Origin of the sequence: Azospirillum sp. TSO22-1 (assembly GCF_003116015.1) — a bacterium.
Taxonomy (GTDB): domain Bacteria; phylum Pseudomonadota; class Alphaproteobacteria; order Azospirillales; family Azospirillaceae; genus Azospirillum.
In genome coordinates this window covers 1-57,671 of the sequence record NZ_LGQZ01000027.1, presented here as the reverse complement: position 1 = coordinate 57,671, position 57,671 = coordinate 1, and the positions used below count along the sequence as shown (strand labels likewise).

The window sequence follows — 57,671 nt, the reverse complement described above, 5'->3', positions numbered from 1 at the left end:
CGTCCCGGTGGCGGCTTCCTGGACGTTGCGGGCGATCTCCTGCGTGGCGGCGGCCTGCTCCTCGACCGCGGCGGCGACCGTGGTGACGATCTCGTTGATCCGCGTGATGGTGTTGCCAACGCCCTTGATGGCGTCGGCCGAGTTGCGCGCCGCATCCTGCATCCCGGCGATCTGCGTCGAGATGTCCTCGGTCGCCTTGGCGGTCTGGTTGGCGAGATTCTTCACCTCGGACGCCACCACGGCGAAGCCCTTGCCCATCTCGCCGGCGCGCGCCGCCTCGATGGTGGCGTTCAGCGCCAGCAGGTTGGTCTGGCTGGCGATGTTGTTGATGAGTTGCACCACCTCGCCGATCTTCTGCGCCGCCTCGATCAACCCGTTGACCGTGCCGTTGGTGCGCTCCGCCTCGTCCACGGCGGCCCGCGCGATCTGCGAGGACTGGGCGACGTGGCGGCTGATCTCGGCGATGGAGCTGGTCAGCTCCTCCGAGGCCGACGCGACGGTCTGCACGTTGGCCGACGCCTGCTCGGCGGCCGAGGCGACCTGGGTGGACTGGCGGCTGGTCTCGCCGGCGATCCGCGACATGCGCTGGGCGTTGTCCTCCATCTCGTTCGATGCCGCGACCGTGTTGCCGACGATGGCCTTGACGCTGCCCTCGAAGGTGTCGGCAAGCTGGTTGAGGATCTTGCGCTTGCTCTCGCGCTCGGCCTCCGCGTAGGTCTCCAGGAGGACCTCCAGGTCCAGCCAGGCGACCTTGCCGATCGCGTCGCGCAGCGCCGCCTTCTCCGCCGCCCCCTTGTCGCCGAACAGCGACCGCCGCGCGGCGGCCGCGTCGAGACCGAGTTCGCGGACGATGCAGCCGGACACCGTGTGGTGGCAGATGGCCGCGGCATAGCCCGGCACGCCGTTGTCGTAAAAGGCCTGGGCAAGCCGCTGCGCCGATTCCAGGAAGCCGTCGCCCAGGGCACCGGACGCCACCCGCGACCAGTGCTCGACGCGCGCCTTGTGGACGGCGGGCTTCATCAGCGCCGCCTGGATCTCCGGCCACGCGGCGAAGTGGGCATGCCATTGCTGCAGCAGACCGGGCAGCCGGCGCTCCGCGAACTCCGCATTCCTGCGCAGCAGCGCGATGTCCTGATCGGTGATGTTGAAGACGGCAAACCGCTTGCGCTGCTCTTCGGTCGTATTTCTACCGGCCATCACGAGACACTCCCTCAGACGGGCGCACACGTCCGTCGCCGTGCGGACTCATCACATCCACACACGACGCGGGCGGCAGCCACCATTCTCCCGCGGAATACGCCGGTATGTATACATCGACCGTCAAGACGAGTCTATGACATTTATTGTTAAAAAAGATAATGACTCATGAATACCAAAGGGAAACCCCACCGGACTCATTCGATCTCTTGAAGCAGCATAATGCTCGATGTCGACGTATCTGATTAATTTTTGCGGCAAACAAAAATCCGCCGTAGGACGGGCGCCCCACCCCGGACGCGGACGCGCGGGACGCAAGGGCGATTGCATGAGCCGATGAAAGGCCATGAGGCCCTTCTCCCTCAAGGGCCGAAGAGGCCTTCAAGCGAACGCCGTGTGCGGCGCGCTTCACAAACGCGAGCGCACGGTGTAAGATTTTATTCTTATCTGATTGGAGCGGCGGCGGCCTCGGCGTGATGAAACACACCGGCAAAAAGCGTTTCACGGCGTTGCAAGCGGTTGCACTCGGTTCGAGAGGCGCTTCGCCGCGCGCGCTGCACGGCCGCACTCGAACGGCCGCCCGCAACCCGTTCAATGAAAACCCGCGCTGCCGGAATTCCGCCGCTGGGCAGCCGGCGGTTGGTGCGCGATCAGGCACCGTGGGGCACGCGAGGGGGCGGTCTCCCGCCCCCTCGGCCCACTCACGCTCAGTCCTTCAGATTGCCGCAGAAGCGCTGGATGCGCACGCAGGCCTCCTCCAGCTCGGCCGTGCTGGTGGCGTAGGAGATGCGGAAGTGCGGAGCCAGGCCGAAGGCCGAGCCCTGGACCACCGCCACGCCCTCGGTCTCCAGGAGCGCGGTGACGAAGTCCTCGTCGGTCTTGATCACCGTGCCGCCCGGCGTCGTCTTGCCGATGGTGCCGGCGCAGGACGGGTAGACGTAGAACGCGCCCTCCGGCGTCGGGCACTTGATGCCCTTGGCCTGGTTCAGCATCGACACCACCAGGTCGCGGCGCTGGCGGAAGGCCTCGGCGCGCTCCGCGATGAAGTCCTGCGGGCCGTTCAGCGCCTCGACCGCGGCGGCCTGGCTGACCGACGACGGGTTGGAGGTGGACTGGCTCTGGATCACGCCGATGGCCTTGATCAGCTCCTTCGGGCCGCCGGCGTAGCCGATGCGCCAGCCGGTCATGGCGTAGCTCTTCGACACGCCGTTCACCGTCAGCGTGCGGTCGTACAGCGACGGCTCGACCTCGGCCGGCGTGCAGAACTTGAGGCCGTCGTACAGCAGGTGCTCGTACATGTCGTCGGACATGACCCAGACGTGCGGGTGCTTCACCAGCACGTCGGTCAGCGCCTTCATCTCGTCCCAGGTGTAGGCGGCGCCCGACGGGTTGGACGGCGAGTTCAGGATCAGCCACTTGGTCTTCGGCGTGATCGCCTTCTCCAGGTCGGCGGCCTGCAGCTTGAAGCCCTGCTCGGCCGGGCAGGAGACGGTGACCGGCGTGCCCTCGGCCAGCTCGACCATGTCGGGGTACGACACCCAGTACGGCGCCGGGATGATCACCTCGTCGCCGGGGTTCAGCGTCGCCATCAGCGCGTTGTACAGCACCTGCTTGCCGCCGGTGCCGACGGTGATCTGGTCGGCCGTGTACTTCAGGCCGTTCTCGCGCTCGAACTTGGCGCAGATCGCCTTCTTCAGCGCGGGCGTGCCGTCCACGGCGGTGTACTTGGTGTCGCCGGCCTGGATGGCCTTGATGGCGGCGTCCTTGATGGTGTCCGGCGTGTCGAAGTCCGGCTCGCCGGCACCCAGCCCGATCACGTCGCGGCCGGCCGCCTTCAGCTCGCGGGCTTTGTTGGTCACGGCGATGGTCGGCGAGGGCTTGATGCGCGACAGGCGGGAGGCGAGGATCGACATGGGTCTGCCCCTAAAGGATCGATGGTGGACAATGCGGCCGGAAAAACGGCTCGCGACAATACGACCGACCTCGGATGGATGCAAGGGCGCGCGGACGCCTTTCCCGACGGGGCGGGCCGCCCCCCGATCTCCCGCGCGCGCGATCATTGGACTTGAAGACCGGGCATGGCACGGCTAAGACGGGGGCGAATCAGCGGCCCAGCCCGCCAATAAACCGCTCAGCGACAAGGACGCGTCAGTCATGCCCGACAAGCAGTTGCTCCACCTCGTCTTCGGCGGCGAACTCGTGCGCCCCGACAGCCAGGAATTCGTCGACCCGAAGAAGCTCCACATCGTCGGCATCTTCCCGAACTACGACGAGGCCCAGAAGGCGTGGCGCGGCGCCACCGGCGCCACCATCGACGACGCCCACATGCGCTACTTCATCGTGCACCTGCACCGCTTCCTCGATCCGGCCAACAAGGACCACGATCACCATCACTGACCGGCCGCGGCAGGACCCGGTCGTCCGGCGCGGGCGTTGAGGGAGGGGCAAGCCCCTCCCCCGGCAGCAGCGGAGGACGACCGTGGCGGTCTTCTTCACCAGCGACACGCATTTCGGCCACGCCGGCGCGCTCGGCCGCTTCCGGCGCCCCTTCGCCTCGGTTGCGGCGATGGACGAGGCCATGGTGGCGGCCTGGAACGCCACCGTCTCCCCCGGCGACGAGGTCTGGCACCTCGGCGACTTCGCGCTGCGCACCGGGCCGGACGCCATGGCGGCGCTGCTCGACCGCCTCAACGGCACCAAGCACCTGATCGCCGGCAACAACGACGGCCCGCCCACCCTCGCCCTGCCCGGCTGGGCCAGCGTCGGGCACTACGCCGAGATCCGCGCCGAGGACACCCACCTCGTGCTCTGCCACTACCCGTTCCGCACCTGGAACGGCATGTACAAGGGGGCGCTGAACCTGCACGGCCACAGCCACGGCGCGCTCAAGCCCATGCCCCGGCAGATCGACGTCGGCGTCGATGTCTGGGGCTTCCGCCCGGTGCGGCTGGCCGAGCTGGCGGCGCCGCGGCGGCGCAAGGCGGCGGCCACAGCCGCAGCGCCCTGACGTCAGCCGTGCGCCAGCCGGGCGACGAAGCGCCCGACGTGGTCGTCGAGGTCGCGCAGCTGCGCCGACAGCCCGGACGCCTTGCCGAGCAGCGTGCCGGCCGCCGCCCCGGTGCCGTCGGTCGCCCGCTGCATGTCGGCGACGACGCCGGAGACCGCGTCGGTCGCGGTCGCCACCACCTCGACGGTCGCCGCGATGTCGCCGGCGACCCGCGTCTGGCCCCCGATGGCCTCGCCGATGGTGGCCAGCAGCCGGTCGATGCGGTCGATGGTCTGGGCGATCGACTGGGTGACGCGCACGGTGTCGGTGGTCACCGCCTGAATGGCGGCGATCTGGCCGGAGATGTCCTCGGTCGCCTTGGCGGTCTGGCTGGCGAGGTTCTTCACCTCCGTCGCCACCACGGCGAAGCCTTTTCCCGCTTCCCCCGCCCGCGCCGCCTCGATGGTGGCGTTGAGCGCCAGCAGGTTGGTCTGCGCCGCGATGTTCTGGATCAGGTCGACCACCTCGCCGATCCGTTGCGCCGCGTCGGCGAGGCCCTGGACGGTCCGGCTCGACGCCCGCGCCTCCTGCACCGCGCCCGACGCGATGCCGGTGGACTCGCCGGCCAGGGTGCGGATCTCGCCGGTCAGCGTGCCCAGCCGGCGCACCGCCTCCGACGCCGTGCGCACCGCGCCGGCGATGTCCGCCATCCGGCCGCCGACGGCTCCGGCGAGGTCGCGCGTGCGCGCCGCCATGGCGTCCATGTCGCCGGCCGCCCCGCGCACCTCCTCGGCGGACGCGCCGACGTCGCCGACCATCCGGCGGATCGTCGCCTCGAAAGTCTCCGAGGTGCGCAGCCGCTCGGTCACCGCCTGCCACGTCAGCATGGCGCCGCAGTAGGCGCCGGTGCGGTCGGTGACCGCCACCAGGTTGAGGTCGAGGTGCTCGTCGCCGAGCCGCAGCCGGCCGTGGTAGGGCATGCGCTCCGGCATGGGGAGCACGGCACGCAGCTCGGCGCCGACGGCCGGGAACAGCGCGTCCACCGGGCGGCCGCACACCGTGTCGGCGGTCGCCGGGAAGTTCGGCCCGAGGGCGCCGATCAGCACCTTCGTTGCCGCGTTGACGTAGGTGACGGTGAACCCCTGCGCGGTGTCGCACCACATCAGCGGCGTCGGCACGCAGTCGATCATCATCATGGCCGACTCGAACCACGTCTTCAGCTCGGCGTGCCGCTTCTCCAGCTTGTGGAGACGTTTGTTGAGCGTGAACGGGTTGTTCATCGCGCCTCCTCCCCCTTATTTGTCCCTACGGACATTGGGGAAAGGGTACTCCAGGCGGCGCTGTTACCCCTTTCGTACTTTCGTCTCCAAGGAACGCTTGTCACACGCCAGTCAGCATCTGCTGGCGCAGCGCGTCGTCCAGCTCGGTGGGCAGCACCGGCTTGTGCACCACCAGCAGGCCCTCGGCCGCCGCGTCGCGCAGCGCCGCGCCCGCCGTCTCGCCGGTCAGCAGCACGCCGGGGATGGGGTGGCCGCAGGTCTGGCGGATCAAGCGGATCGCCTGGGTGCCGACCTCGCCGGCACGCAGGCGGTAGTCGCTGACCAGCACATCGGGCAGCCGGCCGTCGGCCTGGATGCGCTCCACCGCCTCGGCGCCCGAGCTGGCGGTCAGCACCCCGTAGCCCCATTCGGTCAGCAGCGCCTCCAGCGCCGTCAGCACGATGGAGTCGTCCTCGACCACCACCACCAGCCGCGAGTCCGCGCCCGGGCCGGGGGCCGGCCGCGCCGCGGCGCGTTCCGGCGGCGCGCCGTCGGGGTCGAGCGGCACCTCCACCGCGAAGACCGAGCCGGTGCCCGGTTCCGACCGCGCCGTCACCGGGTGCCCCAGGAGATCCGACAGCCGCCGCACGATGGCGAGGCCGAGGCCGAGGCCCTTCTCGCGGTCGCGCTCGGGGTTGCCGACCTGGTGGAACTCCTCCCAGATGCTGGCCATGTGCTCGGCCGGGATGCCGATGCCGGTGTCGTGCACCTCGATGGCGAGGCGGTCGTCGCCGACCTTATGGCAGGTCACGCGCACGCCGCCGCGCGGGGTGTAGCGGATGGCGTTCTCGACGAAGTTGCGCAGCAGCTGCGCCAGCAGCGTCGGGTCGGTGCGCACCACGGCGCCGCACCGCTCCACGCTCCAGCCCAGCGCCTTGTTGGCGGCGATGCGGGCATAGGCGGTGTCGAGCGCGTCGAGCAGGTCGGCCACCTGCACGCTGCGGACGTCTGCGGTGACCGAGCCGGCGTCGAGCCGCGAGACGTCGAGCAGGCTGTCCAGCAGCCCCTTCATCGCCTCCAGCCCCTTGTGCAGCGCGCCCAGCGTGCCCAGCGCCTTCTCGCTGCCGGCGACCTGCGCCTCCAGCACGTGGGCGAACAGGAACAGGGATTGCAGCGGCTGGCGCAGGTCGTGGCTGGCGGCGGCGAGGAACTTGGACTTGGCGAGGTTGGCCTGCTCCGCCGCCTCCTTGGCCTCGGCCAGCTCGCGCTCGATACGCTTGCGGTCGGTGATGTCGACGATGCCGGAGTAGATGTAGGCCTTGCCGTCGATCTCCACCGGCAGGACCGAGACGATGACGTCGCGCATCGCCCCGTCCTTGGCCATCATCCGCGTCTCGAAGGCGGCGCGGGCACCCGACGCGATCAGGTCGCTCTGCGCCTGCACGATCTGCTCGCGGGTGCTCCCGACCTCGATGTCGGCGACGCTCAGGCGGGCGAACTCGGCGCGGCTGTAGCCAAGGATGCGCGGCGTCTGGTCGTTGAAGGCGACCAGGCGCAGCGTGCCCGGCTCGACCATCATGACGCCGAAGGGGGCGGCCTCGAACAGCCGGCGGAAGCGCTCCTCGCTGTTGCGCAGCGCGGTCTCCACCGCCTGCCGGCGCGACACGTCCTCGACGATGTTGAGGCGGGTGCCGCCGTCCTCGCCGCCGCGCACCAGCGACGAGGTGACGCGCACCCACACCCGGCTGCCGTCCTTGCGGATGTACCGCTTCTCGAAGGCGTAACGGCCCACCTCGCCGGCCAGCAGGCGGCGCAGCGGCTCGCGCTCGCCCGGCAGGTCGACGGGATCGGTGATCTCCTCGAAGCTGCGGCCGACCAGCTCGGCGCGGGAGTAGCCGAGGATACCGCACAGCGTCTCGTTGGCATCGACGATGCGGCCGCCGAGGTCGAGGCGCTCGATGCCCACCGCCGCCTGCTCGTAGACCGAACGGAAGCGCTCCTCGCTGGCGCGCAGCGCCGCCTCGGCGCGCTGCAGGGCCTCCAGGTGCTCCTCCTTGGCGACCAGGGTGGACTCGGCGTAGCGGCGGCGCAGCACCTCGGCGTGCAGCCGGTCCTCGCGCCGGCGGGCGACCTGCACCACGGCGGCGAGCAGCAGCGCCGTCGCCGCGGCCAGCACCGCCACGATCAGCACGCTGCGCCGCCACGGCTCCATCACCGTGGCACGGTCGAGGCCGACGGTCACGAACGCCGGATGGTTGCCCAGGCGCGCCTGGAAATAGATCCGCTCGCGCCCGTCGCCGACGGCGCGAAAGGTGTAATGGCCGCTTTCCTTTCCGCTGGCGGCCAGCGCGTAGAAGGGGGACGCGGCCGGAATGCGCGGCGAAGGCGCCGTCAACGCCGGATAGCGGGCCAGGATCTCGCCGTCGGTGCGCAGAATACCGACGACGTGCGGCGCCTGCTCACCCAACACGCCGCGCCAGAACCCGGCGAAGAAGTCGATGGAGGTGGTGACCAGGATCACGCCGTCGAAAGCGTCCGCCGGACCGCCGGCGGGCGGCGTGCGCCGCCGGCTGATGTTGAAGGTCAGGTTGCCCTTCAACTGGCCCTGGATCATCCGGCCGAGATGGGTGGCGGCGCGCTCCCTCAGCACCTGGAAGTACTCGCGCTCGTTCGCCGGTGCGAACGGCATCGGGAAGAAGTCGGCGCTTGCGGCCGTCCGTCCGTCCGGCCGCACCAGCCACAGCCCGTCGATGTGCGGCGAGGCCCCGGCCAGCGCCTTCAGCCGGGCGTGCAGCGGCTGCGAGGCCTCGATCTCCTCCCACGACAGCCCGGCGATGTGGGCGTCGATCTGGGCGATGACCTGCTCCTGCACCTCGAACACGCGCATGGCGTGCTCGCGCAGGATGGAGACCATCTGCGTGCCCTCGGCCAGGGCCCGCTCCTGGGTCAGCTCGTAGGAACGCCACGCGATGGCGCCGGCGACCACCGGCGGCAGCACGAGGGAGACCCAGAAGAGGATGGTGAGGGGACGCATGCGGGCGACAGGATAGAGGAAAACCGTAACAAGTCCGCAAACACTTTATGCCGAACAGGATATCTCCGGCCGGGTGGGGTTGCCCTCGTCCACCTCGTCCTCTTGCGCCACACGGTTGCGCCCCAGCCGCTTGGCGGCGTAGAGCGCGCGGTCGGCGCGGCTGAGCAGGCGCGACAGGTCGTCCTCCGGGCGCAGCTCGGCGATGCCGGTGCTGACGGTGAAGCCGAAGGCGCAGTCATCATCGCGCACCTGGTGGGCGGCGACCAGCTCGCGCAGCCGCTCCATCACCGGCATGGCGGACTCGAGCCCGGTTTCCGGCAGTGCGATGGCGAACTCCTCGCCGCCCATGCGGCCGATCACGTCGGAGGCGCGCAGCGCGTCGCGCGCCAGTTCGGCGAATCCGCGCAACGCCGCATCGCCGGCGGCGTGGCCGTGGCTGTCGTTGATCGCCTTGAAGTGGTCGAGGTCGACCATGGCGACGCTGAGCGGCCGGCCGTAGCGCCGGGCGCGCTCCGCCTCGGCCTCCAGCCGCTCCAGGAAGTGGCGGCGGTTCGGCAGCTCGGTCAGGCCATCCATGACGGCGAGGCGCTGCAGTTCCGCCTCCAGCCGCTTGCGCTCGGTGATGTCGTTGATGCCGAGGACCATGGCCGGCTCGCCGTCGAACACCGTGCGCGCCGCCGACAACAGCACCACCAGCGCGCTCTCGCCACGGCGGAACTCCACCTCCACGTCGCGGGCGTGGCCGTTGCGCGCCACCACCTCGATCAGCCGCGCGCGCGCCTCCGGCTGGCTCCAGTAGGTGGGGGCGTAGACGCCGATCAGCCGCTCGCGCGGCGACTCGAGCAACCGCTCGGCCCGGCTGTTGACGAACAGCAGGCGGTGCGTGCGCAGGCTGCTGACGAACAGCGGCACCGGCGCATCCTCCAGCACCAGACGCAACTGCGCCTCGCTCTCCTTCAGCGCGGCGGTGCGCTCGGCCACCGTCTGCTCCAGCGTGTCGACCATGCGGCGCAGGTTGCGCTCGGCGCGGCGGCGGTCGTTGGCCTGGGCGCCGCAGGACAGCACGGTCAACGCCGCGGTGACGATGAAGACGCCGACGTACAGCATCGGCTTGTCGATGCCTGGAGCGGCGAACGGGCCGTAGCCCATGACGGTGCCGCCGACCACCAGCAGCACCAGCACGCTGAACTGGGTGTAGGTGTCGCGCAGCAGGAAGCGCATGGCCATCCACGCCAGCGGCACCAGCAGCAGGAAGGGCAGCGCCGCGTTGGCCGGGTCGTCGAAGCGCACGCCGATGAACAGCGCCATCCCGCCGGCCAGCGTCACCGCCGCGACCAGCACCAGTTCCATCAGCCGGCCGCGCGTCGCCGCGCCGAAGCCGCGGTCGAGTCCCCACAGCAGCGCCGACGGCGCCAGCACCAGCGCACCGCCGGCGTCCGACAGCCACCAGCGCACGAACACCGGCACCGCGAGGTCGCCCGGCACCACGCCGGCGATGACCAGCACCGCCGCCCCGCAACCAGCGCTCACCGCGGCGTGCACGCCGACCGCGCCCAACGCGAAGGAGGCCACCGGCCGCAGCCCCGGCAGGCGCGTCAACGGCCCGCCGAGCCGCAACGCCAGCCGCACGCCGACCACCGGGCCCAGGGCGTTGCCGGCGGCGATCCCCGCCGCCTCAGCCCAGGTCGCCTCGAACACCACGAGGTTGGAGAGGAACGCGCCGAGCGCCAGGCCCGGCACCGCCTTCCAGCCCAGCAGCATGGCGGCGGCGACGGACAGGCTGGCGGCCGGCCACAGCGGGGCCGGAAAGAAGCCGTATTGCCGGAAGAACAGGTCGGTGACGACGCCCAGCCCCAGATAGGCCGCGGCGGCCAGCAGGTTGGCGCACAGCACGGCGCGCGGCCGGTCCGCCCAGCGGACGCCGCCTCCGGCGATGCCGGTCGTGCTCGCTTCCCAACCCCCCATGGGGATCTCCGCCCCTTCTTGCTGGCTCCGCTTCTACCATCTTCAGCGGCGGAATGGCGCCAGAAATCTTTACGGACGCAGGGAACACCGTACCTTTGGATGATCCCCAACCGGAGATGTGCACGCCAAAAGGGCGATGGCGGGCGAGAGGAACGCCCGGGCACGTTGTTGGTCGCAACGCCACGCCGCATTCAGAGGAGACGGCCCCGTGCCCGCCGCGACGAGCCCCAACGCCCAGCCCTCTGCCCTCCCCGCCGACGCGCTGCGCCACCTGGAAGACGAGGTTCTTCCCGACTACATCGCCGCCCGCCGCTGGTACGCCGCCAAGGGCACCGGCCGGCCGCGCGTGCAGGTGGTGGACGCGGTTCCGCTGGGCGGCGCCCAGCTCTGCATTTTGCGCGTCCAGCCGCCGGGCCGACCACCGCAGCTCTATCTGCTGCCGCTGGCGGTGGAGCGGAGCGAGGCCGCCGGCGATTCCTTCCGGATCGCCGGGCCGGGCGACGGGCCGTGGGGCGGCGTCGTGCGCGACGGCTTCGGCGACGACCGCGTGGTGCGGGCGCTGCTGGACGGCATCCGCAGCGGCGGTGGGGACGGACGGCTGCGATTCGGCCGGACGGCGGCGCTGGAGGGCGTGGCGCTCGACGGGGCGCTGCACCGGCCGGGGGCGGAGCAGTCCAACACCTCGATCCGCATCGGCGGCGCGGCGATCCTCAAGGGCTTCCGCAAGCTGGAGGCCGGCACCCACCCGGAGCTGGAGGTCGGCCGCTTCCTGACCGAGGTCGCCGGCTACGCCAACGCGCCGCCGCTGCTCGGCTGGGTCGAGGTGGCGGCGGGGGAGGAAGCCACCATGGCCGCCGCCGTGCTGCAGGCGCTGGTGCCCGACGCCGCGGACGCCTGGGCGCACGTCACCGGCCGCCTCGCCGACCGGCTGCGCCGCTTCGACGACGCCGACGCCGAGGCCGACCGCGCGCTGTTCGCCCTGATGCGCCGCCTGGGCCAGCGCACCGCCGAGCTGCACCGCGCCTTCGCCGCGCCCACCGACGACCCGGCGTTCCGGGCGGAGCCGGCCGACAGCCCGGTTCTGGCTTCCTGGGCGGAGGACGTGCGGCGCATGGCACACCACGCGCTGGACGCGCTGCGCGGCGCGCTGCCGCTGCTGGGCGGCGATCTCGCGGCGCAGGCGCGCACCCTGCTGGCCTGCGAGCCGGCGCTGTTCGCCCAGATCGACGCGCTGCTCCCGAAGGCCGGCGGCCTGCAGCGCACCCGCCTGCACGGCGACTTCCACCTCGGCCAAGTGCTCGTCTCCGGGAACGACGTCTTCATCATCGACTTCGAGGGCGAGCCGATGCGCCCGCTGGCCGAGCGCCGCGGCAAGCACAGCCCGTTGCGCGACGTGGCCGGCATGCTGCGCTCCGTCGCCTACGCCGCCGCGACGGCACGCCGCGGCCTGCCCGAGGGCCTCGACGAGCCGACGCGGGCGGCCCGCGAATCCTGGCTGGCGTGGTGGGAGGCGGAGGCCGGCGGCGCCTTCATCGACGGCTACCGCGCGGCCATCGGCGACTGCCCGAGCTTCCCGGCCGATGGCGAGGCCGCCGCCGGGCTGCTGAAGCTGTTCCTGCTGGAGAAGGCGCTGTACGAGGTCGGCTACGAACTGGCGAACCGGCCGGACTGGCTGCCGATCCCGCTGGGCGGGGTGCTCGGCCTCCTCGGTGCCGACGCCGGACCGGAGGTCGCCGACCACGTCGGCACCCGGGCGGCCGAGCGGCTGGGCGAGGTGCGCCGGCACCCGATGCCCTTCGGCGCCGAGGTGCTGGGCGACGGCACGGTGCGCTTCCGGCTGTGGGCGCCGGGGGTGGAGTCGGTGTCGCTGTGGCTCGACAGCGCCGCCGAGCGGCTGCCCATGCTGCGCCGGGGGGCGGGCTGGTTCGAGTGGACCACCGCGCAGGCGCAGGCCGGCACGCGCTACCGCTTCGTGCTGCCGGATGGGCTGCGGATCCCCGACCCGGCGTCCCGCTGGCAGCCGGAGGACGTGCACGGCCCCAGCGAGGTCATCGACCCGGCCACGCACCGCTGGCAGGACACCGACTGGCACGGCCGCCCCTGGCACGAGACGGTGCTGTACGAACTGCACGTCGGCACCTTCACGCCGGAGGGCACCTTCCGCGCCGCCATCGGCAAGCTGGACCATCTGGTCGAGCTGGGCGTCACCGCCGTCGAGCTGATGCCGGTCTCCGACTTTCCCGGCCGCTGGAACTGGGGCTACGACGGCGTGCTGCCCTACGCGCCGGACAGCGCCTATGGCCGGCCGGAGGATCTGAAGGCGCTGGTCGACGCGGCGCACGCCCGCGGCCTCATGGTCTTCCTCGATGTCGTCTACAACCACTTCGGGCCGGAGGGGAACTACCTCAACGCCTACGCCGCGTCCTTCTTCACCGAGCGCCATCACACCCCCTGGGGCGCCGCGATCAACGTGGACGGGCCGGACAGCGCCACCGTGCGCGACTTCTTCATCCACAACGCGCTGTACTGGATCGAGGAGTTCCACCTGGACGGCCTGCGCTTCGACGCCGTGCACGCCATCCCCGACGACAGCGACACGCCATTCCTGGAGGAACTGGCCGAGCGCGTCGCCGGCTTGACCGGCAGCAAACGGCACGTGCACCTGGTGCTGGAGAACGACGACAACGCCTCCCGCTTCTTGGAGCGTGCGGCGACCGCCCCGCGCTGGTACACCGCGCAGTGGAACGACGACCTGCACCATGGACTGCACGCCGCGGCGAGCGGCGAGGCCGGCGGCTACTACGCCGACTACGCCGACGATCCGGAAAAATGGGCGCGCGCGCTGGCCGAGGGCTTCGCCTTCCAGGGCGACCCGTCCGCCTACCGCGAGGGCGAGCCGCGCGGCGAGCCTTCGGCGCACCTGCCGGCGACGTCCTTCGTCAGCTTCCTGCAGAACCACGACCAGATCGGCAACCGGGCGTTCGGCGAGCGCATCGGCGCCATCGCCCCGCACGCGGCGGTGCGCGCCATCACCGCCATCACCCTGCTGGGACCGCAGATCCCCATGCTGTTCATGGGCGAGGAGTGGGCGGCCCCGCAGCCCTTCCCCTTCTTCGCCGACTTCGGCGGCGACCTCGCCGACGCGGTGCGCGAGGGCCGGCGCGCGGAGTTCGCCAGGTTCCCGGAGTTCCAGGACCCGGGCTCCCGCGACCGCATCCCCGACCCCAGCGCCGAGGAGACGGTGCGCAGCGCCGCGCTGGACTGGAGCCTGCGCAACCGCCCGCCGCACGCCGACTGGCTGGCCTGGGTCCGCCTGCTGCTGACGCTGCGCAGCGTCGAGATCGCACCGCGGCTGGCGAACATGCCCGGCGGCACCGGCGCCTACGCGGTGGCCGGGCGCGGCGGCGCGTCGGTGCGCTGGCGGCTCGGCGACGGCAGCACGCTGCACCTGCGCGCCAACCTCTCCGGCACGCCGGAACCCGGCCTGACCGAGCCGCCGGGCCGTCCTCTCTGGGCCGAGGGCGAGGGGGTGCGCGACGGCGCGCTCTCCGCGTGGTCGGTGATCTGGTCCATCGAGGAGCCGACCGCGCTCGACCGGCTGGCCGGGCGCATGGGCATCGAGACCTCTTACACCAACGCCGCGGGCGAGACGATCACCGCGTCGCCGGACACGGTGCGGGCGCTGCTGTCCGCCATGGGCGTGGACGCGCCGGACGAGGCCGCCGCCCAGGCGCGTCTGGCCGGGATCGAGCGCGCCGAACTGGCCCGCGCGCTGCCGCCGGTGGCGGTGCTGCGCACCGACCGGCCGCCCTTCGCGGTGCCGCTGACGCTGCCCGCCGGAACCACCGAACTGCGCTGGACGCTGACGCTGGAGGACGGCGGCGAACGGAGCGGCGACATCCTGTTCGCCAGCCTGCCACTGGAGCGGGCGGCGGACCTCGATGGCTGCCCGGTGGAGGTGCGCCGCCTGGACCTCGGCGAGGGGCTGCCGCTCGGCTACCACACGCTGAGTGTCGAGGCCGGGGCGCAGACGGCGACGGCCACGGTGATCGGCGTGCCCGACCGCTGCCACCTGCCGGCGCCCATCGAGATGGGAACGCCGGTGTGGGGACTGTCGGCACAGCTGTACGCCGTGCGCTCGGCCGCCGACTGGGGAATCGGCGACTTCGGCGACCTCGCCAGCCTCGCCGAGATGGCGGCCAGCCGCGGCGCCTCGGTGATCGGGCTCAACCCGCTGCACGCGCTGTTCCTCGACGCGCCGGAGCAGTGCAGTCCGTACTCCCCGGCCAGCCGGCTGTTCCTCAACCCGCTCTACATCGACGTCACCGCCCTGCCCGAGCTGATCGGCTGCGCCGACGCCCGCGAGCGCATCGCGTCGGACGCGTTCCTGGCGGCCCGCACCGAGGCGCGCGACAACGACATGGTGGATTACGCCGCGGTGGCCGCGTTGAAGCTGCCGCTGCTGGAGACGCTGTTCCGCGCCTTCCGGACCGACGCCCCCGCCTCCCGCCGCCTCGCCTTCGAGGCGTTCCGGCGCGAAGGCGGCACGCGCCTGGAGCGCTTCTGCACCTTCCAGGCGCTGCGCGAGCGCTTCGGCGGTCAGGGCTGGCCGCAGTGGCCGGAAGGGTACCGCGAAGCGGCCTCCGACACGGTGAAGCGGTTCGCGCAGGAGAACGCGGAGCGCATCGACTTCCTGGCGTGGCTGCAATGGGTGGCGGACTGCCAGTTGGAAGCCGCTGCGGAGCGGGCCAGGGCGCGCGGCATGGCCGTGGGCTTCTACCGCGACCTCGCGGTCGGCGCCGACGCCAGCGGGGCGGAAACCTGGGCCTCGCCGGACGTCGTGGTCTCCGCCGCCCACGTCGGGGCACCACCGGACCTGTTCAATCCGGCCGGCCAGGACTGGGGCCTGCCGCCCTTCCACCCGCAGGCACTGCGCGAGCAGGGCTATGCCGATTTCATCGAACTTCTGCGTGCCAACATGCGGCACGCGGGCGCGCTGCGCATCGACCACGCCATGGCGCTCCAGCACGTCTACTGGATCCCCGAGGGGCGCTCGCCCGGGGACGGTGCCTACGTCGCCTACCCCATGGACGACCTGATCGGCATCCTGGCGCTGGAGAGCCGCCGCCAGAACTGCCTGGTGGTCGGCGAGGACCTCGGCACCGTGCCGGACGGCTTCCGCGAGCGTATGGCGGCAGCGGGGATCCTCAGCTACCGCGTGGTGTTCTTCGAGTGGACGGAGGACGGCGGCTTCGTCGGGCCGGACGACTACCCGTTCCTGGCGCTGGCCACGGTGGGCAGCCACGACCTCGCCACGCTGCGCGGCTGGTGGGAGGGCAACGACATCGAACTGAAGGCCACCAAGGGCCTCTACCCGGCACCCGACGAGGCCGACAGGCAGCGCGCCCGCCGCCGCGACGAGCGCGGCCGGCTGATCGACGCGATCCGGGCGGCGGGGCTGCCGCTGCCGGCCAGCTTCGGCGCGGAGTCACCCTACGACCTGACGCTGGCGAACGCCGTGCACGCCTTCCTGGCGCGCAGCAACGCCGCCATCGCCATGGTCCAGCTCGACGAGCTGACCGACGAGCGCGAGCAGATCAACCTGCCGGGCACCGTGGACCAGCACCCGAACTGGCGGCGCAAGCTGTCGTTGACGCTGGAGGAACTGGCCGACGACGCCCCGGCCACCGCGTTGGCCGCCATCCTGGCCGCGGCGCGCCCGGCCCCCACCGGCAACGCGTAGGGAGGATGCATGCTCAAGGCGGTGATCTTCGATGTGGACGGCACGCTGGTGGACACGGTGGACAACCACGCCCGCGCCTGGCAGGAGGCGTTCGCGCATTTCGGCATCCCGACCACCTATCAGGACGTGCGGTCACAGATCGGCAAGGGTGCCGACCAGCTGATGCCGGTGTTCGTGCCGAAGGAGGAGCTGGAGCGGCGCGGTGCGGAGATCGACGCCTTCCGCTCCGCCCTCTACAAGCGCAGGTACCTGCACGAGGCGCGCGGCTTCCACCGCACCCGCGCGCTGGTGCAGCGGATCCTGGCCGACGGGAAGCGGGTGGCGCTCGCCTCCTCCGCCAAGGGGGACGAGCTGGCGGTCTACAAGCGCGCCGCCGGCATCGACGACCTCGTGGACACCGAGACCGCGAAGGAGGACGCCGACAAGTCCAAACCCCACCCCGACATCTTCCAGGCGGCGCTCGCCAAGCTGGGGATCCGGCCGGAGGAGGCGGTGGTGGTCGGCGACACGCCGTGGGACGCCAAGGCGGCGGCCAAGGCCGGCATCCCGATGGTCGGCGTGCTGTGCGGCGGCTTTGCCGAGGCGGACCTGCGCGCCGCCGGCTGCCGCGAGGTGTGGGACGACCCGGAGGACCTGCTGGCCCACTATGGCGAGAGCCTGCTGAGCAAGGGTTGAACGGAACCCTCACCGTGGCGGCTTGGTTGCTAGAGGGCCACACCAAGCAGCACGGGAGTCACGCCATGGCCATCGAGAGCACGATCCGCGACACCTACGACACGGTGTTCGGCGGTGAGCACAACCTGTCCACGCTGGAGCGCGTCACCTCGGTCGGGCTGGGCCTGATCATGGCGGCGGCCGGCGTCAACCGCGCCGACCTGCCCGGCGCCATCATGGGCCTGACCGGCGGCGCGCTCGTCGCACGCGGCATGAGCGGCCACTGCCCGATCAAATCCGCCATGGGCTACGACGACCACGGCCAGATCGCCCATCACCACGGCTCCGGCGAGGCCGCGCACGAGGCGCAGCACGACCGCGCGATGGCGACGCACGCGATGTGAGGGACATCTTGCAAGGGCGTCAACGCACCTTCCTGCCGTCATGCCCGGGCTTGTCCCGGGCATCCGCGGGCTCCGACACCGACAAGGATCCTTGGAGTCGTCAGGCGTGCAGGCTCAACGAAGGCGGAAACAGCTCCAACTCGCGCGGCACGAAGGAGGGGCGCAGGCCGCCCATCACCTCGCCGACCACGCCCACGGCGTCGAGCAGCGCCTGCGGCGCGAACGGCTTGTGCAGAAAGCCCAGCGCGGTGTCGCGCACCTCCTCAGCGTGGTGCTCGTAGCCGGTCACCAGCAGCGACGGCACGCCCAGCTCGGCGCGCAGGCGCCGGCTGAGGCTCACGCCGTCCTCGCCGCCGGCCAGCAGCACATCGACCAGCGCCAGGTCCGGGCGCTCGCGCTCGGCCAGGCGCATCGCCTTGGGCGCGTCGCGCAGCGGCCCGACGACCGTGTATCCCGCCTTTTCGAGGACCGCCTTCATGGCCGGCCCGACCAGCGGATCGTCTTCGACTATCAGGAGCTTCACGATGGTCCCACCCGGTATGGAGCGAAGGCCGCTCCAACATGGGGAGATAACGGTTCAATTCAACATCGGGATCCATGAAGTACCATCGGGCCACCCACCGATGGGCCAACGGGAACCTTCGCAGCGGCGGGCTATTGCGCCTGCCACGTCACCAGCCAGGTCTCAAACCCCTGCGCCGTGACGTCGGTGGCGAGGCGGCTGGCGGACGTCGCGTCCGCCTGCGGCCCCAGCGTCACCGTCAGCCAGCCGCTGGGATCCGGCGGATCGGGCACGACGACCACCGGCTGGTAGCCCTTCTCCTGCGCCCGGGCGAACAGACGGCCGGCGTTCTCCTCCATCAGGAAGCGGCCGAGCGACACCGAATAGACCAGCGCCGGTCCGGCGTCCTTCGGCGCCTCCTTGGGAACGTCCTTGGCGGCGTCGGCCGCATCGGCGGCCGGCGCGTCCACCGCTTGCAACAGCTTGCCGCGCAACGACGAGGCCGGCTCGACCGAGGGCGGGGTGCCGTAGCCCAAGCCCTTCACCTTCACCGGCTTGACCGCCGGTGGCGGCTCGACCGCGCTGCTCTTGGCCGGCGCCGCGGTGGACGGCGCGCCACCACCACCCGCCGACGCCCCACCCTGCGCCGGGGCGGCCGGCGCGGCCACGGCCGGAGCCGCGGGCGCCGGAACCGCCAAGGCGGGGGCGGACGGAACGGCCGCGGTGGGTGCGGGAACGGTTGGCACCGCGATGGCCGCGGGTGCGGCAGGCTTGACGGCCGGCACGGAAAGATTCACGCCGATCAGCAGGCCGAGCAGGAAGGTCAGCCCGCCGAACAGCAGCGTTCCGGCCAGGATCAGCGGCAGCGAGGAGCGCGGCGCCGCCACCGCTCAGCGCCCCTTGTCCGCCGGCTTCGGCGCTGTCTTCTCCGGCGGCGTGGCGCCGGCCGGGGCCGCGGCGCGCGGCGACTCGTCCCTGGCGGGAGCCACGGTCCTGGCGGGCGCGGCGGGCTTCGCCGGCTCGGCGCGCTCCGGCTTGGCAGGCGCGGTCGAGGCGCGGCGGTCGTTGAACATGCCGCGCTGCAGGCCGACTCCGCCCATCTGCAACCTCTGCCACGGCACGAAATGGTCGTCGGGCAACTGTGCCTGCTGGCGGAACGCGGCGATCGGCTGGTAGGTGCCGGAGTAGTTGCTCCACCAGTCGATACGGCCGCTGTCGAAGCGCACGGTGCCGGCGTACAGCACCGGCTTGCCGCTGGCCAGCCCGGCATGCCCGCTGCGCGGCGAGACGAAGGTGTGCGCGTCGTTTCGGGTCTGCCCCTGCACCCGCACGAAGTTGTAGGTGCCGTTCGGCTTGACGTGCAGGCCGCGGTCGGCGGTCTTCAGCACGAACTCGTCGCCCTGGACGCGCAGCAGCTCGTCCCCGGCGCCGCCGCGCTCCGCCTTGCCGGTGCGCAACGCGCCGAAGGTGGCCTGGGGCTGCGCGACGGTCCTGTGGGCGGGCTTCGCCTGCGCGGCCGGTTCCGGCCGGCGGCCGGGCCAGTGGGGCGGCGGAGGGGCGAAGCGCTTGTGCGGGTCGGACATGCGTCGGCCTGCGATAGGGTGCGGTTCAGCTTATCGTGCCTGCCGGCCCGGCTGCAACCGGGACGCGATGCCTCAGGCCCCTTCTGTCATGCCTGGGTCTGGAACTGCCCGGCCATGTTGATGCTGATGGCGCCGCCCCAGCTGCACATGCATTTGCAGCCGTCGTTCAGCGCCGGCATGTTGGCGATCAGCACCTGCGGCACGCCCGGCGCCCAGGGCGCGGCGGTCATCGGGATGCAGGGCATCGGCGTCAGCACCCCCATGGCCGCCGCGGTCGCCGCCGCCACCGTGGGGTTGGCCATGCTCTGGCACATGCCGAAGGGCAGGATGTTCATCATGGGCACGTTGTCCATGATGTTCGCCGCCGGCATGCTGCTGGCCATGACGCAGTTGGCCGGCAGCACCATCAGCGTGCCGGGGGCCACGCCGAAGCTGCACTGGATCATCGCCCCCGACACCACCAGCATGCCCATCGCCCCGCCCTCCCGCTATTTCCCCATCAGCCGCGCCAGCAGGCCCTTCTTCCCCGGCGCGTCGGGATCGTCGAAGCGCTCCGGCCCCTCGACGGCCACCCCGCTCTGGTAGACGGTGCGCTCGGCCGGCTGGCCGCCGGGATGGAACTCCACGGTCTCGCCGTCCAGCAGGTCGGCCTTGTAGGAGGCTTGGCGGCGCAGCGTGCCGTCGGCGCGGTACTCCATCACCAGCCCGTCGAGGCGGTCATTCTTGTACTCCGCGGTCATCAGCGGCGTGCCGTCGACGGTGAAACACTCCATCAGGCCGTTCCGCCGGCCCGCCGCCCAGCGCACGACGGTGAGCAGCCGCCCGGCCGGGTCGTAGCCGCGCATCGCGCCGTCCAGGGCGCCGTTCGCGTAGCTCATCTCGGTTTGCGGCCGGCCGTCGCGGTAGATGGTGGACGGCCCGTCCGGCACCCCGGCCTTGTAGACCAGCCGCATCAGCACCGCCCCGTCCGGCGCGTAGGCGACGAACGCGCCGTCCGGCACGCCGTCCGGCCCGATGGTGGCGCAGGACAGCAGCCGCCCGTCGCCGTCGCGTGCTTCGACGACGGTGTGGCCGGCCGGGGGTGAGGTGTCTGCTCCGTCCATGGGCATCAGTTCAGCTGGATCATGCCGCCCTTCACCGAGGTCATGCCGCCGCCGTCGATGGTAGCCTGGGCGCTGCCCTTAACGGTGACGGTGGTGCCGCCCTGGAGCGTCGCGCCGGTGTCGGCCTTCACGGTGGCGTTCATGCCCTGCACGGTGGCGTCGCTGGACGCCTTGGCGGTCAGCCCGGCCGAGGAGGTCAGGCTCATGTCCGAGGTGGATTGCAGCGTCAGCCCCTTGCCGGCCTTGATGGTGACGGCCCCGGAGGCCTGGATGGTGATGTCGCCGTCCACCTTCAGCGTGAAATCCTTGGTGACGGTCTGGGTGAAGGCGTCCTTGTTGGTGTGCGTCTCCGCCCCCTCCACCGTCACGTCGCGGGTGCCCTTGACCGAATAGGTCTCGTTGCCCTTGGACACCGCGTAGGTCCGGTTGCCCTCGGTGATGGTGAGGGTGTCGTTGCCCTTGGAGATGGTGGCCGAGCGGTTGCCCTTGTTCAGCGTGAGGGTGTCGTCGGCGGCATCGACCGTCGTGGTGCGGCTGTTGTTGATCAGCACGGTCATGTCCTTCTGCGCCTGGACGTAGATCTCCTCCGAATCGGCCTTGTCCTCGAAGCGGATCTCGTTGTAGCCCTTGCCGCCGGTCGAGCTGTTGCTCTTGATGGTGCTCTTGGTCTGGTCGTCGGTCAGCGTGTAGGGGACGGTGTTGGTGCCGTTGTAGACGCAGCCGGTGACGATGGGCAGGTCCGGGTTGCCCTCCAGGAAGCTGACGATCACCTCCATGCCTATGCGCGGCAGGAAGAAGGCGCCCCAGCTCTTGCCCGCCCAGCCCTGCGCCACGCGGATCCAGCACGAGCTGTTCTCGTCGTTGGTGCCCTGCTGGTCCCAATGGAACTGCACTTTGATGCGGCCGTACTGGTCGGTGTAGATCTCCTGCCCCGACTTGCCGACCACGGTGGCGGTCTGCGTGCCGGGGATGCGCGGCCAGGGCGTGACGCGCGGCGGCCGGAAGGTGGTGGCCGAGGGCAGCGCCGTGAAGCTGTTGGAATACTCGCGGAAGGTCGCGCGGTGGCTGACGCTGTGCAGCACCCAGGCGGCGTTGAGATCGGAGCGTGGGTGCTTCGACAGCGTGAATGTCTGCCCCGCCGTGAAGGCGCGCACCACGCCGCCGCCCGCCAGCCGCTTGGCCTGGGCCTGAAGTTCCGCCACGCGCACCTTGCCGATGGCGTCGCCCTGGTCCTTGGTGGTGTAGTTGCCGGGGTACTCGTACACCTGCGGCGCGCCCGAGGTGCCGGTGACGCTGGCCTTCAGCTCGGTGGACGGCGTGGTGAAGTTGTAGTCGTCGGCCTGGTAGATGCCGCTGGTCACCGCCTGCTCCAGCGCGCAGTCGGTGACGTGCAGCGCGTCGATCCAGTCCTTGCCCGTCGGCACCTGCAGGAACGGCACGGTGGAGGTGCCGGAGATGTCGGCGAAGGCCGAGGTGTCGTCGGCCAGCACCAGCGTGTGCTTCCCCGCCGCGTGGGTGAAGAAGTAGCAGATGCCCTCGTCCTCCATCAGCCGCAGGACGAAGTTCAGGCAGCTCTCGCCGTACTGCACGCAGTAGTCGCGCGTGGTGTAGGTGGCGGTGGTCGAGTCCTTGAAGTCGCTGAAGCCGAGGTTGCCGAACACCGCCTTGATGATGTCCACCGCGGTCTTCGACTGGTAGATGCGGTTGTCGGTGCTGAGGCCGAGCATCCACAGCCAGGGCCGCAGCTCGGCAACGTAGGAGGTGGCGGTCTGGATCACCCGCGTGCACATGCCGTCGATGATGCGGGTGGCGCCGCTGTCGCCGGTCAGCGTGACGGTCAGGTGCTGGCCGACCAGCTGGGTCAGGTCGACATCCTGCGCGCCGGTCGCCGACTGCATGACCAGCTGGAACTCGAACAGGCCGGAGACGTACTCGGTGCCGCTGAGCTCCTGGAGGATCAGCGCGTCCTTGCCCAGCGGCGTGCTGACCGACAGCGAGGCCTTGTCCTGGGTGGTCGCCTTATCGCTCATGGTCCTGCAACGCGGTGGGCGGGCATGCCGAAGGTGTAGCGCAGGGCGTCCGAAGCGTCGAGATCGACGTGCACGAGGTCCACCGGCATTCCGTCGGCCAGCCGTTCCAGCACCCCGCCGGACAGCTCGGGCAGCAGCGTGTTGGTCAACAGGTGGTCGATGGCACGCGCCCCGGCGTCGGTCGCCCGGCAGCGGTCGGCAAGAAAGGCCACCACCGCGTCGTCGTAGGTCAGCTCCGCCCCGTGCGCCTCGGCGAAGCGCGCCTGCACGCGGGCCAGCTTCAGGCGGACGATGTCCCTGATGCGGTTCTCGCCCAGCGGCAGATAGGGCACCACCACCATGCGCCCCAACAGCGCCGGCTTGAAGCGGCGCACAAGATCCGGCCGGATCGCTTCGGCGATGCTATCTGCCGTCAACGGGGCGGCGGTCAGTGGCCGCACCGACGGCTCGGCCGCCAGCCGCGCGATGGTGTCGGTGCCAAGGTTGGAGGTGAGCAGGATGATGGTGTTCTTGAAGTCCACCACCACGCCCTCGCTGTCCTCCAGCGTGCCCTTGTCGAACACCTGGTAGAACAGCTCCAGCACGTCCGCGTGGGCCTTCTCCACCTCGTCCAGCAGCACGACGCAGTAGGGGGTGCGCCGCACCGCCTCGGTCAGCACGCCGCCCTTGCCGAAGCCGACATAGCCCGGCGGCGCGCCCTTGAGGCCGGAGACGGAGTGCGCCTCCTGGTACTCGCTCATGTTGATGGTGACGAGGCTGCGCTCGCCGCCGAACAGCAGGTCGGCCAGCGTCAGCGCCGTCTCGGTCTTGCCGACGCCGGAGGGGCCGACCAGCAGGAAGACGCCGGTCGGCTTGCCCGGCTCGCCCAGCCCGGCGAAGTAGGTGCGGATGCGTTTCGCCACGGCGTCGAGCGCCGCGTCCTGCCCGACCACCCGCTCGCCCATGCGTTCGCGCAGCGTGCGCACCGCCTGCACGTTGTCGGTCAGCATGCGGCCGACCGGGATGCCGGTCCAGCCCGCCACCACCTGGGCCACCGCGCGGTGGTCCACCGCGGTCGGCACCATGGGGAAGTCGTCCTGCACCTGCTCCAGCTCCAGGCGCAGCCCGTCCAGCTCGGCGCGGGCCCGGAGGTAGGCGGCGCCGTTGCGGGCGGGCAGCGAGTCCTCGATGTCGCGGATCCGGGCAACGACCTCGGCCTCCTGGCGCCAGCGCGATTCCAGGCGGTGGCACTCCTCGTTCACCGCGGCGCGCTCGTCGGCGAGGCGCTCCATACGTTCGGAATGCTCGCGGCCGGCGGCGCTCTCACGCGCCAGCAGGGCCAGCTCGGCGGTGAGGTCGGCGGAGCGGCGGGCCGCCCCCTGCAACTCCGGCGGCGGGCCGCTCTGCGCCAGCGCCACCCGCGCACAGGCGGTGTCGAGCACGCCGATGGCCTTGTCCGGCAGCTGGCGGTCGCTGATGTAGCGGTGGGCGAGGCGCACGGCGTCAGCCACCGCCTCGTCCAGGATGCGGACGCGGTGGTGCGCCTCCAGCTTCGGCACCAGGGCGCGCAGCATGGCGGTGGCGGTGGGCTCGTCCGGTTCCTCGACCTTGACCACCTGGAAGCGGCGGGCGAGCGCGGCGTCCTTCTCGAAATAGCGCTTGTACTCGGCCCAGGTGGTGGCGGCGATGGTGCGCAGCTCGCCGCGCGCCAGCGCGGGCTTCAGCAGGTTGGCGGCGTCGCCCTGCCCGGCCGGGCCACCGGCGCCGACCAGGGTGTGCGCCTCGTCGATGAACAGGATGACGGGCGCGGGCGAGGCCGCCACCTCGTCGATCACCTGCTTCAGCCGGTTCTCGAACTCGCCCTTGATGCCGGCGCCGGCCTGGAGCAGGCCCAAATCAAGGATGCGCACCGAGACGTTTCTCAGCGGCGGCGGCACGGCGCCGTCGGCGACCTGCTGGGCGAAGCCCTCGACCACCGCGGTCTTTCCGACGCCGGGGTCGCCGGTGAGGATCGGGTTGTTCTGCCGGCGCCGCATCAGGACGTCCACGACCTGCCGGATCTCGGCGTCGCGGCCGACGATGGGGTCGATCGTCCCGGCGCGCGCCTGGGCGGTGAGGTCGATGGTGTAGGCGTCCAGCGCCGGGGCCTTCGACGGCGCGGTGCCGGATGCCAGAGCGGACGCGCCGGGTGCGGGAGCGGCGGTGGGGCCGCCGGCATCCTCCGGGCTGCCGCGCAGCAGGTCGCCCAAGTCCTCCGACAGCTTGCCGCGGGGGATGAGGGAGAGCTTCGGCGCCGCCTCGACCAGCATGCCGCGCAGCGCGTCGTCCTCCAGCAGCGCCGCCAGGATGGCGCCGGAACGGATGGCGTGCCCGCCGAGCCGCAGCGACGACACCACCCAGGCGCGCTCCAGCAGGCGCAGCAGATGCTCAGAGAAGGCCGGCGTCTGCACGTTGCCGCGCGGCAGCTTCTCCAGCGCACGGGTGAGGTCGGCCGCGAGTTGCCCGGCATCGACGCCGTAGTGCCGGAGCAGCCGCGCCACGTCGCTGTCCGCCGCGCCTGCGAGCTTGAGCAGCAGGTGCTGCACCTCCACCGCGAAGTGCGTCTGCGTCAGGCAGAGCTGCGCCGCCGTCTCCAGCGCGCGCTTGGCGGTGGGGTTGAGCTTGCCGATGAGGGGCTTCAGGGAGGACATGGAGTCTCGGAAGCAAGGTGTCCGGCACCAGTGGGCGTAGTCACACGCCTCTTCCTTTACGGCCAGCCTCTGGCAGGGCTTCAATGATTAAAAGACGACAACTCGCCATTTTCCACCGCAAGCGACTGATGGGGTTTCCCAGGCACCGCATACACACGAGCACAATACATGCTAGATTGCGTTATATTTATTCTTGTCAATGCATTCGCCGCCATCATTTTTAAACCACGCCACAACAGATGCCCATCTTTGCTTCCAATTCCCCTCTCCCATATGGCCTCGGTTACAGCTTTCATGAGCAAAAACACTACCCCTCATGTTATACAAAACGGTTAGCTCAGCCGATGATACATCATCTTCGCTTCTTGGTTCCTTAACCTTGAAATAAGCTTCGATGCGCTTGTGCCAAGGCGGCAAATGATCCATATCAATAGATTGCCCTTTTTTTATGTCATTCCCACATATATGACAAATGTATCTACCGGTGATTTTATTCTTAGGCGTATCGCCCTTCATCCAATCTATGGCCTTAGATGTAAATGACAGTCCTTTTCTCAACGCCGACTTGGCAAAATCCTCGATCTCAAGGATCGGAGCCTCATCGTCTGGGTTATAATCCTCATCATCCATCAACTGAACGACACCGGGCCGCGCCAAAGCTTGGGCGACAACCGGCTGAGCCGTGCCTCCGAACAGGCCACACTGCGTCGCGGCCATCCGCCCCATCCGATCCGCCTCGGCTTCGAGCGCCGCATCCCGCACCACCGCCAAGCCGGTGCCGAAAGGATTGCGCACTCGACCCGACCGCTGCTGGATGACGTGGGCCAACTCGTGACCCAAGAGGTGAAGCCCGCGCTGAGTGTTCGGTTGGTATTGACCGGCAGCGAAAAACACCCGCTCGCCGGTCGTGAAAGCCAGCGCGCCGATAGCGGAAGCTTCCGGCCCAACATGGACCCGAACGGACGACAGGTCCGAGCGAAACACCGCTTCCATCTTCTGTCGGATCACGTTGGGCAAGGGATGGCCTTGGCGTGGCGTCAGGAAACTCGAAGGAAGCGGTATCGCGGTGTCCCCCGCGTGGATAGGGCGGTTTGCCTTGGCCTGAAGGACGGCCGCTCCGGGAATGCGGATCAAGCCGCCGGGGAAGTAGCCCTGCACGGTACCGGACGATCCGCTCGCGACCGGCGGCGTGCGGAAATGGCGCGGCGGCGGTGCAACGTGAACCTGAACCTGGGCAGGCACCGACGGCTGGATTGTCCGCCGAGAAGCGGGTTCACCGGCCACGGCACGAGAGTAGGCGGTCGGTGGCGGACGAAAGGCTTTCGTGCTCATGGCCTGCCCGTTGCTCTCTCAAATCTTCCGATAGAAATCTCGCGGTCCGCGCACCGGCCCGGCGCCGAACGCGTCCACCCCCGCCGCCTTCGCCACGTCGCCGGCAAACGCCGTGCACTGGCGGTTCGCCAAGCTGAACGGCACGGTGCCGCCCTGGTATTCGCCGATCTTGGCCATGGCGCGGTCCGCCTGTTCGCGGCTGATGGCGAAGCTGCGGGTGCGCACGCCGGGCTTGGAGAAGGCCGCCTCATCGCGGTGCACGCGCCCCGGCACGCCGGTGGTCAGCCGGCCGAGATCGCGCTTCGGGTCCATGGACGACAGGTTGGCGGGCGAGAAGCCCCAGGCCTCGCGCTTGCCACCGGGGCGCTCCACCGCCACGAAGCCGTGGCCGGCCATGGCGTCGGGCAGGCCCTTGTCCTGGTGCAGGTAGGCGCCTACGATCAGCCGGTAGCCGGAGCCGTCGGCGGCCTTCCTCTGCATCTGCGGTGCCGGCTTCGCCTGCACGGTCGGCGGGGTGAAGTGCGAGGCGGCGCGCATGCCCATGCGGTCGGCCTCGGCCTCCAGCGACGGGTCCTGCACCACGGCGATGCCGCTGCCGAACGGGTTGCGCACGCGCCCGGCGCGCTGCTGGAGGACGTGCGTCAGTTCGTGCCCGAGCAGCTGCTGGCCGTGCGAGGTCTCCGGATTGTACTGCCCCGGCGCGAAATAGAGGTTGGAGCCCAACGTGAAGGCCAGCGCGCCGATGGACGGCGCCTCCGACCCGACGTGCACGCGGACGTCCGAGAAGTCGGCCTTGAAGAAGGTTTCCATCTTCTGCCGCACACCGTCCGGCAGCGGCCGCCCACCGCCGCCCATGCGGATCAGGCCCGACGGCAGCGCCTGGGCATGGCCGTTGGAGGCGTGGCCATTGCCCTGCGGCTGCGCCACGGCCCCGCCCAGCGTCGGGAGCCGGGGGCCTGCGGCCAGGAAACGGCCCTGGATGACGGTGCCCGATGCCTTCGAGAACGCGGTCATGACAGCCTCCTCCCGTAAGCGGAGAAGTATCGGGCCGTCCCCTCGCTTCCGTCAACAGCGATCACCGGCGCCACCAACGGCCGCGCGAACCGGAGCACCGCCAATCTACGCATGCGCAGGCCCTCCCCCGTTCCGCAATTCCACCACCCCCTCCTGAACCCGCGGCCGGGTGGTCAGCCACGTCGTCCAGCCCAGCCGCGGCGCGTCGGGCGCCGGGCGGGTGATCAGCCGCGCCGCGCCGTCCAACCGCACGCCACGCACCTTCGGCCGATCGGCCAGCGCGCGGGCACCATGCAGGTACAGGCGGTTGGCACCGATCAGGCGCGTGCCCGGCACATCCGCCGGCTTCAGGCGCAGCCGCACGTCGGCGTCGATTCCCGGCCCGATAGTGAAAGCCGCGAGGTCGCGCAGCGCCCGCGCCGCGTGACCGTCGGGCAGGAAACCGCGGAAGTCCTCCAGGCCCAGCGGCCCGATCTCCAGCACCACCGCCGCCTGCTGATCCCACGCCCTGCTGCCCAGCACCGCGCCGCCGCCGAGCGTCGAGTTGCGCTGGCCCAGCCGCGTCGTCTGCGTGTCGTCGAGCTTCAGCCAGCGCCCCTGCAGCGGCAGCGCCCGCACCGTCACGCCGAAATGGTCGCCCAACACGCGCTCCAGCCCGTGCAGGCTGCGCGGCTGCTGCGCCAGCACGCCGGCATGGTTGAGCAGCACCCGGTCGGGCACCGCCATGCGCCCATGCAAGGCCCCGGTGCCCATGCCGATCAGGCTGTAGAGCCAGCCGGCGAACGGCCCCTGGTCCGGCGTGCCGCGGTTCAGCGCCGGCCGGTGCATGCGCCGCGCCCGGTGCAGCAGCGAGACAAGGCGGTGGTTGAAGACGTCCAGGAAGTCGCGCGTCGCGGTGTCGCCGGCGCGGATCTGGCGGATGATCTCCTCGGTGAAGGGCGGCGGCAGCGGGCCGAAGCCGCCGGCCAGCCCCAGGAAGTTCACCGCCAGCTCCCAGCGCGGCTCGCCCGGCCCCGGCGGCCGGGCGGCCGTCAGGTCGCTGGCCGGGAAGGCGCTGCTCAGCGTCGAGCGGAAGCGCACCGCCTCGTGCACCGCGTGGCTGCCGTCGCCGACGCCGCGGGCGTCCGGGCGCAGCCGCTCGATCAGGCTGACCGCCTGATGGAAGTCGAAGCGGTGGGCCTCGGCGGCCAGCTGCTCGACTACAGAACGGGGCGATCGCCAGCCAGAGGCGGCCATGTCTTCCAGATCCCGTGGCGTTGGCGGCTGGTCAGGACCAGCTGCGTGAAGGAGTTGACGGCGGCGTACAGCCCGAAGAAGCGGTTGAGCACGGAGGCGAGCAGGAACGGATGGCTGCCGACGAAGCGCTCCTCGTCCAGCTCCAGCCGCACCTCGGTGCCGCGGCAGAAGCCGCGCCACGCCTCGTTCCCGACCCGCCGCACGACGCCGCCGCAGGACAGGTCGGACAGGCCGGCGACCTGGCTGTCCACCGTGGCGTCGGCGAAGGCGGCGTAGAGGCGCAGGATCTCGCGCAGCGCCGCCAGCCCGGCCTCGCCGTCCAGCGACAGGTGGTTGAGCGACAGGTGCGACACCAGCCGCCACAGCGTCTGCCCGCCCAAGGGCGGGGTGAGCTGGCGCGTCGGCTTGGTCAGGCAGGCGATGCCGCTGAGCGGCGCGTCCACCTCGATGTCCAGGCGCGCGCCGGCCGGCATCTGCTCGGCGACGCCGCGGTTGGTGCACAGCGTGTGGGCGAACACCACCTGTGCCGGCGGCCGCGTCGGCTTGAAGTCGAGGTCGAGGAAGGACAGCACCATGTCGGTGCCCGGCAGGTCGGCGCGGCCCGTCGGCTGACGCCGCGCGATCCAGAAGGCGCGGGCGTCCTCGCGCACCGCGCCATGGTCGAAGGAGTAGAAGGGCTGGAAGCTGCGGCTGTCGTCCTCGTAGGCCGAACTGGCCGAGACCTTGAGGATCGAGTGGATCTCGGTCGACCGCTCGCGGTAGCTGTCGGGCAGCAGCCGGTAGTCCACCTGCGTCTGGTCCAGGCGCACCGGCTCCGTCGTCGTGCGGAACAGGTTGACGATGGGCGCGCAGTTCAGGCGGAAGGTGCCGGCGTCGATGCTCAGCGTCCGCTTCGGCGGCTCGGAGAGCAGGAACAGCAGCTCCGCCTCCTGGCCGTCGCCGAAGTCGCCCAGGCCATCGATGTCGAGGAACAGGTACTTCTCCGGGAACACGAAATATTCCTGGACCAGCCGGTACGCCTGGTGTGCGTGGCGCGGCCAGGGCAGCACGTCCTCGTCCGGCGCGAAGCCCACGGGGTGGATGCAGGCGGCCGGCAGCTCGCGCCCCGGCACGGAAGCGCCGGCCGGTCGCACCGCCACGCTTCGCACGCCGTTCAGCAGCAGCTCGTACAGCCCGCCGCCAACGATCGGGCCGGCGTGCAGGTGGAGGCGCAGGCGCTTCGGCGCCACGTCGGCGAAGGTCTGCTTGCCCAGGCAGCGCAGCTTCAGCCGCAGCACCGCGCCGACCTCGCCGCGGTGGTCGAGGAAGGCGAAGGCGGCGGAGGGCTGGATCGCCGCTTCCGCTACGGTGATCGGCCACAGCTCCACCGGGTAGCCGGTGCGGAAGCGGCAGGTGACGCCGTCGGCGGCCTGGGCGTACAGCGGCGTGTCGTCGGCCAGCGTGAAGCCGGTGGCGGAGCGCGCCTGCCCCGGATCGACCATGAACTGCGCCACCGCCATGCTGGGCACGGGCGCGGTCAGGTGCGGGTAGAGGATGCCGAGCAGCGCCGCGGGGATCTGCGGGAATTCCGAATCCAGCGTACGCTGGATGCGCGCGGTGAGGAAGGCGAAGCTTTCCAGCAGGCGCTCGACGTGCGGGTCCGGCGATTCGGCGCCGCTGAGGTCGAGGCGAGCGGCGACGCGCGGGTAGCGCGCGGCAAACTCCGCCCCCTCGTGGCGCAGGTAGGCCAGCTCGCGCTGGTAATAGTCCAGCAGGTCGTCGCGACCGTCAGTCATCCACCGTCACCGTCATCCGCCTCCTCCACGCCGTCGCTCAGCAGGATGGGGAACGTCACCGGCTCGACCATGCCGGCCAGTTCGACGTCGCCCATCACGCTGACGCGCAGCTTGCGCCGCTCGCCGACCACGCGCTCGACCCGCACGGACGGGCGCAGCAGGCGGGGCTCGAACGCCGCCACGGTGTCGGCGACCAGGGCGGCCAAGCGCGCCTCGCTGTCGGCGTCGTTGGGCCAGAACAGCGACAGGTCGGGCAGCCCGTAGTCGAGCGTGCTGCGCGCGCGCCGGCCGAGATCCTCGGCCGACAGCGGCGTGCGGGTGTTGAGCAACCGGTCCAGCTCGCGCCGGATCGACGCCTTCACCCCCGCCCGGTCGAGCATCCGCAGGTCGCGCCGGTCCTCCGGCGCCGGGTTCGCCGCCAGGCGGTCGAACAGCGGCGCCCGGACTCCCTGCGTGACCCGCGGTCCCGGCATGGCGGCTTACGACACTTCCTGCTTGGCGAGGTCGTGCTTGACCGGCTCGTTGCCGCCGCCGGTGCCGTCCGCCGCCTTCTGCTGGATGTAGGTGTACTTCACCGAGTTGTAGCTGAGCGTGATCGTCTCGGTGGAGACGTCGCCGGTGCCGCCGCCGATCGAGACGTTGGAGACGACGACGCCGGTCATCTCGATGTCCAGGTACTTGATCGCCTTGTTGTCGCCGTCCGAGCGGTAGGCGGTGAAGGTGGCGGTGCCGATCTGCTTGCCGCTCCAGCACATCTTCAGCAGGTCGTCGGTCGACGCGTCGGTGTATTTGGTGAACGAGAAGTCGGAGTGGTTGGCCTGTTCCACCGTGCCCGAACCGGCGGAGCTGCGGGTCGGCGAGGTCGGCTGGTTGAACGAATGGCTCCAGGACAGGACCTGGATCTGATCGGTATGGGTGCTGTCGGCGCTCTCGCCCTTGATGTCGGGCGTCTTGAAGACGATGAACATATTGGCGGCCATGACGGGACTCCCTTGTCGGCCAGCGTTTCACATGGGTGTGCGGCCTCCCCCGCCCGCCGGGCGGGAGAGGCGGTCTGCGGCGCCTTACGCGGCCGGCGGCGGCAGCTCGGCCACCAGGCGGATCGAGGCGGTCAGCTCCTCCAGCTGGAAGTGCGGCCGCAGGAACACGGTCGCGTTGTAGCAGCCGGGCTTGCCGGGGATGTCCGTCACGTCGACGCGGGCCTCGCGCAGCGGGTACTGCGCCTTGAGGTCCTGGCCGGCGTCGTCCTTGCCGAGGACGTAGTCCATGATCCAGGTGTTGAGATACGTCTGCACGTTCTCCTTGGTCATGAAGCTGCCGATCTTGTCGCGCATGATCACCTTGATGTAGTGGGCGAAGCGCGACGCGTTCAGGATGTAGGGGAGCATCGCCGACAGCCGGCTGTTGGCGTTGGCGGACGCCGTGTTGTACAGCTTCGGCTTGTTGGCGGTCTGGCCGCCGAAGAAGGCGGCGTAGTCGGTGCCCTTGCAGTGCACCAGCGCGATGAAGCCGAGGTCGTTCAGCTCCTTCTCGCGGCGGTCGGTGATCGAGATCTCCGTCGGGCACTTCAGCGCGATGTCGCCCTCGTCGGTGTGGAAGGTGTGGGTCGGCAGGCCCTCGACCTTGCCGCCGCCCTCGACGCCGCGGATCGCCGCGGTCCAGCCGAACTTGGCGAAGGCGTCGGTGATGCGGGTCGCCAGCATCCACGCCGGGTTGCCCCACAGGTACTTGGAATGGTCGCGGCCGTCGGTGTCCTCGACGAACTCCATGCCCTCGACCGGCACGGTGTCCGGACCGTAGGGCAGGCGCAGCAGCACATGCGGCAGGCACAGCGTGACGTAGCGCGAATCCTCGCTGGCGCGGAAGCTCCGCCACTTGATCAACTCGGCGCTCTCGAAGATCTTCGACAGGTCGCGCGGCACGCCGAGCTCGGTGAAGCCGCCCATGTCGAACAGCATCGGGCTGGCCGAGGCGATGAACGGCGCATGCGCCGCGGCGGCGACGTTGGAGACCTTCTCCAGCAGCGCCATGTCCTGCGGGTGCCGGCCGAACTCGTAGTCGCCGATCAGCACGCTGTAGGGATAGCCGCCGAAGGTGCCGTACTCTTCCTCGTACACCTTCTTGAACAGGGCGCTCTGGTCGAACTCGACCGCCTTCTCCAGGTCCTTCAGCAACTCCGCCTTAGTGATGTTCATCAGGCGCAGCTTCAGGCGCGTGCTGGTCTCGGTGTTGAAGACCAGGTAGGCGAGGCCGCGCCAGGAGGCCTCCAGCTTCTGCAGGTCGGGGTGGTGCAGCACCTCGTTGAGCTGCAGCGAGATCAGGTCGTCGATCTGCGCGATGCGGTCGTTGATGGCGGCGACCACGTCGCCGCTCACCGCGCCGCCGGTCTCGGCCAGCACGGAGTTGACGAACTCGTCCACCAGGTCGCGGGCGTAGCTGCGCTGCGTCTCGTCGCGCGCCAGCTTGCCCTCGACCATGATGCGGTCGAGGATCGGCAGGGTCTCGGCGGCGGCACCCGCGCCCGGGGTCTCGGTTTCTTCAGCCATGGCAAGCGTCTCCTCGGGTCGCACCGCGGTACGCGTCGCGTCCGCGGCGTGTCATCGATTGTCGGGCGGCGGGTTACTCGGCCTTCGGCGCGTCGGCGGCCGGAGCGGCGGCGTCACCGGCGGGGGCGGAGAGCTGCTTCTTCAGCGCCTCCTGGTCCTCGGTGCTGGCCATCACCTGCTTCAGCAGGCCGTCCAGGTCGTCGTTGCCGTCCAGCTTGGTCAGCAGGTCGCGCAGGCGCGAGCGGGCCTCGAACAGGCGCTTCAGCTGCGGCACCTGCTTCAGCACCTCCACCGGGCCGAAATCGTCCAGGTGCTTGAACTTCAGCTCGACGTTCAGGAAGTCGTTGCTGTCCGGCTGCAGCTTGTTCGGCACGCGGAAGGCGACGCGCGGGTTGATCGCCGACAGCACGTCCTGGAAGTTGTCGCGGTCGATCTCGATGAACTTGCGGTCCTTGACGGGCGGCAGCGCCTCCGCCGGCTTGCCCGACAGGTCGGCCATGATGCCGACGATGTAGGGAAGCTCCTTCTTCTCGATCGCGTTGCCGATTTCGACGTCGTACGTGATCTGCACGCGCGGCGGGCGGACTCTGCTCAGTTTGTGCTGGGTGCTCTCGGCCATGGACTTGCCCTTCTCCCAGAGTGTTTCTGTGCACGCCCGACGCGATCATCAGGCGCGTTGCTGTAATCCTGGAATGCACATTAGAATCGCTCTTGCGCAATAACAAGAAGATTCGATCACGTTAGCAACTCATCCGTTCATCGCGCCCCCGTCTTCTGTGTCAGTTCTGTAAAGTTGAAGCCGAGGAGGTCGAAAACCGTGCCGAGATCGTTGCGGCCACGGCTGACCTCGAGAAGAACTTCATGCAGGGGCATGTTCGCCCAGCCCAGCGCGCGGTGGATCAGGTACGGCGTCGGGCTGTGCGGTTCGGTGCGCAGCAGGAAGTCGGCGACCTCCGCCAGCCAGTAGTAGGCCTCCTCGCGCGTGCGGATCGGGCCGGCGGGGAAATCCGGCGCGGCGTGCTCCTCCGCCTCGCCGTAGTCCTCGGGCTCCGGCTCGGGTGCGGGCTCGGCGGCGGTTTCGGCGGGCATCGCGGGTTCCTCTCCCTTGGCGCGCAGCATGGTGTCCACCCAGCCCTGCAGGCCGGCCAGCGTCTCGCGCAGCGTGACCAGCCCGGGCGCGTCGCGGCCGCAACGCGCGTCGAGCAGGGCCGACAGCGCGTCGGTGGCGGTGATGGCCTCGGCGAGCTGCCCATGCTGGGCGCGGTGGAAGGCGACCGGGGTGGCGCTGGCGCTGGCCTCGACGTCGGGCAGCAGCGTCTGCCCCTTGGCGCGCGCGGTTTCGCCGGCGCGCGGGTCCTTCGCCGCGATCATGCTGAGGCGCTGGGCGTTCTGGTAGTCGGCGAAGGAGAAGCCGACCACCGGCTGGCTGCCCGACCGGGTGATCGGCTGCCGGTGCAGCAGGTTCGGCAGCTTGCCGTTCAGCCATTCCAGCGGCGCCACGCGGGCGGCGACGTCGCCGTCGTCGATGTCCGGGTGCAGGCCGTCCCAGAACGCCTCGCACAACCCGGCGATCAGCCGCAGGCCCGGCCCCAGCGCCTTGAGGCCGTGCTTGTGGACCTGCGCCTCCAGCAGCCAGCAGGCGACCTGCAGGTCCTTCGAGCGCGTCTCCAGCACGCCGCGGCACAGCCGCGCCACCTCGTCCCAGTCGGCGCGCTTCAGCGCCGTCTGCCAGACGCCGGTGGGCAGCGACGGGTCGTCCTGCCGGCGCGCCTCGCGGATCTCGTCGAAGACCGGGTCGTAGCGCAGCGACGGCCCGGTCGGGGCATCGCCCGGCAGGGGCGCCAGGATGGCGCTGAAGTCGGGAAGCGCGGCGCTCATTTGGTGATCCTCGTCGGGGCGTTCTTCGCCGCCGGGGGCGTGGGGGGCGTCACCGCTGCCGTCTTCGCCGCGGCCTTGGCGACGGCCATCCTCGACACCGGCGCGGTCGAGGCGTCGCCGGAGAACGGCTCGCCGGTGGCCGAGGCGGCGCGCGCGGCGGTGTCCAGGCGCGGCGCGCCGTAGGGGAAGGACGGCAGCGTGAAGCTGGTCTTGCCCTTGCCGTCCGGCGTCGGCGTGCTGAGCGCCAGGCGCAGGAAGACGCTGGTCTTGCCGGCGACCGGCGGCTTGGCCGGGCCGGGGTCGCCCGGCACCGGGGCGCTGGTGGTGTCGGCGGAGAACTTCAGCGTGTGCGGCCGGCTGTCGGTCAGCTTCGGCAGATCCGCGGCCGGCGTCTTGTGCACCTGGAGCAGCCGCACCAGCGACCAGCGGTTCGTGTAGGCGAAGCCGATGGAGCGGTCGGGCTGCACGCTGCCGTCGGCGCCGACGATGGACACCGGCACCACCGGGGCGTCCTTGGCCCAGCGCAGCGTTACCGTCACCGGGTCGCCCGGCGACCACTTGCCGGCCTGGGTGGCGCCGCCGCGCAGCATCTGCTGGTCGCCGATCGCCACCAGCCACTCGATGATCTGGTTGCCGCCGCTTTCCTTCGGGCGGTTGACGCGGAACTCCGCCGCCACGTCGAAGGCCGGTGGCGCGGTGGAGGACGCGGCGAGGAACGGCGCCAGGAACTCCTTCACCGCCGCCAGATTGTCGATGAAGGCGAGCGCCTGGGCGGCCGGCGTGCCCGGCTGCGGCGTGCCGAGGCCGCGGCGGATCGCGGCCTCCGAATTACCGAAGCGTTCCAGGAAGGCGGTGACGGTGTCGAGGTCGGCCTCCGCGGTGTCCGCCCCGCCGTAGTCGGCGAACGGGTAGCGCCCGGCCAGCATCGCGTTGAAGTCGGTGGCGAGCCGCGTGTAGTCGGTGGACAGCGCCTTCACCGCGACGCGCTGGCACTGCGCCAGCGCCAGCTTGCGCAGCGTGTCGCGGCGCTGCTGGAAGAAGTCGCCGCCGGCGCTGGTGCCGCTGGCCAGCTGCTGCAGGCAGGTGTCCGGCTTCACCGCGCCCAGGTCGAAGCGGACGTAGCGCTCCAGCAGCGCCAGCGAGCTGGCGGGGTTGTCGGCCTTGTAGCGCTGCTGCTCGATCAGGATGCGCTGCCACTTCAGCACGTGCGGATCCTGGCGCAGCGTGTTGGGCGTCTGTTCGCGCAGCGCGAAGGTGACCAGCGGCGCCGCGACCTCGGTGCCCAGCCAGTCGAAGCGCCCTCGGGTGTTGTCGAGGTACTGCGCCAGCTCAGCATCGCTGAGCACCTGGAAGCCCTCGAAGTTGAGCGGCAGCGTGCCGTCCCACTGCTTGAACTCGTCGACCGGCAGGTAGGGGGCGCCCTCGTCGCCGATGCGGTCGGCCTGCTCCAGCATGCTGACCACGTGCTGGGTCACGATGCCCGACACCGTCGCATAGGCCTGGTCCATGCCGCGCCGGCTGAAGGCGCCGAGGATGTCGCCCAGGCTGCGCGACGCCTTGCCGAACTGGCGCACCTCGCGCAGCAGCCCGGTCTCGTCGGCGACCATGCGGAAGTCCTGGCCGCGCTGCTCGACCACCTGCGCCTGTGCCACCGACGTCAGCATGGCGGTCTGCAGCCGCTGCGCCGCCAGCGCCTGCACCATCGGGCGCAGCGAGTCCGGCACGCGGGTCAGCGGCCCGGCCTCCATCGCCTCGAACGCCTTGTAGTAGGCCATGGCCTTGGCCAGCGGCTCGGGCGACCACATGGTGGCGGTGCTGGTCTTCGAGGGCAGCACCGGCTCGCGCGCCGGGGTATCGGCCATGAACTCGTACTTCAGGATGTCCGGCAACACCGAGGCCAGCCCGTCCACCGCCGGCGCCAGCTTCAGCAGGCCGTTGTCGGTCTCGTCGGCGACCAGCAGCGGCCCGGTGCCCGGCGTGCGGATCGCCAGCAGCGCGGCGCGCAGGTCGGCGATGCGGGTGGTGGCCATGCGCAGCATCGCCTGCGCCGCCGTCTCGCCGAGGAACAGGTTGGCGCGCACGCGCTGGATCTGGTCCTTCCAGTGCGGCTCGTTCTCCGGGTGCTCGACGAACAGCCAGCGCAGGTCGGGGTTGCCCAGCACCGCCTGCACGCGCTCGATAGCGGTGTTGAGGTCGACCAGCGTCGCCCCCGCCGCGTCCGGCGCGCCGAAGCGCGCCAGCTCGGCCCGTTCCAGGGCGTTGCCGACGGCGGCGAAGCGCTGCACGATCGGGCCGTCGGGCGACACCAGGGTGACCGCCCCCTGCCCCAGCCGCGCCAGCGTCTGCAGCGACGGCATGATGTTGCGCGAAGGATCGAACGGTTTCACCTTCGCGACCCGCATCACCTCGCGGTACAGCTCGCCGTCGGTCAGCAGCGCCTCGCCCAGGTTGATGCCGAGCAGCGAGGCGGCGAGCTTGGAGAAGGTCAGCACCGGCAGCTCGCTCGCCGTGTTGAACTGCTGGATGTCGGCGGCCAGCGCGTCGAGGTCGGCGAGGTAGGACTGCACCCGCGCCTGGGCGGCCAGCCCCTCGGGCGCCTGCCCCTGCGGCTGCGGGGCGTACTTCTTCTGGATCGCCTCCCAGCGCTTGATGAGTTCGAGACGCATCGGGTAGAGCACGACGAGGCCGAAGCCGTGCGCCATGGCGCGCTTGACGTCGGCCTCCATGGAGCTGAACCAGGACGTGGGGATGAACGGCTCCAGCAGCGCGCGGTCGCTGAGCGTCTTGAAGGAGCTGAGGATCGGCGCGGTGGCGCCGTGCACCTCACGGTACAGCCCCTCGCTCAGGCTCTGCCCCGCCTCGCGCGCCTGGTGCACCTGGGAATCGGTCTTCTCGATCAGCATCAGCGGCTTGACGATGTTCGCCGTGGTGCCCTGCAGCGAGGTGGTGGAGTACCAGAGGCCCAGCGACAGCACGACCGCCGTCGTCGCCACGCCGGCCTGGGCGACGCGCAGCGTCCGGCTGCGCGCCACCAGCCCGCGCCGCGCCGGGCGCACCAGCCGGGATTCGCGGAAGATCTTCTCGCTGAACAGCTCGGTGGCGAACAGCGGCTGCGCCGCCGGGGTCGCCGACGGCGACGGCGCCAGCCCGACCGGCAGTTCCGCGGCCAAGTCGGAATGGGGCTCGTACGCCGCCGGCAGGCCGCGCCCGCCGGCCACCAGGGCCGAGCCGTCGCCGGTGAAGTAGATGCCGCGGAAGAAGTGCGGATCCTGATAGGAATCCAGCCGGAACAGCGCGGTGGCGAAGCGCGCCACCGGCGCCGACAGCTTCTGGAACTCCGCCGGGAACAGGAAGGCCATGTCGCTGAGGCCGCCGGTCGACACCGCGGTGCCGATCAGCGTGCGGTGCAGCTCGCGGCCGATCTCGTCGAACGCCTCGTTCAGCAGGTGCGGGGCGAAGGTGGTCTCCAGCGTCTGCGGGTTCGACCAGCCGAACACCTCGTTCCGGCGCTGCACCGCCAACGGCTCCCAGAAGCTGGTGAAGCCGGGCACCGTGTCGCACTTGGTGATCACCAGATAGACCGGCAGCCGCAGGCCGAGGTTGTGCTGCAATTCGCGCAGGCGGCGGCGCAGCTGCTTGGCCCGGTTGGCCAGCGCCACCGCGTCCAGCCGGTCGGGACCGACCAGGTCGCCGGCCGGCAGCGTCACCACGACGCCGTCCAGCCCGCGTTCCGGCCGGTGGCGCTGGAGCAGCTGGAGCAGCCGGCGCCAGCCGCCGTCGTGGCCCGCCATGTCGCCGTCCGGCCCCCACAGCACGCAGCCGGCGGGGTCGAGGACGATGCCGCGCTCGAACACGTGCCAGGCGCAGCCCTGCTCGGCCAGTTCGGAATCGAGCGTGAAGTCGAAGGGCCGGGTGAGCCCGATGGACGAGGCCAGCGCGCTCTTGCCCGACCCGGACGGCCCCAGCATCAGCACCCAGGGCGCGGCGTAGCGCCAGCCCGGCCCCGGCATCATGCCGCGCATGGCGCGCAGTGTGGTCGAGAAGCAGCTGTTGAGCGCCCGCACGTCGGCGCCGCGCACCGCCGCCAGCACGTCCGCCTTGCCCAGCGCCGCCGCCGCCCCGCGCTCGTCCCGCCGCACCAGCCAGACCAGCAGGGCCAGCACCGCCAGCGCCAGCACGCCCAGCAGGAAGCCGATCAGCAGCGGGTGTGCGGAGAGGAGGTCGGCGGTCACGTCCCCTCCCTCAGCGCGACGGGTTGTTGACGGCGCGATCGATGCGCTCGACCGCGTGGACCACCTCGTCGGTGCCGGCCACCCAGATCAGGTGGCTGCCGACCAGGAACAGGCTGATCACCGCCAGCAGCGCCAGCCCCCACGGCCGCAGATAGGGCAGCCGCACCGCGCGCCCCTGGTCGATGGTGTGGGCGTAGGCCTGCGCGAACAGCTGCGCGCCGTCGCGCGCCAGCTCCGGGTCGTGGCGGGCGATGATGCGGGCAAGCGCCGCGCGGTAGGAGCGCAGGTCGCCCTCGTCCTCCGGCCGCCAGTAACGGCCGCGGAAGCCCAGCGCCAGCGCCACCAGATAGATCGTCGCGAGGTCGCTCGACGCGCGCGTGCTGTCCTCCAGCAAGGCGTCAAGGCGCTCGAACACCCGCTCGCCGGCGACGCGCGTGCCGAACAGCGCGGTCTCCAGCAGCCGGTCCTGCCACGCCTGCTTGCCGTCCCAGTTGATGCGCAGCAGCATGGTCTCGTCGGCGAGCGCGGCCATGACGTACTGCGCCTCGCGGTACAGCGTCTCGCCGTAGGCGCCGCCCCAGTGCCGCGCCTTCACCGCCTGCGCCTCCAGCAGCGTGCGCAGCCGCTGGTGCACCAGCCCGGCGAGGTCGGCCGGGGTCAGCCCGTCGCCGCCGCCCAGCCGGCCGGCCGCCAGCGCGTACTTCAGCCGCAGCAGCTCGGCGAAGAAGTCGCCGAACTGCACGAGCAGCGCGTGCTCCCCGCGGTCGCCCATCAGCAGCGACGCCACCGATGGCAGCCCGCCGCCGGCGTCGGCGATGTCCTGGGTCAGATCCTGCGACGGTACGCCCATGGGCTCCCCTCCCCCGGTCCGCGGCTCAGCCGGCCGCGTCGGCGGCGGCGCGCCCGGACGGCGGGGCGACGTACAGCGCGATCTCCGCCGGGCGGCGGGCACCCGTGCGGTCGCCGGGGTTGGCGATCTCCAGCACCCGGTCGGCCTCGATGAACGAGGCGTCGGGGTCGATGCGGTAGAGCAGCACGCCGCGCTCCGGCACCACCTCCAGCCGGTCGTCGCGCTCCACCCGGCGCCGCGCCGCACCACGCAGCCGGCGCTCGCGCAGCACGCCCATGTTCTCGGCCGATGCGATCAGGCTCTCGCCCACCCAGGCGTCAGCCTCGCTCTCGGTCTGGCCGGGGGCGAGGCGCACGCCGACCAGCAGCCCGTCCTCGCCCAGCCACGCCGGTTCGATCTTCAGGCGGAAGCCGGCCTCCTCGGCGGAGAAGCGCAGGGTCACGTAGGTCTCGCTGACCGTTTCGATCATGCGCTCGATGAACTCGATCACCGGCGCCACCGAGGCGCGGATGTCGCCGTGGTCGTAGGCGTCGAAGATCGGCGGGATCAGGCCCGGCCCCAGCGCCGCCACCTGCCCGGCGATGCCGCACAGCGCGGTGTGCAGCGCGAACGGGTGCGCCGCCCCGGCGCCCAGCAGCGCCTCCAGCTGCGGCAGCCCGGCGGCGAGGCACTGCACGGCGTGGCGCGTGTCGGCGATCAGCGTCGCCTGCACCGTGCCGGCCGGGGCGCGCAGCCGGCCGGCCAGGAAGGCGGCCTTCTCGCGCAAGCGCTTGGCGATGGTGCGGCAGGAGTCGGCGAGCGGCGAGTCGAGCGGCGCCGAGAACGCCGGCGGCAGGTAGTCGGTGAGCTGGAACGCCTCGTCGCGGTAGGTGACGCGGGCGATGGGGAGTGCGGCGTACTTCTGCGGCACCTCCTCGCCCACCAGCAGCGAGACGCGCGGCTGCAGGCGGGCCATCGCCTGCTCGTTGTCGCCGGTGTTCTCGTCCACCACCGGCTGCCCCTCGACCGAGCGGTAGCGCGCCAGCTCGCCGCCGGCCGCCGCCCCCGGCTTGTAGACCGGCACCACGAGATGGACGGTGGCCGGCGCGTCCTTCAACTGGTCGGCGTAGGGCACTAGGCTGACCTGCAGGTCGGCACCGCCGCCGTCGGCCGGGTGCGCCACCACCAGCCCGTCGGGCAGCACCGCTTCCAGCGCCAGGATGCGGAAGACGCCGACCACCAGCATCGCCTGATCCACCTTCAGCGTCCGCACGCCGTAGTGGAACGGCGACAGCCGGCCGAGATGGTAGTGCAGCAACCCGTCCTGGCGCAGCCACGCCTGCTGGAAATGCTGCGGCGAGAGCAGCATGCCCTCGTACCATTGGATCGGGTCTTGCGGGTTGGACGGGCTCATGCCGGCGGACACCTGCGGGTTTCGGTCATTTCGAGGACGGGGCGGCCACCGCGAAGTCCTTCTCGCCCAGGCGGAGAAGGACGGCGGGCATGCCGTCGATACGGGCGCGATGCGGCCCGGGCGTGTCGTAGCCGGCGAAGACGAAGGCGCCGAGCGCGTCGTTGCCGCGGCCGGAGATCAGGTAGCGCGGCCCCCTCTGGCCGGGGATGACCTCGAAGGTCCGCACCTCGATGCCGGTGGGGTTGGCGAGCTTCATCGGCTCGCGGTTCTTGAACCAGTCGGCCGAGGTCATGCCGGCGAAGGCGGGGATCAGCGTGGTGTCGTAGACCAGCACCAGATCAACGGCGAGCGCGTTGTCGGCGTTGGCGTTCGCCGCCACCTCCATGTCCAGCGTCTGCGTCTTGATCCGGGAATCCGTCCCGCAGCCGGCGAGCGTGAGCGCCAGCAGGACGGCGGCCAAGCCCGCGCGGCGCGCGAACCGGCCCGGTGCGGCCCCTCCCCCGGACCACGACAGAGAAACCACGGCTTCCCGTCTCCCCCAACTTTGCGGAAGCATCGTTATTACCTTCGTCTCGAACGACGAATTCGGATGATGCTCGAAAGGCTAGGGAAGAAACAGCGCCTTGTCCATGACATTGCGCGATATCACAAGCCCAGCTCCCGGTATAAGAGCGCAGGCCTAGCCGGTTTGTCATACTCGAGTATGGAAAATCCGAGTCGCGCGACTCAGCCTGGGATGATCTTGCTCAACAACAACTTGATTGAGTCGAGCAGCCTCTCCCCCAATTTCTTGTGTTGATCCTCGATATTCGCCACCAGACGGGCTTCCAGTCCGGCGATCGCCTGCTGCTGCGCGGCGCTGGCCGCCACCAGCTGATCGACCCGCTGCAGCAGGGCGCGATTCTGCGTGATCAACTGTTCTATGAGGGGTTGTGAGGGGTCCGACTCGCCCGGACTCCGTGTTCCCTGAGAGTGGGGCGGCACCGCGGCGGCGGTCGGGCGGCGCGGCGCCCGGACACCGATCGACAGCGGCTCGATGGGGGCTGCGGCCTCCGGCCCATCCAGCCAGCGCGAGACCAGGGCGTAGCTGATGTTCAGCTCGGTCGAGATGCGACGGTAGCTCCAGCCCTGGCGGCGCAGCCGCTCGACCAGCACGCGCCGGCCGGAATCGTCCATGCGGCGGCCGGCGCTGTTGGGCAGGCGCTCCTGCTGGTCCGGCATGCCGGCGACGACCTGCAAGTACCCGCTGTCGCCCCGCTCCATCCTGCGCCTCGCCGTCGCCGGTCGCCGGCCCCTGCGACCGGAAGGGGAGTATGGTAGCGCAATTTCCCGCTTCGGGAAACGGCTTCCCGCGCCGCAAGCAGCGCCCAGGATGAGTTGCATACTGCAGTATGCGCACAGCCACAAGGCGAAAACCCTCTGGACTTGCTCTTGTTGCCCCCGGCATGCTGCGCGCACCACGCCATGGGGGGCTTATGCGATGTCCGACTCCCTGACCGCCATGCAGCGGCTGCACCTGTGCATGGCCGAGAACCCGCCTCTGCCGAAGCCGTCGTTCCGCAAGCTGCGGGTGTTCACCTTCGACCCGTCGCTGGGCGCGGAACTGGAGACCTACGCACTGAACGAGACGACGGTCGAGATCCCCTGGGAGCACGACCTGAAGCCCGGCCCGGTCGGCGAGTACCTGGAGGTGGTGGACATCGACCCGGCCAGCGGCTGCGCCTACGCGCCGGTCGACCTGAACGCGCCGGAGCTGCTGTCCCAGGACGGGCTGCGCCCGTCCGAGTCCGATCCGCGCTTCCACCAGCAGATGGTCTACGCCGTCGCCATGCGGACCATCCAGGTGTTCGAGCGCGCGCTGGGCCGCGCCGCGCTGTGGGCGCCGCGCTTCATCCGCGACGCCAAGGGCAAGGTGGAGCGCGAGGAGTACGTGCAGCGGCTGCGCATCCACCCGCACGCGCTGCGCATCCCCAACGCCTATTACAGCCCGGAGCGCATGGCGCTGCTGTTCGGCTATTTCCCGGCCAGCACCGAGGCGGAGGCGACAGTGCCCGGCGGCATGGTGTTCGCCTGCCTGTCACACGACATCGTCGCGCACGAGACCTCGCACGCGCTCCTGGACGGGCTGCACCGCCGCTACCGCGAGAACACCAACCTGGACATGCTGGCCTTCCACGAGGCCTTCGCCGACATCATCGCGCTGTTCCTGCACTTCACCGTCCCCGACGCGCTGGGCAGCCAGATCGCCAGCACCGGCGGCGACCTCGGCAAGCCCAACCTGATGGCGGAGATGGCGCTGCAGTTCGGCCGCGCCACCAGGGGCGACGGCGCGCTGCGCGACTACATCGGGGAAAAGCCGACGCGCAACGACTACGCCGCCGCGGCCGAGCCGCACAACCGCGGCGCGGTGCTGGTGGCCGCGGTGTTCGACGCCTTCCTGCGCATCTACCAGCTGCGCACCCGCGACCTGATCCGGCTGGCCACCGGCGGCACCGGCGTGCTGCCGGCCGGGGCCATCCCGCATGACTTGGTGCAGCGGCTGTCGCAGGAGGCGGGGAAGCTGGCCGGGCACTGGCTGAACATGTGCATCCGCGCGCTCGACTACTGCCCGCCGGTGGACCTGACCTTCGGCGACTACCTGCGCGCGCTGGTCACCGCCGACCGCGACCTGGTGCCGGAGGACCGCCTGGGCTACCGCGTCGCCATCGTCGCGGCGTTCCGCGACCGCGGCATCTACGCCGAGGGGGTGCGCACGCTGTCCGAGGTCTCGGTGGCGTGGGAGCCGCCACCCGACCCGCTGGCCAGCCTGAAGAAGCACCTGCAGGGGATGGACCTGTTCCAGAACGGCGTGTCCGACCGCCGCCTCGCCTACCAGCACAGCCGCGAACACGCCGAGGAACTGCACACGCGGCTGTTCGGCCCCGACGGTCTGAGCGACGACGAGATGGACATCCTCGGCCTGCACCGCCGCCCCGACAAGGCCCGGAACGGCAAGCCGTTCAAGGTGAAGACTGACGGCGGCACGTTCTGGGCGCGCGGCATCGAGGTGCACTCGGTGCGCCCGGCGCGGCGCGTCAGCCCGGACGGGCTCATCCAGTCGGACATCATCGTCGAGATGACGCAGAGCTGGTCGCCGGACGCGGACTTCAAGACGAAGTTCCGCGGCGGCTGCACGCTGCTGATCGATGCCGACACCGGCCGGGTGCGCTACCTGATCCGCAAGCGCGTCGGCCGGACCGCCGTGGCGGCGCCGGAGACCAGCGAAGCGCTGGGCTTCACCGACCCGCGCGACAGCTATTTCCGGAACGAGGGGCCGCGTCGCGAGCCCTTCGCCCTGCTGCACGGACATTGAGGAGGCCCCGACCATGAGCAAGGCAAAGACCACGGCGCCCTCCAACGTCAAGCCCCGGGCCAAGGTGCGCATGTACCGCCACGGCCTCGGCGACTGCCTTCTGGTGCGGCTGCCGCACGCCGCCTCGGAGGACGGCTGGTTCAACGTGATGATCGACTGCGGCCTGCTGCTCGGCACCCCGGACGCGGCGGCCAAGATGACCAGGGTGGTCAAGGACGTGGCGAAAGAGACCGGCGGCCGGCTCGACCTGCTCGCCGTCACGCACGAGCACTGGGACCACGTCAGCGGCTTCACCCAGGCCAAGGACGCCTTCAAGGCGCTCAAGGTCGGCGCGGTCTGGGCCGCCTGGACCGAGGACGAGACCGACACGACGGTGCAGGCGCTGAAGGACGGCCGCCGCAAGGCGCTGGCGGCGCTGCAGTCGTCGAGCACGCGGCTGCGCGCCATGGGCGCCGACGGCGCCGCCGGGGAGGTCGACGGCCTGCTCAGCTTCTTCGGCATCGGCGCCGACCCGGACGGCGCACCGTTCGCCGCCTCCGCCGGCAGCACGCCGGAGGCGCTGCGCACAGCGCTCAAGCTGGGCGAGACGCTGCGCTACTGCCGCCCGTCCGACCCGCCCTTCCAGCCGGAGGGGGCGGACTGGCGCATCTACGTGCTGGGGCCTCCGCGCGACGCGGTTCTGCTGAAGAAATCCGACCCGTCGAAGCGCACGCCGGAAACCTATCCCCTCGCCGCCGCCGCCGAGGGTCTGGTGACGGCGCTGGGCGCCGCCGACGACGACGGGCGGCCCTTCAACCGCGCCTGGGCGATCCCGGCGGCGCGGGCCAGGGAGCTGGAGTTCTTCCAGCAGACCTACTACGCCGAAGCGGAGGCGTGGCGGAGCATCGACGAGGACTGGCTGGGCACCACGACCGAGCTGGCGCTGAAGCTCGACTCCGACACCAACAACACCAGCCTGGTGCTCGCCGTCGAGCTGCCGCCGGCCGCGCCGGGGGCCGGGCCCGAGGTGCTGCTGTTCGCCGCCGATGCGCAGGTCGGCAACTGGCTGTCCTGGCAGGACCTGACCTGGGCGGTCGACGGCCGCACGGTCACCGGCCCCGACCTGCTGAAGCGCACCACGCTCTACAAGGTCGGCCACCACGGCAGCCACAACGCCACCCTGCGCGAGAAGGGGCTGGAGCTGATGGACGGCCTGCGCGTCGCGCTGATCCCGGTGGACGAGGTGACGGCGAAGAAGAAGAACTGGAAGGAGATGCCGCGCGCCTCGATCATCGAGCGCCTGAACGCGATGGTGCCCGGCGCTGTCCTGCGCTCCGACGAGGACGCCGCGGACCAGCCGTGGCTGACCAAGGACGAGCTGTACTACGAGGTGACGTTCTAATCCCCTCCCCTGCCTCCGGCGGGGGAGGGTCAGGGTGGGGGCAAGTTGTTTTCAGGCAGGCCGTAGCCCCCACCCTTCCCACTTCGTGGGTCCCTTCCCTCCCCCGCCGGAGGCGAGGGAGGGCCTTCCACCTCTATCACACCTCAATCACCAGCCGTTCCGGCGCCAGGGAATGGAAGCGCACCTCGCCTTCGCCCAGCGCCGAGGCCGCCGCCTCGACCACGTAACGGTGATGGGTGAACAGCAGCACCTGCGTGGTGCGGCCCAGTTCGGCCAGCGCGCGGATGCCCGGCACCGTGCGGTCCTCGTCCGAGGTGATGAACAGGTCGTCGGCCACGAAAGGCAGCGGCTCGGCCCCCTCGGCATAGCGCTCGACGGCGGCGATGCGCAGGGCGAGGAACAGCTGGTCGCGGGTGCCGTCGCTCATGCCCTCGACCGGGCAGCGCCTGCCGTCGCGGCGCACGCCGACCAGCACCGGGTGGTCGGCCTCGGCGTAGTCCACGGCCAGACGCTCGATCGGGTTGTCGCCGGTGGCGGCGATGCGCGCCATCACCTCCGACGCGCGCTTCACCAGCGGGTGCTCGTTGGCTGAGCGGTAACGCTCCACCGCCCGGCCGAGGATCAGCGACGCCGCGCGCAGCCGCATCCAGCGCTGCGCGATCTCCGCCATCTCCAGCCCGGCGTCCTTGGCCTGCGCCGCCGCCTCGCCGATGCCGGCGCGGCCCCGGAGCGCCGCCAGCTCCTGCTGCGCCACCACCAGCGCCTGCGCCGCCGCCTCGCCCTGCTTCTGCAGGCGCGCCGCCTCGTCCTCCACCGCCGCGTCCTCGGCGGCCAGCGCGTCGGGATCGGCGCCCTCGGCCTCGGTCCGCAGCGCCACCTCGCCCCGGCCGTCGCCGGCCGCCGCAAGGTCGCGGCGCGCCTGCTCCAGCCGGGCGCGCAGCTGCCGGCGCTCGGCGGCGCGGCGGGCGAGATCCACCGCGTCGTCGGCGTCCGCCAGCCCGTGCTCCTCGCGCAGCAGCCGCACGGTGCGCTGCGCCTGCGCCGACGCCTCGCGCGCCTCGGCGAGCGCCTGGACCGCCTTGTCGCGCTGCTTCTCCAGCTCCTGCCGCCTCGAGGCGACGGCCGCCGCCTCGCGCAGGCGGCCGGCGATCAGCGGGGCGAGGCCCAGCGGATCCGACGCCCGCAGGTCGTCGAGCGCCGGGGCCACCCGGTCGAGCAGCGCACGGATAGCCGCCGCGTGCGCCTCCAGGTCAGCGCGGATGCCGTCGCAGCGGCGGCGGGTCTGGAGGGCGTCGTTCGCCTCCTTCTGGATCTCGTCCCAAACGGTCAGCGCCTCGGTCGCCTCGCCCGGCGTGGCGCCAGGAGCGAGACCGATCAGTGGCAGGTCGGCCGCCCACGCCACGGTCCAATCCCCAAGCCGCGCCTGCGCTTCCGCCAGCGCCCGCTCGGCGGCCTCCAGATCGCGGCGGCGACCGGCGAGTTCCTGGCTCAGTCGGCTGGCGCGTCCCCAGGTCTCGCCCGCCTGCGCCACAGCCGCGGCGACCCGGCCGCGCAGCGCCGCGGCGTCGAAGCCCTCCGCACCGGCCAGCCCGAGAAGCCGGGCGGCATGCAGCCGGTACGTGCGCGCCTGCTCCACCTCGGTGCGAGTGCGACGCACCGCAGCCTCGGCCTTGCGGCCGGCGTCGGCGAGGCGGACCACGCCGTCCTTGCGCTGCAACCAGACGCGCATCGCCGCCGGTGCCTGCGGCGTCAGGCCGGAGACCGCCCACAGCGCGCTCCACGCTGCGGCAAGCTCGGCGTCGCGGGCATCCAGCGCGGCGACGCGGACCTCGGCCGCCTCCAGCGCGCTCTCGGCGTCCTGGCGCTGGCGGGTCAGCGTGGCGAAGCGGGCGATGCGCTGCGCCTCGCGCTCACGGCGGTCGACGAGGTCATCGGCGCGGATCACCGCCTCCTCGTAGGCCTGCGCGAGGTCCACCGGCGGCAATGGTTCGTCGGCGATGCCTTCGACGTAGCGGCGGCGGATCAGCCGCCAGCCGCGGTCGCGGCGCTTGCGGGCCTCCTGCACCGCCTCGGGCGTCGGCAGGTCGCCGGCCGCCCGCAGTTCCGCAAGGTCGCCGTCGAGCCGCGCCAGCGCGGCCTGCGCCTGCGCCCGCTCGCGCGCCGCCGCCTCGCGCTCGGCGGCCAGCGCGGCGAAAGCCTGCTCGTGCCGGGCCGCCGCCGCGTCGTCCGGGAAGGCGGCGCCGGCCAGCCCGTCCAGCGTGCCGGTCCACAGGCCGAGCCGCGCGAAGGCGACGCCGGCCTCCGCCTTCACCGCCGCCTCCTCGGCCAGGGCGTCCGCCAGCCGCGCGTCGGCATCGCCGGCCTTGGCCGCCTCGGCGAGCACGGCGGTAGCCTCGGCCGGGTCGGCGGGGTTGCCGAGGTCGGCGAGCGCGGACTCGGTCTCCGACAGGCGGTCAGCGGCGGCGTCGCGCTGACGACGGGCCGCTACCAGCGCGGCGTCGAGCGCCTGCCGCTCGGCCATGCGGGCGCGCAGCCGCGCCACGGCCGGGCGCGGCGGCACGCGGGTGGCCGCCTCCTCCGGCGCGAAGGAGGCGCCGAGCTGGGCGATCAGCCCATCCAGCCGCGTGCGGCCCAGCGCCAGGTCGCGCTCCAGCTTCGGCAGGTCGGCGCGCTTCGCCGCCACGTCGCCGTAGGCCACGTGCAGCCGTTCGATCTCCCCGGACAGAGCCGGCAGCGGCCCGGGCGCGCCGAAAGTGGACAGATCGTGCTCCAGCTCCTCCAGCCGGCGGGCGGCGTGCGCCACCGCCTCGGCCGCGTCGTCAGCCGCGCGCTGGGCGGCGCGCCAGACCTCCTCGAAGCCGTCGGGCAGTTCCGGCCCCGCGCCGTGCGCGGCGAGCAGCGCCGCCAGTTCGTCCAGGCGGGCGAGGATCGGCAGCACGCGACGCAGGCGCTGTACCCGGCTGCGCCGGCTCCGTCCCTCGGCGAGCTGAGCGTCCACCACGGCGCGCACGGCCTCGGCCTCCTGCACCGCCTTGACGGCGCGGGTCCAGTCGTCGGCGCGCAGGGCGTCCGTCCGCATGCGGGCCTGCGCCTCGTCCCAGCGCTCCATGGCCTTCCAGAAGGGCTTGGCGGCGGATTTGCGGGTGGTGGCCAGCGCGTCGGCCTCGGCGTCCAGCCGTTCCAACACCTGGGCGATGCCGGCGACGCCGCTGCCGGCCTCGAACAGGCTCCGCCCGAGGTCGCCGCCGGCCGCCAGCATGGCATCGCCGCCCTGGCGCAGCCGGTCGTGGTCGAGGCCGAACATACGCTCGAAGAACGCCCGGTCCGCCCCGCCGAGGAACGGCGCCAGCGCCGCATCCGGCAGCGGCGAGGCGCCGTCGGCGCTCAGCAGCGTGTTCGCCCGTCCCTTGCGCCGCTTGAACACCAGCGTCTCGCCGGCCCGGTTCGACAGCTCGGCGCCGATGCGCAGCTGGCCGTAGTCGTGACGGAAGGCGTAGGGGGTGCGGTCGTGAATACCGAACAGCAGGTCGCCGATGGCCGCCAGCGAGGTGGACTTGCCGGCCTCGTTCGGCCCGTACACCACGTGCAGCCGCACGCCGTCGCCGTCCAGGTCGAGCGTCCGATCCTCGAAATGGCCGTAGCGCTCCAGGTGCAGCCGCTCGATGCGCATCACACACCCTCCCCAGCCAGCCGGCCCAGCACGATGGCGCGGGCGTCCTCCAGCACGGCGGCAAGCAGATCGTCGCCCAGCTCGTCCAGCCCGGCCTCGGCGCGCGCCGCGTGCGGCATGCGGGAGAGCAGCGCCTCCAGCTCGGCGCGCAGGCCGTCATGCTCGGCCGGGTCGGCGCGCACCTCCTCCACCGCGCGCAGCAGTTCGCCCAGCGCGTCGGGCAGTGGAGCGGCACCGGTATCCGGTTCGGCGGTGCGCAGCTCGACCTTCTCGATCCACACGTCGCCGCCGGCCCGCATGGCGGCGACCTCGCACTCGGCCGCCGCGCGGTCGGGATCGCCGACCAGCGCGCGGTGCACGGCGCCGCGGCCGGTCAGCGTCAGCCGCACCGCCAGCGTGCGCCGACCGGCCCCGGCCAGCGCCTCGCCCAGCGCCGCGCGCACCCGCTCGCCCACCGCGTCGAGGCCGGCGCAGCCGCCGACGTCGACCGGCACGCGCGCCCAGCGCACCACGTCGCACTCTACGGGCTCGACCGCCACCACCTCGCCGGCGTCGGCGGTGACCAGGGTGAAACCCTTCGGCCCGGTCTCGTTGGCGTGGCGGCCCTGGAGGTTGCCGGGGAAGACGATCCACGGCCGCTCGCCCAGCACCTCGCGCGCGTGCACGTGGCCGAGCGCCCAGTAGGCGTAGCCCTTGGCCGCCAGCTCGGCCAGCGCGCAGGGCGCATACGGCTCGTGCCCCGGCCGCCCGTCGGCGGCGGTGTGCAGCACCCCGACGTTGAGGAGCCCCGGCACCGGCGCCGGGTAGCCGCCGGCGATGTTGTCGCGCATCGCCCGCTGACCGTAGCTGCGCCCGTGCAACGCCACGCCGAGGTCGTCCCACACCACCGTCTCCGCCCGGTCCGCGCGGAAGACGTGCACGTTGGGCGGCAGCGACAGGCTGCGCGTCATGGCGTTCTCGGCGTCGTGGTTGCCCTTCACCAGCGCCACGCGGATGCCGGCGTGTTCGAGGCGCGCCATGCCCTCGGCGAAGAACAGGCCGGTGGAGAAGTCGCGCCAGTCGCCGTCGTAGAGGTCGCCGGCGATCACCAGGAAGTCGACGGCCTGCTCGACCGCCGCGTCGATCATGCCGGTGAAGGCGCGCCGCGTCGCGCCGACGAGGTCGCGCGCCCGCTCCCCCGCCCGCGCGGCGAGGCCGGCGAGCGGGCTGTCGAGGTGGATGTCGGCGGTGTGGATGAAGCGCAAGGGCGGGCCTCGTCACGCGGTGGGCGGGCCGACCGTAGCACACGCGGCGGCGTGAACGGGAGGGGTACGGAACGGACGTGGGGGGCATGTCGAACGCAACGCGCGGCATCCGCGACAACATGAAGGCCGCCGTGTGGGCGAGCGTTCCGGTTGGGGGGCGGAAATGCCATAATGGCGTCGCCAATGAGGGAGTTTGATGCGTACCGGACCGACATACGCCGGCCAACGGCCGGGCAGCGACGAGTTGTCGGCGGACGCAGAGCCGCGCCATGGCGCGGCGTCCACCGACGCCCCGGTCGCAAGGCCCCGCGCCATTCCCCTGGCAACGGAATGGATGCTGCCCAACGGGTTGCGCAGCACCGACCTGTCGCCGGACAATCTGGGTGCCTTTCCCGCCCATGTCGGCCGGGCCAGCAACGTGTTTCACAGCCTGCAGCCCGATCTTATCCTGATGGGAGCGGAGAACCACTTCTACGCACCGGTCACCGTCGGCGCGCGGGTGCTGTTCGACGAACCCATCCTTGCCTTGCGGCTCCCGACCGGCGGACGCGCGGCCATCCGGCATGAGGCCTATGGGCGACTGGAGGAGTCGGACGAGCACTGGAACCTCGGGCTGGTCGCCGACAGCGCCTGCACGATCGAGCACCACCCCGGCGACGCCTATCGCGGCCTGGTGGCGGTGTTGACCGTCGGCCGGCTGGAATCCCTGCTGGACCGGCAGCGGTGCCCGGCAGCGGTCAGCCGCTTCCTGGCCGGGCACGCCGATGGGGTCGGCTTCGCGGCGCGGACCAACGCCAGGCTGCGGCGCATCGCCGGCGAAATCGGGCAGACCCCCTACCAGGGGGCAATGGCCTCGCTGTACGCCGAGGGCAAGCTGTACGAGTTGCTGGCCGAGACGTTCACCATTCTCGGGGCGCAGGACGAACCGCAGGGCCGGGTCTCCGGGCGGGACCGCAAGGCCGCCATGGCCGCGTACGATTTGATCCGGGAGAACCTGGCCGCCCCGCTGCCGGTCGAGGACGTGGCCCGCCGGGTCGGCCTGTCGCAACGGCGGCTTTCCGAACTGTTCCGCGAACTCTTCGGCGCATCGCCGTTCCAGTGCCTGACCCGGTGGCGCCTGGAGGCGGCGCGCGACCTGCTCGACCAGGGAGAGCTGTCGGTCAAGCAGGTCGCCTATTCCATGGGCTACGCCCATGTCAGCAGCTTCAGCCAAGCCTTCGTCCGCCAGTTCGGCTTCCCGCCGCGCTCCCGGCGCCGCCGGACCGACTTCGGGTTATAGGGGCACGAGGAAGGGCGGGGCGACATACGCCGCCACCCGCTCCGCGTGCACGTCCATTTCTCCTAAAAAATCGATCAAATCCCCCTAACACGGCGGCGGAATGCCGTGCCGGCAAATCCGCTAAAATTGTTCCGTTGGGTTTTCGCCCCTTGGGCGGAGCCGTGGTCGCGGCGTGTCTCCATGAAGGAGGCGGATAGACCGGCCGCAGCGCAACGGCAGGGCCAGGGCAGGCGGAGAGGGGCAAGGATGTTGCGAGAGGGTGGCATAGCCGGTGCGCTTGCGACTGGACTGACGATGGGCGGGCTGGCCTCCGTCACCGTCGCGGCCCCTCCCGACGCCGGGCAACTGCTGCAGCAGATGGAGCGGGACGTGCCCGCCCCGTCGCCACCGCAACTGTTGCCCAAGCCGCCGCCGGCGCCCGCGCCAATGCGGGACACCGGCGGGCCGACGGTGGTGGTCAAGGCGTTCCGCTTCACCGGCAACACGCGCCTGAGCGACGCCGATCTGGCGGCCGCGGTCGCCGGCTTCCTGAACCGGCCGTTGAGCTTCGCGGACCTCCAACTGGCGGCGGCGGCGGCGGCCGAGGCGTACCGCAAGGGCAAGTGGGTGGTTCGCGCCTACCTGCCCGAACAGGACATCGTCGACGGCGTGGTCGCCATCCACATCGTGGAGGCGGTGTTCGGCGGCGTGCGGCTGGAGGGGCCACCGGCCAACCGCATCGACACCGACCGCATCAGGGCCACCATTGAGCGGGCCCAACCGGAGGGGACGGCGGCCAACACCGATCGGCTCGACCGCGCGCTGCTGCTGCTGGGCGACCTGCCCGGCCTCAGCGTGCAGGGGACCCTGCGCAGCGGCCGCAACGAGCGCGAGACCGAACTGCTGCTGCGCAGTCAGGACCGGCCCCTGGTCACCGGCACGGCGGCCGTGGACAACTTCGGCGCCGAATCGACCGGGGTGGTCCGCGGCACCGGCAACCTGTTCCTCAACAGCCCGTTCGGCTGGGGCGACCAGGCGGTCGTGTCCGCCATCGGCAGCCGCGGCAACTGGTATGGCCGGCTGGCATGGTCGCTGCCGGTCGGCTACGACGGCTGGCGCGTCGGCGTCAGCGGTTCCTATCTGAAATACACCCTGATATCGAGCAGCTTCAGCGGCCTGGACGCCCTCGGGTCGTCGACGACCGCGGGCGTGAACGCAAGCTGGCCGGTGCTGCGCACGCGCGCGGCCAACGTGTACCTGTTGCTCAACGCCGACCACCGGCGCCTCGACAACCGGGCCGTGGGGGCCACCGTCTCGAAATACGCCGTGACCGCAGCCAGCGCCGGCCTCAACGGGAACCTGCACGACGACTGGCTGGGGCCGAACGGCATCACCACCGCCGCCGTAACGGTCACCCGTGGCCGGGTCGGGTCCGGGCACCCGGGCCTCGGCGACGCGACGCCGGGTGACACCGTCCGTTATTCCAAGCTGCGCTACGCTCTCGGCCGCGAACAACAGATCACCGACGACGTGTCCGTCTTCGCCGGGCTGTCCGGCCAGATGGCCGACCACACGCTCGACTCCTCGGAAAGGTTCTACGTCGGCGGCCCGGACGGCGTGCGGGCCTATCCGGTCGACAAGGCCGGCGGGTCGCGGGGGCGGATGATCAACGCCGAGCTGCGCTGGCGGTTGCCGGAAAACCTCAACGCCGCGCTCTTCTACGACCGGGGGCGCCTCGATGGCGGCCACGGCCTGCAAAGCGCCGGCGTGGCCCTGTCGTGGCAGGCCGAATTCGGCCTCCTCGTGCGCGCCGTGTGGGCGAACAGCCTTGGCCGGGATCCGGACGCTCCCCCGGGAGACACCGGCTCCCGCAGCCACGTCTGGCTGAGCGCCACGCAGCCGTTCTGACCGTGGAGAGAGTCTCGGCGCCATGAAGAAGCCCAATCGCAAAAGCGGCAGGACGCGCAACCGGCGCAAGGCGCGCAGCGTCACGCTGGCCGCCGGCGCCGCCCTGATGCTGCCGGTGGCGGCTCTGCCGGCATTGGCCGGGCCGCCGCAGGGCAATCCGCCGGCCGTCAACCAGCTTCCCACCGGCGGCGTCGTGGCGGCCGGAACGGCCGGCATCGCCCAATCCGGCACGCAGTTGACCGTCACCCAGACGAGCCCGAGGGCCGTCGTCAACTGGGAGACGTTCAACGTCGGCGCCAACGCCGCCGTCACCTTCCGGCAGCCGGACGCCGGCAGCGCCACCCTGAACCGGGTGACGGATCCCAACCCCAGCCAGATCTACGGCCGCATCCAGGCCAACGGGCAGGTCTTCCTCACCAACCCCAACGGCGTCTATTTCGCGCCAGGATCCAGCGTCGACGTCGGCGGGCTGGTGGCGACGACCCATGCGATCCGCGACGCCGACTTCATGGCCGGCAAGACCACGCTGGAGCGCAACGGCGCCACCGGCCGGGTGACCAACGACGGCACCCTGACGGCGTCGCTGGGCGGCTACATCGCGCTGCTGGCGCCGGAGGTTCGCAACAACGGGGTGATCGTCGCCCGGATGGGCACGGTGGCCCTGGCGGCCGGCGAAGCCTATACCCTGAAATTCAGCGGCGACGGCACGCTGGCCGACGTGCAGGTGGCGCCGGCCACCGTCAAGGCGCTGGTGCGCAACCGCCATGCGGTGCAGGCGCCGGGCGGGCTGATCATCCTGTCGGCCCAAGCGGTCAACCAGCTGCGCGGCAGCGTCGTCAACAGCGGCCAACTGGAGGCGAGCGGGCTGGTCAGCGATGGCGGCACGATCCGCCTGCGCGCCTCCAACGACGTCACCGTCGGCGGCAACCTCAGCGCCGACGCGGCGCCGGGCGGCACGGGCAAGGGCGGCTCGGTGACGGCGATCGCCGACCTGAACGCCAGGAACAGCCGGACCACCGTCAAGGGCACGGTCAGCGCCCGCGGCGGCGGCAAGGGCGGCGACGGCGGCTTCGTCGAGACGTCGGGCGGACGGGTGCGCATCAAGGACACGGCGCGGGTCGACACCCGCGCCGCGCGCGGCAAGGCCGGTCAGTGGCTGATCGACCCCGACGGCTTCACCATCGCCTCCAGCGGCGGCGACATCACCGGCACCGCTCTGTCGGCGAACCTCGCCACCGGCGACGTGTCGATCCTGAGCACCAACGGCAGCGGCAGCGACGGCAACGTCAACGTCAACGACGCGGTGACCTGGAGCGCCAACAAACTGACGTTGACGGCGACCAACGACGTCAACATCAACGCGGTGATGACGGCCAAGGGCACCGCCAAGCTGGACCTGGAACCCGGCAGCGGCAAGGTCAACGTCGGCTTCAACAGCGACGGCACGTTCAAGGGGCGGGTCGACTTCTTCCAGGCCGACGGGACGACGGCGCGGTCGGGCACGGGTTTCCTGACCATCGGCGGCGACGACTTCACCGTCATCACCTCGGTGGGGACGAGCGGCAGCGCGACCGGCACCGATCTTCAGGGCATCAACTTCCGCCCCGGCGACAAATATGCCCTGGGCGCCAACATCGATGCCTCGGCCACGTCGGGCTGGGCATCGGGGGCCGGTTTCTCTCCCATCGGTCTGGTCGGGGACTTCACCGGAATCTTCGACGGCCTGGGGCACACCGTCAACGGGCTGGCGATCAACCGGCCGTCGACGGCGTCGGTGGGCATGTTCAGCTACGGCAAGGGCGCCACGGTGCGCAACGTCGGCATCACCGGCGGTTCGATCATCGGCGGCGCCAACACCGGAGCGCTGCTCGGGCGGGCGGACGCCAGCTCGACCATCAGCAATGTCTACAGCACCGCCCCGGTCACCGGCGGCTCGTCCACCGGTGGCCTGATCGGCTATCTCTACGGCGGCACACTGTCGAAGAGCTACGCCTCGGGAACCGTGAGCGGCGGCGACAACGTCGGTGGTCTGATCGGGCAGGCTGATACCCCCACCATCGCCACATCGTTCAGCACCGGCGCGGTGAGCGGCGGCAGCTACGTCGGCGGCCTGATCGGCGTGCAGTCCGGCGGGTCGCTCAGCGACGTCTACGCCACCGGCGCCGTGACGGCGACCGGGAACAAGGTCGGCGGCCTCCTGGGCGCCAACGCCGGCACCACCGTCAGCCGTGGGTTGGCGGCGAACTCGATCACCGCCTCCGGGAGCAACGTCGGCGCCCTGGTCGGCGTCCAGACCAGCGGCAGCGTCGCCAATTCCTTCTACGACAGCACCCTCGCCGGCGCGCGGACCGGTTTCGGCGACGGCACGGCGGATTCGACCGGTGTGGTGCTCGGCAAGACGACCACGCAGCTGCGCAACGTCGCGACCTACGAGGCGGCGGGCTGGAGCATCGGCGTCGACACCACCCTGTCGTCCGGCTACGCCTCGCACGGCTTCCTGCAAGGCACCTCGTCCACCACCTGGGTCATCGGCAATCTTCCCGTCTATGTCCGGCTGGTCGCGGGCAGCAGCACCTACGGCGACACGCCCGGCTTCACCTACGCGATCTACGACGCCAGCAGCGGCGGCAACCTGATCACCGACGTGACCGGCAGCGGCACGGCGACCTGGAGCACGCCCTTGACCGGCACCTTGTCGGCCGGGACCTATGGCGAGACCTACGCCGGCGGCCTCACCGCCAGCCGGACCGGTTACACGTTCACCGCCGGCGGCGCGGCGAACTGGACCATCTCGCCGCGCGCGATCACGGTGCAGGCCAGCGATCAGAGCAGGGTCTACGGCGCCGGCAACCCCAGTTCCGGCGGGGCGGCGCTGGTCTCGGGCAGTCTGGTCAACGGCGACACCCTGGGAAGCGTGACGCTCACCTCGTCGGCGACCGGTTCCACCGCAGCGGGGCAGACGGCGGCGTTGACGCCCGGTTCCCTGACCATGTCGTCGGGCAATGCCAGCAACTACGCCGTGACGTACACCAACGGGACGCTGAGCATCGGCAAGGCCCCGCTGACCGTCACCGCCAACGACGTCGGCAAGGTCTACGACGGTCAGGCCTACAGCGGCAACGGCGGGGTGAGCTACGGCGGCTTCGTCAACGGCGAGGGCGCGTCGGTCCTGGGCGGAACGTTGAGCTACGGCGGCAGCAGCCAGGGCGCGGTCAACGCCGGCAGCTACGCCATCACGCCCAGCGGCCTCAGCGCCAGCAACTACACCATCGCCTACACCGGCGGGACGCTGACCATCAACAAAGCCCCGCTGACCATTGCCGCCGGCGGCCTCACCAAGACCTACGACGGCCAGACGTTCAGCGGCGGCACCGGCGTGAGCTACAGCGGCTTCGTCAACGGCGAAGGCACGTCGGTTCTGGGCGGAACCTTGAGCTACGGCGGCAGCAGCCAGGGCGCGGTCAACGCCGGCA

At 71.3% G+C, this 57,671-nt stretch carries 38 protein-coding genes (1 of these 38 running past the window's edge); 10 read left to right on the top strand and 28 right to left on the bottom strand.

The genetic code is table 11. The annotated features are described in order from the left end of the window. Together TSO221_RS07720 and TSO221_RS07715 are read right to left on the bottom strand one after the other, a co-directional pair. Positions 1–1,197: the 5' portion of a globin-coupled sensor protein gene (locus tag TSO221_RS07720; protein ID WP_109117906.1), read on the bottom strand. 159 nt of this gene lie to the left of the window's left edge; only the first 1,197 of its 1,356 coding nucleotides appear in the window; it begins with the start codon at positions 1,195–1,197; its stop codon lies beyond the left edge, outside the window. A 707-nt stretch (positions 1,198–1,904) separates the two neighbouring features. Beyond that, the gene (locus TSO221_RS07715; protein WP_109117905.1) at positions 1,905–3,110 is read right to left on the bottom strand and encodes a pyridoxal phosphate-dependent aminotransferase; all 1,206 of its coding nucleotides are present in this window, start codon (positions 3,108–3,110) and stop codon (positions 1,905–1,907) included. Between the two features lie 241 nt (positions 3,111–3,351). Between TSO221_RS07715 and TSO221_RS07710 the strand changes: the two genes are divergently transcribed. After that, a complete protein-coding gene (locus TSO221_RS07710) occupies positions 3,352–3,594 on the top strand; it encodes a DUF4170 domain-containing protein (protein WP_109117904.1) in 243 nt (80 codons plus the stop codon). Positions 3,595–3,676: 82 nt separating this feature from the next. Further along, complete coding sequence (locus TSO221_RS07705; protein WP_109117903.1) at positions 3,677–4,204, top strand: metallophosphoesterase; 528 nt, start codon at positions 3,677–3,679, stop codon at positions 4,202–4,204. Between the two features lie 2 nt (positions 4,205–4,206). On the opposite strand, the gene TSO221_RS07700 is transcribed toward TSO221_RS07705, so the two are convergent. From TSO221_RS07700 to TSO221_RS07690, 3 genes are all read right to left on the bottom strand, one after another. After that, entirely contained in the window at positions 4,207–5,463 is a 1,257-nt protein-coding gene (locus TSO221_RS07700) for a methyl-accepting chemotaxis protein (protein ID WP_109117902.1), read from the bottom strand. 100 nt (positions 5,464–5,563) lie between these two features. Further along, positions 5,564–8,476 (bottom strand): PAS domain S-box protein, encoded by a 2,913-nt coding sequence (locus TSO221_RS07695; protein WP_109117901.1) that lies wholly within the window; start codon positions 8,474–8,476, stop codon positions 5,564–5,566. A gap of 45 nt (positions 8,477–8,521) precedes the next feature. Continuing rightward, positions 8,522–10,441 (bottom strand): diguanylate cyclase, encoded by a 1,920-nt coding sequence (locus TSO221_RS07690; protein WP_109117900.1) that lies wholly within the window; start codon positions 10,439–10,441, stop codon positions 8,522–8,524. Between the two features lie 208 nt (positions 10,442–10,649). Here TSO221_RS07690 and treZ point away from each other — a divergent pair, with 208 nt between their 5' ends. The 3 genes from treZ to TSO221_RS07675 all read left to right on the top strand — a co-directional run bounded on the left by treZ (position 10,650) and on the right by TSO221_RS07675 (position 17,242). Further along, on the top strand, positions 10,650–16,184 hold the full coding sequence (gene treZ / locus TSO221_RS07685; RefSeq protein ID WP_247877950.1) for a malto-oligosyltrehalose trehalohydrolase: 5,535 nt from the start codon (positions 10,650–10,652) through the stop codon (positions 16,182–16,184). A gap of 9 nt (positions 16,185–16,193) precedes the next feature. After that, positions 16,194–16,859, top strand: a complete 666-nt coding sequence (locus TSO221_RS07680; RefSeq protein WP_109117898.1) for an HAD family hydrolase — start codon at positions 16,194–16,196, stop codon at positions 16,857–16,859. A gap of 65 nt (positions 16,860–16,924) precedes the next feature. Next, the gene (locus TSO221_RS07675; protein WP_109117897.1) at positions 16,925–17,242 is read left to right on the top strand and encodes a YgaP-like transmembrane domain; all 318 of its coding nucleotides are present in this window, start codon (positions 16,925–16,927) and stop codon (positions 17,240–17,242) included. A gap of 100 nt (positions 17,243–17,342) precedes the next feature. Here TSO221_RS07675 and TSO221_RS07670 read toward each other — a convergent pair whose 3' ends face one another. The 21 genes from TSO221_RS07670 to TSO221_RS07570 form a co-directional block, all read right to left on the bottom strand. Next, entirely contained in the window at positions 17,343–17,765 is a 423-nt protein-coding gene (locus TSO221_RS07670) for a response regulator (RefSeq protein ID WP_109117896.1), read from the bottom strand. A 131-nt stretch (positions 17,766–17,896) separates the two neighbouring features. Continuing rightward, the gene (locus tag TSO221_RS07665) at positions 17,897–18,631 is read right to left on the bottom strand and encodes an SPOR domain-containing protein (RefSeq protein WP_109117895.1); all 735 of its coding nucleotides are present in this window, start codon (positions 18,629–18,631) and stop codon (positions 17,897–17,899) included. Between the two features lie 3 nt (positions 18,632–18,634). Further along, positions 18,635–19,327 (bottom strand): hypothetical protein, encoded by a 693-nt coding sequence (locus TSO221_RS07660; RefSeq protein WP_109117894.1) that lies wholly within the window; start codon positions 19,325–19,327, stop codon positions 18,635–18,637. Positions 19,328–19,413: 86 nt separating this feature from the next. Next, entirely contained in the window at positions 19,414–19,800 is a 387-nt protein-coding gene (locus TSO221_RS07655) for a DUF4280 domain-containing protein (RefSeq protein ID WP_109117893.1), read from the bottom strand. Positions 19,801–19,815: 15 nt separating this feature from the next. Continuing rightward, entirely contained in the window at positions 19,816–20,430 is a 615-nt protein-coding gene (locus tag TSO221_RS07650; protein WP_146208738.1) for a toxin-antitoxin system YwqK family antitoxin, read from the bottom strand. A gap of 5 nt (positions 20,431–20,435) precedes the next feature. Then, positions 20,436–22,460: a type VI secretion system tip protein TssI/VgrG gene (gene tssI, locus TSO221_RS07645; protein WP_109117891.1), complete on the bottom strand. Its 2,025-nt coding sequence runs from the start codon at positions 22,458–22,460 to the stop codon at positions 20,436–20,438. After that, complete coding sequence (tssH, locus tag TSO221_RS07640; RefSeq protein ID WP_109117890.1) at positions 22,457–25,129, bottom strand: type VI secretion system ATPase TssH; 2,673 nt, start codon at positions 25,127–25,129, stop codon at positions 22,457–22,459. The genes tssI and tssH overlap by 4 nt, the downstream gene beginning before the upstream one ends. Before the next feature lie 171 nt (positions 25,130–25,300). Continuing rightward, positions 25,301–26,461 (bottom strand): DUF4157 domain-containing protein, encoded by a 1,161-nt coding sequence (locus TSO221_RS07635; RefSeq protein ID WP_109117889.1) that lies wholly within the window; start codon positions 26,459–26,461, stop codon positions 25,301–25,303. Positions 26,462–26,479: 18 nt separating this feature from the next. Next, positions 26,480–27,475, bottom strand: a complete 996-nt coding sequence (locus tag TSO221_RS35895) for a DUF4157 domain-containing protein (RefSeq protein ID WP_199229407.1) — start codon at positions 27,473–27,475, stop codon at positions 26,480–26,482. A 105-nt stretch (positions 27,476–27,580) separates the two neighbouring features. Next, positions 27,581–28,711: a type VI secretion system baseplate subunit TssG gene (gene tssG, locus TSO221_RS07625; RefSeq protein WP_109117888.1), complete on the bottom strand. Its 1,131-nt coding sequence runs from the start codon at positions 28,709–28,711 to the stop codon at positions 27,581–27,583. Beyond that, the gene (gene tssF / locus TSO221_RS07620) at positions 28,675–30,486 is read right to left on the bottom strand and encodes a type VI secretion system baseplate subunit TssF (RefSeq protein WP_109117887.1); all 1,812 of its coding nucleotides are present in this window, start codon (positions 30,484–30,486) and stop codon (positions 28,675–28,677) included. The genes tssG and tssF overlap by 37 nt, the downstream gene beginning before the upstream one ends. Then, positions 30,483–30,959 (bottom strand): type VI secretion system baseplate subunit TssE, encoded by a 477-nt coding sequence (gene tssE, locus TSO221_RS07615; RefSeq protein ID WP_109117886.1) that lies wholly within the window; start codon positions 30,957–30,959, stop codon positions 30,483–30,485. Before tssE ends, tssF begins: the two co-directional genes overlap by 4 nt. A gap of 6 nt (positions 30,960–30,965) precedes the next feature. Next, complete coding sequence (locus TSO221_RS07610) at positions 30,966–31,466, bottom strand: type VI secretion system tube protein Hcp (RefSeq protein WP_109117885.1); 501 nt, start codon at positions 31,464–31,466, stop codon at positions 30,966–30,968. A gap of 84 nt (positions 31,467–31,550) precedes the next feature. After that, positions 31,551–33,032: a type VI secretion system contractile sheath large subunit gene (gene tssC, locus TSO221_RS07605; RefSeq protein WP_109117884.1), complete on the bottom strand. Its 1,482-nt coding sequence runs from the start codon at positions 33,030–33,032 to the stop codon at positions 31,551–31,553. A gap of 73 nt (positions 33,033–33,105) precedes the next feature. Beyond that, positions 33,106–33,651, bottom strand: coding sequence for a type VI secretion system contractile sheath small subunit (tssB, locus tag TSO221_RS07600; protein ID WP_109117883.1), 546 nt, complete (start codon positions 33,649–33,651; stop codon positions 33,106–33,108). Positions 33,652–33,788: 137 nt separating this feature from the next. Continuing rightward, on the bottom strand, positions 33,789–34,910 hold the full coding sequence (gene tssA / locus TSO221_RS07595; RefSeq protein WP_109117882.1) for a type VI secretion system protein TssA: 1,122 nt from the start codon (positions 34,908–34,910) through the stop codon (positions 33,789–33,791). Beyond that, positions 34,907–39,142: a type VI secretion system protein gene (locus TSO221_RS07590; RefSeq protein ID WP_109117881.1), complete on the bottom strand. Its 4,236-nt coding sequence runs from the start codon at positions 39,140–39,142 to the stop codon at positions 34,907–34,909. Before TSO221_RS07590 ends, tssA begins: the two co-directional genes overlap by 4 nt. Positions 39,143–39,152: 10 nt before the next feature. Then, a complete protein-coding gene (locus TSO221_RS07585; protein ID WP_109117880.1) occupies positions 39,153–39,992 on the bottom strand; it encodes a DotU family type IV/VI secretion system protein in 840 nt (279 codons plus the stop codon). Between the two features lie 25 nt (positions 39,993–40,017). Then, complete coding sequence (gene tssK, locus TSO221_RS07580; protein WP_146208737.1) at positions 40,018–41,385, bottom strand: type VI secretion system baseplate subunit TssK; 1,368 nt, start codon at positions 41,383–41,385, stop codon at positions 40,018–40,020. Positions 41,386–41,410: 25 nt separating this feature from the next. Further along, positions 41,411–41,908, bottom strand: a complete 498-nt coding sequence (locus tag TSO221_RS07575) for a type VI secretion protein (protein ID WP_146208736.1) — start codon at positions 41,906–41,908, stop codon at positions 41,411–41,413. A gap of 203 nt (positions 41,909–42,111) precedes the next feature. Next, positions 42,112–42,648: a helix-turn-helix domain-containing protein gene (locus tag TSO221_RS07570; protein ID WP_109117877.1), complete on the bottom strand. Its 537-nt coding sequence runs from the start codon at positions 42,646–42,648 to the stop codon at positions 42,112–42,114. A gap of 217 nt (positions 42,649–42,865) precedes the next feature. Between TSO221_RS07570 and TSO221_RS07565 the strand changes: the two genes are divergently transcribed. Next, complete coding sequence (locus TSO221_RS07565) at positions 42,866–44,737, top strand: hypothetical protein (RefSeq protein WP_109117876.1); 1,872 nt, start codon at positions 42,866–42,868, stop codon at positions 44,735–44,737. Between the two features lie 13 nt (positions 44,738–44,750). After that, a complete protein-coding gene (locus TSO221_RS07560; RefSeq protein WP_109117875.1) occupies positions 44,751–46,118 on the top strand; it encodes an MBL fold metallo-hydrolase in 1,368 nt (455 codons plus the stop codon). A 136-nt stretch (positions 46,119–46,254) separates the two neighbouring features. Here the strand turns inward: TSO221_RS07560 and TSO221_RS07555 are convergent, their stop codons facing one another. Together TSO221_RS07555 and TSO221_RS07550 are read right to left on the bottom strand one after the other, a co-directional pair. Next, on the bottom strand, positions 46,255–49,788 hold the full coding sequence (locus tag TSO221_RS07555) for a YhaN family protein (RefSeq protein ID WP_109117874.1): 3,534 nt from the start codon (positions 49,786–49,788) through the stop codon (positions 46,255–46,257). After that, entirely contained in the window at positions 49,788–51,032 is a 1,245-nt protein-coding gene (locus tag TSO221_RS07550) for a DNA repair exonuclease (RefSeq protein WP_109117873.1), read from the bottom strand. Before TSO221_RS07550 ends, TSO221_RS07555 begins: the two co-directional genes overlap by 1 nt. 196 nt (positions 51,033–51,228) lie before the next feature. Here TSO221_RS07550 and TSO221_RS07545 point away from each other — a divergent pair, with 196 nt between their 5' ends. The 3 genes from TSO221_RS07545 to TSO221_RS07535 form a co-directional block, all read left to right on the top strand. Continuing rightward, on the top strand, positions 51,229–52,311 hold the full coding sequence (locus tag TSO221_RS07545; protein ID WP_109117872.1) for an AraC family transcriptional regulator: 1,083 nt from the start codon (positions 51,229–51,231) through the stop codon (positions 52,309–52,311). Positions 52,312–52,605: 294 nt separating this feature from the next. Then, a complete protein-coding gene (locus tag TSO221_RS07540; protein WP_158284022.1) occupies positions 52,606–54,198 on the top strand; it encodes a ShlB/FhaC/HecB family hemolysin secretion/activation protein in 1,593 nt (530 codons plus the stop codon). 22 nt (positions 54,199–54,220) lie between these two features. Beyond that, the coding region (locus tag TSO221_RS07535) for a filamentous hemagglutinin N-terminal domain-containing protein (protein ID WP_109117870.1) at positions 54,221–57,671 on the top strand (3,451 nt) is incomplete at its 3' end.

Coding starts and splice junctions, on each gene's coding strand:
- TSO221_RS07650 (WP_146208738.1), bottom strand. CDS start 20,430: ATGGACGGAGCAGACACCTCACCCCCGGCCGGCCACACCGTCGTCGAA.
- TSO221_RS07560 (WP_109117875.1), top strand. CDS start 44,751: ATGAGCAAGGCAAAGACCACGGCGCCCTCCAACGTCAAGCCCCGGGCC.
- TSO221_RS07715 (WP_109117905.1), bottom strand. CDS start 3,110: ATGTCGATCCTCGCCTCCCGCCTGTCGCGCATCAAGCCCTCGCCGACC.
- tssC (WP_109117884.1), bottom strand. CDS start 33,032: ATGGCTGAAGAAACCGAGACCCCGGGCGCGGGTGCCGCCGCCGAGACC.
- TSO221_RS07545 (WP_109117872.1), top strand. CDS start 51,229: ATGCGTACCGGACCGACATACGCCGGCCAACGGCCGGGCAGCGACGAG.
- tssG (WP_109117888.1), bottom strand. CDS start 28,711: ATGGCCGCCTCTGGCTGGCGATCGCCCCGTTCTGTAGTCGAGCAGCTG.
- TSO221_RS07680 (WP_109117898.1), top strand. CDS start 16,194: ATGCTCAAGGCGGTGATCTTCGATGTGGACGGCACGCTGGTGGACACG.
- TSO221_RS07635 (WP_109117889.1), bottom strand. CDS start 26,461: ATGAGCACGAAAGCCTTTCGTCCGCCACCGACCGCCTACTCTCGTGCC.
- TSO221_RS07690 (WP_109117900.1), bottom strand. CDS start 10,441: ATGGGGGGTTGGGAAGCGAGCACGACCGGCATCGCCGGAGGCGGCGTC.
- TSO221_RS07710 (WP_109117904.1), top strand. CDS start 3,352: ATGCCCGACAAGCAGTTGCTCCACCTCGTCTTCGGCGGCGAACTCGTG.
- TSO221_RS07660 (WP_109117894.1), bottom strand. CDS start 19,327: ATGTCCGACCCGCACAAGCGCTTCGCCCCTCCGCCGCCCCACTGGCCC.
- TSO221_RS07700 (WP_109117902.1), bottom strand. CDS start 5,463: ATGAACAACCCGTTCACGCTCAACAAACGTCTCCACAAGCTGGAGAAG.
- TSO221_RS07695 (WP_109117901.1), bottom strand. CDS start 8,476: ATGCGTCCCCTCACCATCCTCTTCTGGGTCTCCCTCGTGCTGCCGCCG.
- TSO221_RS07570 (WP_109117877.1), bottom strand. CDS start 42,648: ATGGAGCGGGGCGACAGCGGGTACTTGCAGGTCGTCGCCGGCATGCCG.
- TSO221_RS35895 (WP_199229407.1), bottom strand. CDS start 27,475: ATGACCGCGTTCTCGAAGGCATCGGGCACCGTCATCCAGGGCCGTTTC.
- tssK (WP_146208737.1), bottom strand. CDS start 41,385: ATGAGCCCGTCCAACCCGCAAGACCCGATCCAATGGTACGAGGGCATG.
- tssE (WP_109117886.1), bottom strand. CDS start 30,959: ATGCCGGGACCGCGGGTCACGCAGGGAGTCCGGGCGCCGCTGTTCGAC.
- tssH (WP_109117890.1), bottom strand. CDS start 25,129: ATGTCCTCCCTGAAGCCCCTCATCGGCAAGCTCAACCCCACCGCCAAG.
- TSO221_RS07610 (WP_109117885.1), bottom strand. CDS start 31,466: ATGGCCGCCAATATGTTCATCGTCTTCAAGACGCCCGACATCAAGGGC.
- TSO221_RS07540 (WP_158284022.1), top strand. CDS start 52,606: ATGGGCGGGCTGGCCTCCGTCACCGTCGCGGCCCCTCCCGACGCCGGG.
- tssI (WP_109117891.1), bottom strand. CDS start 22,460: ATGAGCGATAAGGCGACCACCCAGGACAAGGCCTCGCTGTCGGTCAGC.
- tssA (WP_109117882.1), bottom strand. CDS start 34,910: ATGAGCGCCGCGCTTCCCGACTTCAGCGCCATCCTGGCGCCCCTGCCG.
- tssF (WP_109117887.1), bottom strand. CDS start 30,486: ATGACTGACGGTCGCGACGACCTGCTGGACTATTACCAGCGCGAGCTG.
- TSO221_RS07675 (WP_109117897.1), top strand. CDS start 16,925: ATGGCCATCGAGAGCACGATCCGCGACACCTACGACACGGTGTTCGGC.
- TSO221_RS07585 (WP_109117880.1), bottom strand. CDS start 39,992: ATGGGCGTACCGTCGCAGGATCTGACCCAGGACATCGCCGACGCCGGC.
- TSO221_RS07655 (WP_109117893.1), bottom strand. CDS start 19,800: ATGGGCATGCTGGTGGTGTCGGGGGCGATGATCCAGTGCAGCTTCGGC.
- tssB (WP_109117883.1), bottom strand. CDS start 33,651: ATGGCCGAGAGCACCCAGCACAAACTGAGCAGAGTCCGCCCGCCGCGC.
- TSO221_RS07565 (WP_109117876.1), top strand. CDS start 42,866: ATGTCCGACTCCCTGACCGCCATGCAGCGGCTGCACCTGTGCATGGCC.
- TSO221_RS07555 (WP_109117874.1), bottom strand. CDS start 49,788: ATGCGCATCGAGCGGCTGCACCTGGAGCGCTACGGCCATTTCGAGGAT.